This window comes from Rheinheimera sp. D18, from assembly GCF_004345025.1.
GTDB lineage: Bacteria > Pseudomonadota > Gammaproteobacteria > Enterobacterales > Alteromonadaceae > Alishewanella > Alishewanella metallidurans.
Window position 1 is genome coordinate 922,043 of record NZ_CP037745.1, and the last position, 57,671, is coordinate 979,713.

Annotated in this window: 47 protein-coding genes and 5 tRNA genes (1 of these 52 cut by a window edge); 42 read left to right on the forward strand and 10 right to left on the reverse strand. The window is 44.2% G+C overall.

Annotated features, from left to right (window positions below; genetic code table 11):
* Positions 1 to 32: 32 nt before the first annotated feature.
* The 8 genes from E0Z06_RS04425 to E0Z06_RS04460 all read right to left on the reverse strand — a co-directional run bounded on the left by E0Z06_RS04425 (position 33) and on the right by E0Z06_RS04460 (position 6,471).
* Complete coding sequence (locus tag E0Z06_RS04425) at positions 33 to 782, reverse strand: DUF3108 domain-containing protein (RefSeq protein ID WP_243695561.1); 750 nt, start codon at positions 780 to 782, stop codon at positions 33 to 35.
* On the reverse strand, positions 766 to 1,413 hold the full coding sequence (gene purN / locus E0Z06_RS04430; protein ID WP_132582263.1) for a phosphoribosylglycinamide formyltransferase: 648 nt from the start codon (positions 1,411 to 1,413) through the stop codon (positions 766 to 768). Before purN ends, E0Z06_RS04425 begins: the two co-directional genes overlap by 17 nt.
* A gap of 8 nt (positions 1,414 to 1,421) precedes the next feature.
* A complete protein-coding gene (purM, locus tag E0Z06_RS04435; RefSeq protein WP_132582265.1) occupies positions 1,422 to 2,465 on the reverse strand; it encodes a phosphoribosylformylglycinamidine cyclo-ligase in 1,044 nt (347 codons plus the stop codon).
* 78 nt (positions 2,466 to 2,543) lie between these two features.
* Positions 2,544 to 2,951 carry a hypothetical protein gene (locus E0Z06_RS04440; RefSeq protein WP_132582267.1) on the reverse strand — a complete coding sequence of 136 codons (408 nt, stop codon included), beginning with the start codon at positions 2,949 to 2,951 and terminating at the stop codon, positions 2,544 to 2,546.
* Between the two features lie 7 nt (positions 2,952 to 2,958).
* A complete protein-coding gene (locus E0Z06_RS04445) occupies positions 2,959 to 3,855 on the reverse strand; it encodes a LysR family transcriptional regulator (RefSeq protein WP_132582269.1) in 897 nt (298 codons plus the stop codon).
* Positions 3,856 to 3,879: 24 nt separating this feature from the next.
* Positions 3,880 to 4,845 (reverse strand): tRNA 5-methoxyuridine(34)/uridine 5-oxyacetic acid(34) synthase CmoB, encoded by a 966-nt coding sequence (gene cmoB, locus E0Z06_RS04450; RefSeq protein WP_132582271.1) that lies wholly within the window; start codon positions 4,843 to 4,845, stop codon positions 3,880 to 3,882.
* An 8-nt stretch (positions 4,846 to 4,853) separates the two neighbouring features.
* On the reverse strand, positions 4,854 to 5,579 hold the full coding sequence (gene cmoA, locus E0Z06_RS04455) for a carboxy-S-adenosyl-L-methionine synthase CmoA (protein ID WP_132582273.1): 726 nt from the start codon (positions 5,577 to 5,579) through the stop codon (positions 4,854 to 4,856).
* 55 nt (positions 5,580 to 5,634) lie between these two features.
* A complete protein-coding gene (locus tag E0Z06_RS04460) occupies positions 5,635 to 6,471 on the reverse strand; it encodes a DUF72 domain-containing protein (protein ID WP_132582275.1) in 837 nt (278 codons plus the stop codon).
* 66 nt (positions 6,472 to 6,537) lie between these two features.
* Here E0Z06_RS04460 and E0Z06_RS04465 point away from each other — a divergent pair, with 66 nt between their 5' ends.
* From E0Z06_RS04465 to brxL, 32 genes are all read left to right on the forward strand, one after another.
* Positions 6,538 to 9,351: a transporter substrate-binding domain-containing protein gene (locus E0Z06_RS04465; protein ID WP_132582277.1), complete on the forward strand. Its 2,814-nt coding sequence runs from the start codon at positions 6,538 to 6,540 to the stop codon at positions 9,349 to 9,351.
* A gap of 86 nt (positions 9,352 to 9,437) precedes the next feature.
* The gene (aspS, locus tag E0Z06_RS04470; protein ID WP_132582279.1) at positions 9,438 to 11,216 is read left to right on the forward strand and encodes an aspartate--tRNA ligase; all 1,779 of its coding nucleotides are present in this window, start codon (positions 9,438 to 9,440) and stop codon (positions 11,214 to 11,216) included.
* 67 nt (positions 11,217 to 11,283) lie between these two features.
* Positions 11,284 to 12,027: a YebC/PmpR family DNA-binding transcriptional regulator gene (locus tag E0Z06_RS04475; RefSeq protein WP_132582281.1), complete on the forward strand. Its 744-nt coding sequence runs from the start codon at positions 11,284 to 11,286 to the stop codon at positions 12,025 to 12,027.
* 2 nt (positions 12,028 to 12,029) lie between these two features.
* Positions 12,030 to 12,554, forward strand: coding sequence for a crossover junction endodeoxyribonuclease RuvC (gene ruvC, locus E0Z06_RS04480; protein WP_132582283.1), 525 nt, complete (start codon positions 12,030 to 12,032; stop codon positions 12,552 to 12,554).
* Between the two features lie 37 nt (positions 12,555 to 12,591).
* Positions 12,592 to 13,212, forward strand: coding sequence for a Holliday junction branch migration protein RuvA (gene ruvA / locus E0Z06_RS04485; RefSeq protein WP_132582285.1), 621 nt, complete (start codon positions 12,592 to 12,594; stop codon positions 13,210 to 13,212).
* Positions 13,213 to 13,215: 3 nt separating this feature from the next.
* Positions 13,216 to 14,226, forward strand: coding sequence for a Holliday junction branch migration DNA helicase RuvB (ruvB, locus tag E0Z06_RS04490; RefSeq protein ID WP_132582287.1), 1,011 nt, complete (start codon positions 13,216 to 13,218; stop codon positions 14,224 to 14,226).
* Between the two features lie 579 nt (positions 14,227 to 14,805).
* The gene (gene ybgC, locus E0Z06_RS04495; RefSeq protein ID WP_132582289.1) at positions 14,806 to 15,216 is read left to right on the forward strand and encodes a tol-pal system-associated acyl-CoA thioesterase; all 411 of its coding nucleotides are present in this window, start codon (positions 14,806 to 14,808) and stop codon (positions 15,214 to 15,216) included.
* On the forward strand, positions 15,206 to 15,895 hold the full coding sequence (gene tolQ / locus E0Z06_RS04500) for a protein TolQ (protein ID WP_132582291.1): 690 nt from the start codon (positions 15,206 to 15,208) through the stop codon (positions 15,893 to 15,895). Before ybgC ends, tolQ begins: the two co-directional genes overlap by 11 nt.
* Complete coding sequence (gene tolR, locus E0Z06_RS04505; RefSeq protein ID WP_132582293.1) at positions 15,895 to 16,326, forward strand: protein TolR; 432 nt, start codon at positions 15,895 to 15,897, stop codon at positions 16,324 to 16,326. Before tolQ ends, tolR begins: the two co-directional genes overlap by 1 nt.
* 1 nt (position 16,327) lies before the next feature.
* Positions 16,328 to 17,245: a cell envelope integrity protein TolA gene (gene tolA / locus E0Z06_RS04510; RefSeq protein ID WP_132582295.1), complete on the forward strand. Its 918-nt coding sequence runs from the start codon at positions 16,328 to 16,330 to the stop codon at positions 17,243 to 17,245.
* On the forward strand, positions 17,242 to 18,588 hold the full coding sequence (gene tolB / locus E0Z06_RS04515; protein WP_243695562.1) for a Tol-Pal system beta propeller repeat protein TolB: 1,347 nt from the start codon (positions 17,242 to 17,244) through the stop codon (positions 18,586 to 18,588). The genes tolA and tolB overlap by 4 nt, the downstream gene beginning before the upstream one ends.
* Before the next feature lie 44 nt (positions 18,589 to 18,632).
* Entirely contained in the window at positions 18,633 to 19,151 is a 519-nt protein-coding gene (pal, locus tag E0Z06_RS04520) for a peptidoglycan-associated lipoprotein Pal (protein ID WP_132582297.1), read from the forward strand.
* A gap of 27 nt (positions 19,152 to 19,178) precedes the next feature.
* Positions 19,179 to 19,976, forward strand: coding sequence for a tol-pal system protein YbgF (gene ybgF / locus E0Z06_RS04525; RefSeq protein WP_132582299.1), 798 nt, complete (start codon positions 19,179 to 19,181; stop codon positions 19,974 to 19,976).
* A gap of 146 nt (positions 19,977 to 20,122) precedes the next feature.
* Positions 20,123 to 20,198, forward strand: a tRNA-Lys gene (locus E0Z06_RS04530).
* Positions 20,199 to 20,224: 26 nt separating this feature from the next.
* Positions 20,225 to 20,300: transfer RNA gene (locus E0Z06_RS04535), tRNA-Lys, on the forward strand.
* Positions 20,301 to 20,317: 17 nt separating this feature from the next.
* Positions 20,318 to 20,393: transfer RNA gene (locus E0Z06_RS04540), tRNA-Lys, on the forward strand.
* 22 nt (positions 20,394 to 20,415) lie between these two features.
* Positions 20,416 to 20,491: transfer RNA gene (locus E0Z06_RS04545), tRNA-Lys, on the forward strand.
* 71 nt (positions 20,492 to 20,562) lie between these two features.
* On the forward strand, positions 20,563 to 21,621 hold the full coding sequence (nadA, locus tag E0Z06_RS04550; protein WP_132582301.1) for a quinolinate synthase NadA: 1,059 nt from the start codon (positions 20,563 to 20,565) through the stop codon (positions 21,619 to 21,621).
* 113 nt (positions 21,622 to 21,734) lie between these two features.
* A tRNA-Ser gene (locus E0Z06_RS04555) sits at positions 21,735 to 21,824 on the forward strand.
* Positions 21,825 to 21,920: 96 nt separating this feature from the next.
* Positions 21,921 to 23,477, forward strand: coding sequence for a site-specific integrase (locus E0Z06_RS04560; RefSeq protein WP_132582303.1), 1,557 nt, complete (start codon positions 21,921 to 21,923; stop codon positions 23,475 to 23,477).
* A gap of 207 nt (positions 23,478 to 23,684) precedes the next feature.
* Positions 23,685 to 25,247 carry a tyrosine-type recombinase/integrase gene (locus E0Z06_RS04565; protein ID WP_132582305.1) on the forward strand — a complete coding sequence of 521 codons (1,563 nt, stop codon included), beginning with the start codon at positions 23,685 to 23,687 and terminating at the stop codon, positions 25,245 to 25,247.
* Positions 25,248 to 25,429: 182 nt separating this feature from the next.
* The gene (locus tag E0Z06_RS04570; protein ID WP_132582307.1) at positions 25,430 to 25,720 is read left to right on the forward strand and encodes a hypothetical protein; all 291 of its coding nucleotides are present in this window, start codon (positions 25,430 to 25,432) and stop codon (positions 25,718 to 25,720) included.
* The gene (locus E0Z06_RS04575) at positions 25,717 to 27,387 is read left to right on the forward strand and encodes a type IV secretion system DNA-binding domain-containing protein (protein WP_132582309.1); all 1,671 of its coding nucleotides are present in this window, start codon (positions 25,717 to 25,719) and stop codon (positions 27,385 to 27,387) included. Before E0Z06_RS04570 ends, E0Z06_RS04575 begins: the two co-directional genes overlap by 4 nt.
* Before the next feature lie 2 nt (positions 27,388 to 27,389).
* Positions 27,390 to 29,960, forward strand: coding sequence for a MobF family relaxase (mobF, locus tag E0Z06_RS04580; protein WP_132582311.1), 2,571 nt, complete (start codon positions 27,390 to 27,392; stop codon positions 29,958 to 29,960).
* A gap of 32 nt (positions 29,961 to 29,992) precedes the next feature.
* Complete coding sequence (locus E0Z06_RS04585) at positions 29,993 to 30,253, forward strand: hypothetical protein (RefSeq protein ID WP_132582313.1); 261 nt, start codon at positions 29,993 to 29,995, stop codon at positions 30,251 to 30,253.
* Positions 30,254 to 30,553: 300 nt separating this feature from the next.
* A complete protein-coding gene (locus E0Z06_RS04590; RefSeq protein ID WP_165907372.1) occupies positions 30,554 to 31,063 on the forward strand; it encodes a BrxE family protein in 510 nt (169 codons plus the stop codon).
* Entirely contained in the window at positions 31,056 to 31,847 is a 792-nt protein-coding gene (locus E0Z06_RS04595; protein WP_132582317.1) for a BrxA family protein, read from the forward strand. Before E0Z06_RS04590 ends, E0Z06_RS04595 begins: the two co-directional genes overlap by 8 nt.
* Positions 31,822 to 32,403, forward strand: a complete 582-nt coding sequence (locus E0Z06_RS04600) for a BREX protein BrxB domain-containing protein (RefSeq protein ID WP_132582319.1) — start codon at positions 31,822 to 31,824, stop codon at positions 32,401 to 32,403. The genes E0Z06_RS04595 and E0Z06_RS04600 overlap by 26 nt, the downstream gene beginning before the upstream one ends.
* Positions 32,404 to 32,436: 33 nt before the next feature.
* Positions 32,437 to 36,063 (forward strand): BREX system P-loop protein BrxC, encoded by a 3,627-nt coding sequence (gene brxC, locus E0Z06_RS04605; protein WP_132582321.1) that lies wholly within the window; start codon positions 32,437 to 32,439, stop codon positions 36,061 to 36,063.
* Positions 36,064 to 36,097: 34 nt separating this feature from the next.
* A complete protein-coding gene (pglX, locus tag E0Z06_RS04610; protein WP_132582323.1) occupies positions 36,098 to 40,027 on the forward strand; it encodes a BREX-1 system adenine-specific DNA-methyltransferase PglX in 3,930 nt (1,309 codons plus the stop codon).
* Positions 40,024 to 42,546 (forward strand): PglZ domain-containing protein, encoded by a 2,523-nt coding sequence (locus tag E0Z06_RS04615; RefSeq protein WP_132582325.1) that lies wholly within the window; start codon positions 40,024 to 40,026, stop codon positions 42,544 to 42,546. The genes pglX and E0Z06_RS04615 overlap by 4 nt, the downstream gene beginning before the upstream one ends.
* Positions 42,547 to 42,549: 3 nt before the next feature.
* Entirely contained in the window at positions 42,550 to 44,628 is a 2,079-nt protein-coding gene (gene brxL / locus E0Z06_RS04620; RefSeq protein WP_132582327.1) for a BREX system Lon protease-like protein BrxL, read from the forward strand.
* Positions 44,629 to 44,641: 13 nt separating this feature from the next.
* Here the strand turns inward: brxL and E0Z06_RS04625 are convergent, their stop codons facing one another.
* Positions 44,642 to 44,944 (reverse strand): hypothetical protein, encoded by a 303-nt coding sequence (locus E0Z06_RS04625; protein WP_132582329.1) that lies wholly within the window; start codon positions 44,942 to 44,944, stop codon positions 44,642 to 44,644.
* A 185-nt stretch (positions 44,945 to 45,129) separates the two neighbouring features.
* Between E0Z06_RS04625 and E0Z06_RS04630 the strand changes: the two genes are divergently transcribed.
* The 9 genes from E0Z06_RS04630 (at position 45,130) to E0Z06_RS04670 (ending at position 56,532) form a co-directional block, all read left to right on the forward strand.
* Positions 45,130 to 45,747 carry a hypothetical protein gene (locus E0Z06_RS04630; protein WP_132582331.1) on the forward strand — a complete coding sequence of 206 codons (618 nt, stop codon included), beginning with the start codon at positions 45,130 to 45,132 and terminating at the stop codon, positions 45,745 to 45,747.
* A gap of 115 nt (positions 45,748 to 45,862) precedes the next feature.
* Positions 45,863 to 46,501, forward strand: a complete 639-nt coding sequence (locus tag E0Z06_RS04635; protein WP_132582333.1) for a hypothetical protein — start codon at positions 45,863 to 45,865, stop codon at positions 46,499 to 46,501.
* Complete coding sequence (locus E0Z06_RS04640; protein ID WP_132582335.1) at positions 46,498 to 47,181, forward strand: hypothetical protein; 684 nt, start codon at positions 46,498 to 46,500, stop codon at positions 47,179 to 47,181. The genes E0Z06_RS04635 and E0Z06_RS04640 overlap by 4 nt, the downstream gene beginning before the upstream one ends.
* Complete coding sequence (locus E0Z06_RS04645) at positions 47,178 to 47,933, forward strand: hypothetical protein (protein ID WP_132582337.1); 756 nt, start codon at positions 47,178 to 47,180, stop codon at positions 47,931 to 47,933. Before E0Z06_RS04640 ends, E0Z06_RS04645 begins: the two co-directional genes overlap by 4 nt.
* Before the next feature lie 132 nt (positions 47,934 to 48,065).
* On the forward strand, positions 48,066 to 48,491 hold the full coding sequence (locus E0Z06_RS04650) for a hypothetical protein (protein WP_132582339.1): 426 nt from the start codon (positions 48,066 to 48,068) through the stop codon (positions 48,489 to 48,491).
* An 896-nt stretch (positions 48,492 to 49,387) separates the two neighbouring features.
* The gene (locus E0Z06_RS04655) at positions 49,388 to 50,974 is read left to right on the forward strand and encodes a class I SAM-dependent DNA methyltransferase (RefSeq protein WP_132582341.1); all 1,587 of its coding nucleotides are present in this window, start codon (positions 49,388 to 49,390) and stop codon (positions 50,972 to 50,974) included.
* Positions 50,964 to 52,298: a restriction endonuclease subunit S gene (locus E0Z06_RS04660; protein ID WP_132582342.1), complete on the forward strand. Its 1,335-nt coding sequence runs from the start codon at positions 50,964 to 50,966 to the stop codon at positions 52,296 to 52,298. The genes E0Z06_RS04655 and E0Z06_RS04660 overlap by 11 nt, the downstream gene beginning before the upstream one ends.
* Before the next feature lie 40 nt (positions 52,299 to 52,338).
* Positions 52,339 to 55,509 (forward strand): type I restriction endonuclease subunit R, encoded by a 3,171-nt coding sequence (locus E0Z06_RS04665; RefSeq protein ID WP_132582343.1) that lies wholly within the window; start codon positions 52,339 to 52,341, stop codon positions 55,507 to 55,509.
* Positions 55,510 to 55,551: 42 nt separating this feature from the next.
* A complete protein-coding gene (locus E0Z06_RS04670; protein ID WP_243695563.1) occupies positions 55,552 to 56,532 on the forward strand; it encodes an Abi family protein in 981 nt (326 codons plus the stop codon).
* 137 nt (positions 56,533 to 56,669) lie between these two features.
* Here E0Z06_RS04670 and E0Z06_RS04675 read toward each other — a convergent pair whose 3' ends face one another.
* Positions 56,670 to 57,389, reverse strand: coding sequence for a 2OG-Fe(II) oxygenase (locus tag E0Z06_RS04675; RefSeq protein WP_132582345.1), 720 nt, complete (start codon positions 57,387 to 57,389; stop codon positions 56,670 to 56,672).
* A gap of 184 nt (positions 57,390 to 57,573) precedes the next feature.
* Here E0Z06_RS04675 and E0Z06_RS04680 point away from each other — a divergent pair, with 184 nt between their 5' ends.
* Positions 57,574 to 57,671, forward strand: partial view of a hypothetical protein gene (locus E0Z06_RS04680; protein ID WP_132582347.1) — the 5' end (the start) only. The gene runs 472 nt beyond the window's last position; only the first 98 of its 570 coding nucleotides appear in the window; the start codon lies at positions 57,574 to 57,576; its stop codon lies beyond the right edge, outside the window.

A 57,671-nucleotide genomic window follows, 5' to 3' on the forward strand; every position in this document is an offset into this window, starting at 1 on the left:
GGTTATGTACTAAATTGAGCAGTATTGCGCTGTTATGGTGTGTCGTTAGTTTGCATGGTTGGTGTTAACGCTAACTTGTGTAGTTGAACATCGAACTGTTCAACATTGTCTTCACCGCTCCATAATCTTACTAACATATAATCGAGTTCAGGTGCGACCCATGCATAAATTTGTTTGTTGCTGTTCTGCTCGGTACGCACAATACGTAAGGTTTTAGTATTACCGTAGGGCAGTGCTAGTATTTCTTCCGCTACTACTTTGTAGTGATATGTTTTGCTATTACCACTGCGATTAAGCACGTTGTAGTGAAACTCAGTTTTACCTGCTTTTAAATCTAATACCAATTGCAGCTGATAACTTATTGGGTCTAGCCAGTCTTCTTGCCATTTTATTGCTTTTGTTTTACGCGCCTTACCTTCTGTTACCACTTTGGTTTCTGGGTTTAGGTTAAGTTCATAATATCTATTCGGGCCAGTACCTGAGCGCTGCATGGTATAGCGCAGCGGCTTAATACTTCCATTTTCGATAATAAAATTAGAGGTTTCTTGGCGTTTATCAGAGAAAATCATCCAGCTGATGTCGCTGCTATAACCTAGTTCATAACCTTGTTCGGTATGGGTTAGATATCGGTGTGCTGTGCCGTGACTTTTACCCGCACGATAAACAATATAGTCAGCTTCAAAGCTGGTTAATGGTGTGGTGTCGGCATAAGTTGCGCTTGAGAACAGCGCGGTTAACATAATAAAAGACGAATATAAACGCCATTTAGTCTTCATCATCATTCGCATAACCATTGGCAGCTAATACATTACCATCTAACCATGCCTGATCTGCCCGCTGTTGTAAACGATTTTGGCAAAACCAGCGCACTACCAGCGGATAGATTTGATGCTCTTGCTCGTGTACGCGTTCAGCTAACGAGGCTACATCGTCATCACTAAACAGCGGTACCTTAGCTTGCAAAATAACGGGGCCACCATCAAGTTGTTCGGTAACAAAATGTACACTACAACCGTGTTCAGTATCTTTGGCATCAATTGCCCGTTGGTAGGTGTTAAGCCCCTGATATTTAGGGAGTAAAGAGGGATGAATATTCAGTAAACGCCCAGAGTAATGCTGCACAAACGCAGGTGTTAGTATGCGCATAAAACCAGCTAGTACCACTAAGTCCGGTTGATACTGATCAATAGCGTCAATTAAAGCTAAATCGTAGCTATCGCGGTCTTGGTACGCTTTATGGCTTAATACCTGAGTGCTAATGCCAGCTTCGCTGGCCCGAACTAAGCCATAAGCATCAGCTTTATTCGCAATAACAGCGTTAACTTTGCCCGGTATAGCGCCACTATTGCAGGCATCTATAATCGCCTGCAAGTTAGAGCCACTACCGGAAATCAATACAACAATAGATTTCATCACCGGCCTTATTCGTTAATGATAACCTGTTCGTCGCTTTGACCCGCTGCCTGAATTTCGCCTAAGTGCCATGCCGTTTCGCCCGCAGCTTTAAGAAAATCCAGTGCCGTATTTAATTGTTCTTTTGGCAGCACAATAAGCATGCCTACACCACAGTTAAAAGTGCGGTACATCTCATGGCGACTAATATTGCCTTGCTGCTGTAACCAGTTAAATATTGCCGGCCACTGCCAGCTTTTACCATCAATAACAGCTTTTGCATTATCAGGCAGAACGCGAGGAATATTTTCCCAGAAACCACCGCCGGTAATATGACATAGCGCATGTACAGGGACGTGCTTAAATAAATTAAGCAGATTTTTTACATAAATGCGGGTTGGTTCTAGTAGGTGGTCGGCAATAGATTTACCTTCCAACATACTGTCTGGGTTTTGGCCACTTACTTCCAATACTTTACGTACTAAAGAGAAACCGTTTGAGTGCGGGCCGGATGAAGCTAATGCAATGAGTTGATCACCCGGTTGTACTTTGCTGCCATCAATGATGTTGGCTTTTTCTACTACACCAACGCAAAAACCGGCGATGTCGTAGTCTTCACCGTGGTACATGCCCGGCATTTCTGCGGTTTCGCCACCTACCAGTGCACAACCTGCTTGCACACAACCTTCGGCTATACCGTGTACTACCGCTGATGCGGTATCAACGTCTAGCTTACCGGTAGCGTAATAATCTAAGAAAAATAATGGCTCGGCACCTTGTACCACTAAGTCGTTTACGCACATAGCTACTAAGTCAATGCCTACACCGTCATGGCGTTTTAGATCCATGGCTAAACGTAATTTTGTACCCACACCGTCAGTACCAGATACTAATACCGGCTCTTTATAGCCGGCAGGGATCTGACATAGGGCGCCAAAACCACCTAATCCGCCCATAACCTCTGGTCGACGCGTGCGTTTTACGGCACCTTTAATACGTTCAACTAACGCGTTACCTGCGTCAATATCTACACCGGCGTCTTTGTAGCTTAAAGATGTTTTCTGCTCGCTCACGACTATCCTCGAATGGCTGAAAGTGGAAAGGCTTAAAATTGGCGGCATTTTACCTGTTTAACGCCGAAGACAAAAGCCTTACTGCATAGCATTTGCCATTGCTTGCTTAACATAGTCATGTAGGCTAATGCTGTTATCACGGGTAATTTTATGGTAACACACTGATGCGAATGGGAATTCTTTATCATTAAACTGTACAAAAATAAAGGGAGCAGCAGTATCAGTCTGATTGTGCTGCCACTGTCCGCCAACGTTAGCAATAAACACTTCACCAACGTACGCGCCTAAAATATTGCTTAATGTAAATACGAGTTCGGTAGAGTGGCGTTGTTGTTTTTCTAGCTGATGCAGTTCAGATATCAGGTTGTCTATCTGTTCTAGGCTAGCAATACTGTTATTTAGCGCTATTTTATGTTGTTCTTTGGCGTAAGACACCGCGTCGGTGGCGCTATCGTGCATTAGTTTATTTAGTTCTTGTTGTTGCATAATTGCCTCAAGTTTGCTGGTGTGCTGCCAAAATAAGTTGGCGTAGTATTTTACTGCCGGGGCCTAATGTTTCTTCTTTGGGCGTAACTAATGATATTGCTGCAATGCGTTCACTGCATTGTTTAAGGTTTAGCTGCACTAACGTGCCCTGTGCTAGCTGACGTTCAATTAAGAAGTCGGGCAACCAACAAAAACCTAAGCCAGTAACGAGTATGTTAATAGCTTCAAAAAAATTATCTAACGTCCAACGTTGCTCTGCGCGAAGCCAGCCCGCATTATCTAACGGTTTTTGTGCTGTATCACGGATCACCAGTTGCAAATGTTGGCTTAGTTCGTCTTGGTCAATATCGCTTATTTGCGCAAGCGGATTATTACTGCCGGTAACGGGAATAAAGCGTGTGATACACAGTGGCTCGCCAAGATGGCCTTTAGGAATAACGGATGATGCAGCGATAACTAAGTCTGCACGTTTTTGTTGAATGATTTCTGCACTACCGGTGATCACACTATCAATTAGCTGAATACGGCTGCCACGACTTAAAGGATAAAATTCGGCTAAAGCTTGGTTTAAAAAATGCCGAGGGTAGGCTAACTCAACCGCAATTTTAATTTCTGGCTCCCAACCTTGGTCAATATTGGTGGCTAATAATTCTAAATCTTCAACCTGCTGTGTTAGCACCCGCGAGCGGCGCAGCATTACCTCGCCAGCATCGGTTAAATAGGCTTTACGACCACGCACTTCCAATAATTCTACACCCAGTTGGCTTTGTAACTTAGCAACGGCATGATTAAGCGAAGATTGGCTTTTATTAAGTAGCTCAGCGGCTTGTGAATAGCCGCCAGCATCTACCACGGCCTGTAAAATGCGCCATTGCTCTAATGTTGAACGCGGACGATATGGCATAACTGTGGCAGCGCTCCTTGCGGGTTAATTAGTGGCAATGATTACCGCGCGTAATGGGGCAGGATAACCTTCAATGGTTTTACTATGATCAGTTGCATCAAGAAAATCAATTAAACTTTCGTTTTCCATCCAATCGGTTTTACGTTGTTCTTCAAGTGAGGTGCGATTTAAATCTGCAAGACGCACATTATTAAAGCCCAAACGTTGTAACCAGTGCGTAAGTGCAGCAACACTAGGAATAAACCATACGTTACGCATTTTGGCATAGCGCTCGCCTGGCACCAGCACCGTATGTTCATCGCCTTCAACTACCAGCGTTTCAAGAATAAGCTCGCCGCCTGGGCGTAGCTGGTTTTTTAGTTGCTGTAAAAAATCTAATGGTGAGCGCCTATGGTAAAGCACACCCATAGAAAATACCGTATCAAACTGTTTTAACGCTGGCATATCATCAATGCCAACAGGTAATAGGTTTACCGCTGGATCAGGATTAAAATGCTTAATGGCTTGAAACTGAGCATAAAACAGTTGTGAAGGGTCAATACCAACGACAAACTCAGCACCTTCGCCGCGCATACGCCACAAGTGATAACCGCTACCGCAGCCGACATCGAGCACAAATCTATTCTGCAGTGGCGCGATATGTGGCAGCACCCGGTCCCATTTAAAGTCTGAACGCCATTCGGTATCAATATCGATACCATGAATATTGAACGGGCCTTTGCGCCAAGGTTTTAACTGCTGCAATAAATACTGAATTTGCTGCGCTGTACCTGGACCAATATCATTGGCACTGCCAAACTGTACTGCAGGTTTTAATTCGATATGGCTATTTTGGCTGGCAGGCAAGTTAGCAATCACTTTTTGCCACTGTTTAAAGTCGCCATGCAGTGCGTCTTTGCTCCATGCCGCCAGTTGTGCCGGCAGCGTTTCTAACCACTTATGCAGTTTGTTGCCAGCAAGTAGGCCATAAAACGGCGTAAAATCGAGCATAATAAACCTTATTTAATCGCCAACATTGAACAGAAATTAAAGCATTGAAACCATAGCGTTTGGCTGCTAAACCCTGCGTCCTGTATTCGCTGCTGGTGTTCAACTAAGGTATCGGGTTTCATCACGTTTTCTAGAGCACTGCGTTTTTGGCTAATTTCTAGTTCGCTGTAACCATTAGCCCGTTTAAAGTCATAGTGCAGATCGATTAATAGCTCATTCGCAGTAGGGTCATTACTAATAAATTTTTCCGATAAAATAAGTAAGCCACCTGGCTTTAAACCCTGATAAATGCGCTGTATTAGCGCGCTACGATCGGCTTGAGGTAAAAACTGCAGCGTAAAATTAATAACCACAATGGCGGCGTTTTCTATTGGCTGTTGACGAATATCCGCCAGTTTAACTTGTACCGGTACATCAGAGCGAAATGTCTGCAAATGCCGCTCACAGCGCTCAACCATAGCTTTACTATTATCCACGGCAATAATGTTGCTGTTGGTGACGCTAATATTGCGTCGCATTGCCAGTGTCGCTGCGCCTAACGAGCAACCAAGGTCGTAATAATTACTATTAGCTTGCTGAAAGCGACTGGTTAATTTACCAATAGTTTGAATAATAGTGTGATAGCCCGGCACTGAGCGTTGGATCATATCCGGGAATACGTCAGCTACCTGATCATCAAAACTAAAATCAGGCACTTGCAGCAAGGGTTCAGCAAAAATATCGTCTTTTGGCATAATATAAATAACAGCAGTAAAAAGTGGCGTTAGTTTAGCGCAAAATTGTTAAACACTACAGTAAGCTAAACTGTTGTTCACTTGGCCAGGGTGTTAAGCAACTATGCTGATAGTGTAAGTCTTTAGCAAACTGCCGACATAGTTCTGGCGCTAGCGTGTTGTCTGGGGTATGAAAAAAGCAGAACGGACTTTTACCTTCGTCCAACCATTGCTGCACTTTTTTTAGCCAAGGTTGATAGAACTGACGGTTTACCGCCATATCATCACTGCCAATAAAGCGCAGCATTGGCGTAGTGCTAAAGCTTATGGCGTGCACTGGCAGGCGTGGCTTTTTTGCTTGCGCATCTAATAGCGCCGCGGTATTTGCCACAACCGAGAATAATGCTCGACTATCAAACACCACTCGTTCGGCGCCTAGGCGCTGTAATTGCTTATGTAGTAGTGTTTCATGTTGGTCTTTATCAAAAAATGCCGGATGGCGCACCTCTAGCGCACAGCGCTGAGTTTGGCTGATTTGTTCAACCAGCGAAAGAATGCGTGTTAATTGTGCCGGCCCCAATTGCGCGGGTAGTTGTAAATGCACTATGGCAAGTTTTTCGCCTAATAGCGCCATGCGGCCTAGCCAAGCGCTAAGTTGGTTTGTGTTGTCGGTGTTATCGGCATGGCTAATACGCTGCGGCACCTTTAATACAAAGCGGTAGTGCGGTGGTGTATCTTGCTGCCAACGCTGTAAAGTCTCATCGGATGGATCAGCATAAAAGGTGGTATTGCCTTCGGCCGTATTAAAAATATTCGCGTATTGTGGCAGAAAGTCGTTAGCTTTAGCATCGGCGGTGAAAATGGTGCTTTTCCATTTTGGGTTTGCCCACACTGGGCAGCCAAGATATAGCATCGGCAGCTTGACCTTCTTATAGTGGCAGCGTAAAACTAAGTAATGTCATTCAGGAAGCATAACATAATGATATTCCGGTTATTAGTCTGTTTACTTGTTTTGGGAACGTGCTTTACCCAGCTTTCTGCGGCAACACTACCAAACCCATTAAAAATCGTTATTAGTAACGACACTTTTCCTTATATGTTTACTGATGAAAACGGGCAGGCAGCAGGCTTGGTCGTTGATTACTGGCAAGAAATTGCTAAACAACAACAAATACGCGTTGAATTTGTTGCAGCAGACTGGCCGCTGACATTGCCGATATTACAACGTGGCGAAGTGCATATTCATGGTGGTGTTGCAAAAACCGCAGAGCGTGAACTCAGTTATCAGCTAGGCGATACAGGTATTGATATATACAGTAATGTGTTTGTGCAAAGAGACCTGCCAGCGATTACTAAACTTACCGATTTGACGCCTTATGTTATTGGTGTAGTAGAAACCTCTGGGCATATAGAAGGCTTATATAAGTTAATACCTGGCGTAACGCTAAGAACCTATTCCACATCTACTGCGCTATATGATGCCGCCTTGAGTGGGCAAATTAATGCGTTAGTGGCTTTAGACCGTTTAACACCACGTTATGCACGCTATTCCGAGCTAGCACGACAATTTCCAATGTATCGTAAAATACCGCTGCGCACCTTGCACTTAAGTTATGCTGTAATACAAAACAATCCGTTGTTTGACGCACTACAACAAGCGACTAGTAAAATAGATCGCGCGTTTCTTGACCGTTTAGAACGACATTGGCTGGGAGACCGTACCGATGACAATACGCTAATTTTAGGCTTGGCGGTAGATAACCCGCCTTATATGCATGTCTCACTGCAAGGCGAAGCGCAGGGCTTATTTGTCGATTTATGGCGACAGTGGGCGGAACAAACGGGTATCAAAATTGCTTTTGTACCAGACTCATCGTTTCAAAACTTACAAAATTTAAAAAAAGGCCGGATAGATGCGCTGATCGCCTTTCCTGATAATAATTTGCAGCAAGACGGGCTGATGTCGGCTTATCAGATTTATGGCTTTAAATCGCGTTTCTATTCAGCAAAGTCTAATCTTGCTACGCCGTTATCTTCATCTGCTGCACTAAAAGTGGCCGTATTTGAAAATGCGCCCTATATCGCAGAGCTAGAGTTACGTTATCCAAAGGCGGAGTTTATTCGTTATCGTTATTTACCCGATATTATTAAAGACGTAATCAACAATAAGTTGGCCGGTTTTTATGGTGCCGCAGCAGTTATTCCGTTGCGTTTACAACAGCTAAATTATACTGACTTATTTATTGAACAAGCTGATTCAGAGATTATTTCTCCGATGTATACCTTAGTACGCGAGGCTGATAGCGAATTAGCCGAAAAAATTAGGCGCGGCTTTGCAAAACTGCCCTTCGATACCTTGCTACAGGTAGAAAAAAATTGGGTGCCACAAACCGATTTACGTTATTTCCCGCAATTTTTTACTCAGGTACCGTTAACACCGGCCGAGCAAGGTTGGGTGAGCGAGCATCCTGTATTACGTATTGGCATGTTAAATAATTGGCCACCAATGGAGTTTATAGACACTGATGGCAACCCAGCTGGCGTAACAGTTGATTTGATTAGCTTATTGGGGCAGCGCATTAATGTGCGTTTTGATATTGAGCTGTACGCAAATTTTGACGTGATGCTAGAAGATTTAAAACTAAAAAAACTTGATTTGGTTGCTAACACCTCAGATCAAGAAGACCGACACAGCTATGCACGGTTTACCGATGAGTTTTGGCCAGCAAAATGGGTGCTAATTAGTAATGATAATCGCGATTTAGTTGTAAGTGCCACTGAGCTTGATGGCAAGCGAATTGCTATTTATAAAGACTATCAAATGGCAAAGCGAATTAATGAGGTCTATCCGCTGATTGATGTCATTCCAGTAAATTCATTACGTGCAGGTTTAGATCTGATGCAACAGCATAAAGTCGATTTTGTTATGGACTCAGTGGAAACCACCAGTGAAATATTGCGTGAAGCTGGCTATATGTATTTGCGCCTGCAAGTATTGGACGATTTACCTAGCTACCCATCACTTATTGCAGTGCGTGAAGATTACGCGCCGCTAGTTACGATGCTCAATAAAGGTTTGCGCAGTATTACGGCTGAAGATCGTCAGCTACTTTACCAAAAATGGTTTAATTTCCAGATTAATCAAGGCATCAATAAAGCCCAGTTACACCAGCTAATGTGGCAAATCGGTGGCGCCGCCGCATTATTAATTGCCGTGGTGTTAGGTTGGAACTTATCACTACGTAGTGAAGTATTATTACGTCGTCAAGCCGAACAAAAAATGCGTTTCATGGCAACGCATGATGATCTTACCAAGATACCTAATCGCAGCCTGATTAAAGAGAGAATTGAACAAGCGTTGCTGCAGCATGCACGACATAATGAAATATTGGCATTATTATTTCTAGATCTTGATGGATTTAAAGAGGTTAACGATCAGTATGGCCATGATATTGGTGATGAGTTGTTACTCAAGTTAGCCGGTATCTTAGGCGAGGCGGTAAGAAAAAGTGATACTGTAGCTCGTTTTGGTGGCGATGAATTTGCTATTTTATTAACCGGTTTACTAAGCCGCGATGATGCCGCAATTGTCGCTGAAAAAATATTGCATCAGCTGGCACAGCCATTTGCGCTATCGGTTGGCGAGGTACAAATAAGTGCCAGTATTGGTATTGCTATTTATCCTGACGATGGCACTGATTGTGCGAAGCTACTTAAAGTTGCTGATAGCCTGATGTATCGGGTTAAGCAGCAGGGGAAAAATCAATATTGTTTTTCTAAAGCTGTGATTTAGTGAACTGACAGTGACATTAAGCGCCATTTCTATATAATTAGCCGTCATTTTAGTACCGCTGATTAGCAAGGTAGAGGGAAGGTTTAATGCGTAGTCATTATTGCGGTTTATTAACCGCACAGCATGTTGAGCAACAGGTATCTTTATGCGGTTGGGTTAATCGCCGTCGCGATCTGGGTGGGTTAATATTTTTAGACGTACGTGACCGTGAAGGTATGGTTCAAGTGGTCTGTGATCCAGAACTAAAAGATCTGTTTGACGTGGCCTACACCTTGCGTAATGAATTTTGTATTCAAATTAAAGGCCAAGTTCGGGCGCGCCCTGCTTCACAAATTAATAAAGACATGGCAACCGGCGAAGTAGAAGTGTATGCCAGTGAGTTAATCATTTTAAATAAAGCTGCGCCGTTGCCTTTAGACTCTAACCAAAACAACAGTGAAGAGCAGCGTTTAAAGTACCGTTATCTTGATTTACGTCGGCCAATGATGACCGAACGGTTAAAGTTTCGTGCCAAAGTAACCAGCTTTGTACGTAACTTTATGGATAGCAACGGTTTTATGGATGTGGAAACGCCTATTCTAACTAAGGCTACCCCCGAAGGTGCCCGTGATTATTTAGTACCTAGCCGTACTCATAAGGGCCAGTTTTTTGCACTGCCACAGTCACCACAGCTGTTTAAACAACTGTTAATGATGTCAGGGTTAGATCGCTACTATCAAATTGTTAAGTGTTTTCGCGATGAAGACTTAAGAGCTGATCGCCAGCCTGAATTTACCCAAATTGATATTGAAACCTCGTTTATGTCCTCAGAGCAGGTAATGACTATTACCGAGCAGATGGTACATAGCATGTTTAAGCAATTGTTAGATATCGATTTAGGTCAGTTTCCGCGAATGACCTACTTTGAAGCTATGCGCTTATACGGCTCAGATAAGCCAGACTTACGTAACCCAATGCAGTTTGTTGATGTTGCCGATATACTTAAAGACGTTGAGTTTAAAGTGTTCTCCGGCCCAGCTAACGATGCCAAAGGCCGTGTTGTAGCACTTAAAGTACCTGGTGCGGCAGAAAAGCTATCACGTAAAGATATTGATAATTACACTAGTTTCGTTGGTATCTATGGCGCTAAAGGCTTAGCTTGGATGAAAGTTAACGACATTACGGCAGGCAGCGAAGGTGTACAGTCACCGGTTGCGAAGTTTTTAACGCCAGATATTATCGCCACTATTATTGCTCGCACCGATGCTAAAAATGGTGATTTAATCTTCTTTGCTGCAGATACCTACAAAGTAGTGTGCGAAGCTATGGGCGCACTGCGCTTAAAGCTAGGTGAAGATTTAGCTATTACACAAGACAGCTGGAAGCCGCTTTGGGTAGTCGATTTCCCAATGTTTGAAGAAAACGATGATGGCAGCTTTTCTGCAGTACACCATCCATTTACCTCTCCACTTGATACTGCAGCATTTTTAACTACTGCTAACAATGAGTTAGACTTAGGCAAGTTATTATCTAATGCCTATGATATGGTGTTAAATGGCACCGAGTTAGGCGGTGGTTCGGTACGTATTCATACTGCTGAAGTACAAGCTAAAGTGTTCACCTTGCTTGGCATTAGTGATGAAGAGGCTAACGAAAAATTTGGTTTCTTACTCGAAGCGCTAAGATATGGTGCGCCGCCGCATGCTGGTTTAGCCTTTGGTTTAGACCGTTTGGTTATGCTAATGACCGGTGCAACTTCTATTCGTGATGTAATGGCATTTCCTAAAACAGCTAGTGCAGCATGTCCACTTACCGACGCACCAGGTGCCGCTAACCCAGCACAATTAGCCGAGTTGGGTATTAGTGTAGTAGCTAAACCGCAGTAATTATTCGTATTGTTTTACCCGCGTAGCCGTGGCAGCAATCTAGCTGCCACAATTTAAGGAGTAAATAATGGCCGGCCATAGTAAATGGGCGAACATGAAGCATCGTAAAGCACGTCAGGATGCTAAAAAAAGTAAAATTTTCACAAAAATTATCCGCGAGCTTACGGTTGCTGCAAGGCAAAACCCCGATGTCACTATGAACCCTCGTCTGCGCTTAGCCGTAGATAAAGCCTTATCTGAAAACATGACGCGTGACACCATTGACCGAGCGGTAAAGCGCGGTGCTGGCGCTAGTGAAAGTGAGAACTACGAAGAGCTGGTTTATGAAGGCTATGGTCCAAATGGTGTCGCCGTAATTGTTGAAACCATGACCGATAATCATAAGCGTACCGTAGCTGATGTGCGTCACGCGTTTACTAAACACGGTGGCAGTTTAGGTACGTCTGGCTCAGTAGCTTATTTATTTACCCGACGAGGTATATTGGTATTTGCGCCAGACACGGATGAAGATGCCTTAATGGAAGTCGCATTAAATGCCGGCGCTGAAGATATTGTCAGTGATGCTGATGGCAGTATTGAGGTATTTACCACGGTAGATACCTTCACCGATGTTAAAGATGCACTGTCTGCTGCTGGTTTTAATGCCGATAGTAGTGACGTTACCTTGGTACCTGCAACCCGAGCAGAATTGGATGCTGAACATGTTACGGCATTTTTTAAGTTGCTTGATCAACTTGAAGATTCGGATGACGTACAAAACGTTTACCACAATGCCGAGATCAGTGATGAGCTGATGGCAGAGCATAGTTAAGCGTGAATATTATTCTGGGTATTGACCCAGGCAGCCGTTTAACCGGTTATGGTGTAGTACGCCAAAATGGTTCTAAATTTGAATACGTTGCCAGTGGCTGTATTCGCCTAAACACTGCCGATTTTCTACCTGAACGGCTGCTTGATATCTTTAATGGTGTTAGCGAAATTATTGCGCAAACCCAACCGACTATTTTTGCCATTGAACAAGTGTTTATGGCGCGCAACCCTGACTCAGCACTAAAGTTAGGTCAGGCTCGTGGTGCAGCAATAGTTGCGGCAAAAAATGCGGGGCTAGAGGTGTATGAATACTCAGCGCGGCAGGTTAAACAGTCGGTAGTAGGCACCGGCGCAGCTGATAAAGCGCAGGTGCAACATATGGTGCGCACACTACTAAAGCTGCCGGCTAACCCACAGGCTGACGCTGCCGATGCGCTTGCAGTAGCACTTTGTCATGGGCATACTCAGCAAAGTTTAATTAGCCTAGCCGGCCAAGCGCGTAAAACCGTGCGTGGTCGTTTACGCTAGCATTGGTATTTACTGGGTAGAACCCTAAGCAGACCCTATGATTGGACGTTTACGCGGCATCTTGCTAGAAAAGCAGGCCCCTGATTTATTAATAGAAGTAGCCGGCGTTGGTTATGAAGTGCAGCTGCCACTTACCAGTTTTTATAAGTTACCGGCGACAGGCGAAGAAGCCATAATTTATATCCACTTTGTGGTGCGTGAAGACGCGCAGTTGCTTTATGGTTTCGTCAATCAGAACGAACGGGCGCTGTTTCGCCAACTGATCAAAGCCAATGGTGTTGGCCCAAAATTAGCGCTAACAATATTATCTGGCATGACAGCACAGCAGTTTGTGCACTGTGTACAGCAAAGTGATGTTAGTACCTTAGTAAAATTACCTGGTGTCGGCAAAAAAACCGCAGAGCGCTTAGTGGTAGAAATGCGTGACAGGTTAAAAGACTGGGGCGTAGCGCCTAATACGCCAGTAACCGATGGCATGCTATTGCAAGATGATGAAGCCATATTTAGCCCTGTAGCAACTGCAGAGCAGGACGCAGTAAGTGCTTTAGTTTCATTAGGCTACAGCCAGTTACAGGCTGATAAAGCGGTGCGGAAAATTAAACAAAACGATATGAGCAGTGAGCAGCTAATTAAGGCCGCACTGCGGAGCATGATGTAAACCATGATAGAAGCCGATCGTTTAATTCAAACCAGTGCCACGCGTGAAGACGAAGTTATTGACCGCGCTATTCGGCCAAAAACGCTTGCCGATTACACTGGGCAAGAACACGTTTGCCAGCAAATGGCTATTTTTATTGAAGCCGCAAGAAGGCGGGGTGATCCGCTAGATCATCTATTGATATTTGGCCCGCCAGGCTTGGGTAAAACTACGCTAGCCATGATTGTCGCCAACGAAATGGGCGTAAACATAAAAAGCACTTCCGGCCCAGTATTAGAAAAAGCGGGCGATTTAGCGGCACTGTTAACTAACCTTGAACCGAATGATGTGTTATTTATTGACGAAATTCATCGCTTAAGCCCGATAGTTGAAGAAATTCTTTATCCCGCGATGGAAGACTATCAGCTAGATATTATGATTGGCGAAGGTCCTGCTGCGCGCTCTATCAAGCTCGACTTGCCGCCGTTTACCTTAGTAGGTGCGACCACTAGAGCTGGGGCGTTAACCTCGCCATTGCGAGACCGCTTTGGCATTGTGCAGCGTTTAGAATTTTATAAAGTAGAAGAGCTTACGCAAATTATTATGCGTTCAGCGCACTTTCTTAATTTAGTATTAGACGAAGCAGGCGCTTCTGAAATTGCCAAGCGCTCGCGCGGCACGCCGCGTATTGCTAATCGGTTATTACGTCGGGTGCGCGATTACGCCCAAGTTAAAGCTGACGGTCAAGTGACGGTGGCGGTGGCCGCAGAAGCTTTACAAATGGTTGATGTTGACGCCGAAGGTTTTGATTACATGGATCGCAAGTTAATACTGGCCATTATTGAAAAATTTATGGGAGGGCCAGTGGGTCTAGATAACCTTGCCGCGGCTATAGGCGAAGAAAAAGACACCATCGAAGATGTGATCGAACCCTTTTTAATTCAGCAAGGTTTTATTCAGCGCACACCTCGAGGCCGTATTGCTTCACCTCGTGCGTATTTACACTTTGGTTTTGATTTGCCAAAAACAGAATAAAAAAAAGCCCACTCAGTGAGTGGGCAAAGCAACAAGTTGAAGACGAGCTTCAAAAATCCAGGGAACATGTTAAAACAGCAACAAAATTTGGTGAAAACACAAACCTTATTACCAAGTGATCTTTACTAAGATTCAGCAGAAGCTCTGCTGTTTCTTTGCGCTAGCTCAGAACACATGCGTATGATAGTTACTTAGAGTAATAACTTCAAACGAGAAAAATTAGCTCTTTGCCATTAAAAAAACTAATGAATGCTTGTGCTGATTAAAGGTAAATTTAAATAGGGCAGTGATACGGCCAGCTTTAGAGCCGTCTATTCATGCAAGGTTAATTTAAAACGCGGATTATAGGACGCATTACTTTTTATTAATGTAGTTCAGTATTGTCTGTTCGTCGCGCTAAACTGTGTTTTGGTCGGCAAGATGAAAATAGTGAAACTAATTGTGTAAATAGTAGTCAACAGAAACGCTATAAAAATACAAGTAGCCGTGAAAGAAAAATATAGTTAGGTTTCGCTTGCACAAGTGATTGAGTTACTACCTTGGCGCATTTATCATATACAACAATTAAAGCGAATAGTCATGTCTGAAACAATCTTTACATTCCCCGTACGCGTGTACTACGAAGATACCGATGCTGGTGGGATTGTTTACTACGCAAATTATTTAAAATTTTTTGAAAGAGCGCGCACCGAATGGCTGCGCGCCCTAGGTGTTGAGCAAGATTTGTTATTGTCAAAAAATATTGCTTTTGTTGTTACGCAAGTTTTAATGGATTATAAAAAGCCGGCAAAATTTAATGATTTATTGACGGTTTCTAGTCAAATCAGTACTTTAAAACAAGTTAGCATGGTTTTTGCGCAAAATGTGTACAATAGTAACGGCGAACTACATTGCTCGGCACAAATTAAAGTAGCCTGTGTTGAAGTACAAGAAATGAAAGCTAGGGCAATTCCAGCAGAAGTATTAGAGGTGTTAAAACGTGGCAGGTAAAATTTCGATTTTAAGTTTACTCATAGAAGCCAGCTTTGTAGTGCAATTGGTGATGTTAATTTTGCTGGCAATGTCGGTAATGTCGTGGACCATGATTTTTCGCCGTCGTAAGGCCTTAAGTGATGCTGTGACTGAAGCGAAAAAATTTGAAGACAAGTTTTGGTCAGGTATTGATTTATCTAAGTTATATAACGAAGTTAGCGCCCGTACTAATAATCATGGTTTAGAAACCCTGTTTAAGTCAGGCTTTAAAGAGTTTGCCCGCTTGCATAAAACCAACAGTCGTCAACCTGCCGCAGTAATGGAAGGCACGCAGCGCGCGATGCGGGTTGGTTTGTCTCGCGAAGTCGAGCGACTAGAAATGCATTTGCCGTTTTTAGCTACTGTAGGCTCGATTAGTCCCTATATCGGTTTATTTGGTACGGTATGGGGCATCATGAATTCATTTATTGCGCTAGGTGCGGTAGAGCAAGCCACATTATCTATGGTAGCACCAGGTATTGCTGAGGCGCTTATTGCTACCGCTATTGGTTTATTTGCCGCAATACCCGCTGTTATTGCTTACAATAAATTTTCGCATCAGGTCGAATCATTAGAAAGCAGCTATGCCAACTTTGTTGAAGAATTTGCAAATATTTTGCATCGTCAAGCTGTGTCTAGCAGTGGAGATGCGGCCTAATGTATGTACGGAAGAAGCGACGATTAAAGGCAGAAATTAACGTCGTGCCTTACATTGACGTTATGTTAGTGCTGTTGGTCATATTTATGATTACCACACCACTGATTACCCAAGGGGTAAAAGTGGAATTACCTAAATCTGACGCTCAGCCTATAAAGCAGATGCAAGATGGTAAAACACCCTTAGTGGCGACGGTAGATCAAGATGGGCTGTATTACTTTGAAAAAGACAGTAAACAGCAAGGTCCGTTTACCGCTGCTGAGTTAACGGTAGAAGTAGCCAGCTGGTTGAAAATTGAGCCTGGCACTCAAGTAATTGTTAAAGGTGATGGCAGAGTAACCTACGACGCCATTATCCGCTTAATTAATGTATTAAAAGGCGCCGGTGCACCTGCAGTTGGTTTAATGACCGATAACCTGGACTCGAAGTGATATGTCAGTGAAAGTTGACCCGCCACTAGCAAAATCGTTTGGGCTGCATTTAGTTATTCTGCTGTTATTAGTTTTTGGTGCTGATTTTTCCAGTACGCCAGAAATGGTTACGGTAAGTTTAGAGTCTGAAGGCAAAGCACCAATAGAAGCGGTAGCGGTAGATGAAAAGGCACTGAATGAGCGCGTGCAGCAAATGCAAAAAGAACGTGATTCAGTTAAAGCAGCCGAAGAAAAGCGTATTCGTGATTTAGAGCGACGTGCTGAGCAGGCAGAAAAAAATCGTACCGCTGAAGAGCAGCGTCTAAAGCGCGTAGCGGAAGAAAAACGCCAAGCAGACGCCGAGGCTAAGCAAGCTAAAGCTGCTGCTGCAGATGCAAAAAAACTGCAACAGCAAGAAAACGCCAAGGCAAAACAAGCTGAAGAAGCGCGTAAAGCTAAAGAGCAAGAACGTAAACAAGCCGAAGATGCAGCCAAAGCAGCCGAGCAAAAGCGTAAAGCTGAGCAAGATGCAGCAGAAAAGGCTAAAGCAGAGCGTGAACGCCAAGCGGCCGAAGCTAAGCAAAAAGCTGAGCAAGAACGTTCAATGCAAGAACAAATGGAAAAAGAAGCCCAAGCACGCTCAGCTGCGCGCTCAAAGCAAGCAGCAACAGAAGTGCAACGTTACATTGCCTTGATTTCTGATGCAGTTGACCGAGCGTTGTACAAAGACGAGAGTATGCGTGGCAAGTCATGTTCAGTGAACATTCGTTTGGCAACAACAGGTTTTGTTACTAATGTTAAGGTGCTTGGTGGTGATAGTAACGTATGTGATTCAGCAGTACGTGCCATTAATCGTATCGGCAGTATGCCAATGTCATCAGAACCAGATGTGTATGAAAAGTTGAAAGACATAACATTTAGGGTGGAGCCAAAGTTTTGAATATAGTTAAGTTATTGAGTGTTTTATTCGTTGCATTATTGTTTAGTGTAAAAGTGCAAGCATCGTTAGAGATCGTCATTACTGGTGGTGTTGATTCAGGCCGGCCAATTGCAATAGTGCCATTTACGTTTAAAGGTGCAACTTTGCCTAATCAGCGGCTGGACGAAATTGTTGCTGCCGACTTAATGCGCAGTGGTAAGTTTAGCCCGTTGACCAGTATTAAAATGCCACAGCGGCCACAAAATGCCGCACAGGTAGACTTTGCCGCATGGGCAAAAGAAGGCGTTGAAGCCATAGTTGTAGGCCAAATTACCGAAGTTGGTATTGATCGTTACTCAGTAAGCTTTGAGCTAATAGACATATTAAAAGGCAGTAGCGGTGCTAATAGGCAAGCATTAAATGCTGGACGTATAGTTAGTAGTGGCGATTTTATTTTAGATAGTCGCGAAACAACAATAAATGGCAGCCAGTTTCGCCAGTACGCACATCGCATTAGTGACATCGTATACGAGAAGTTAACCGGTGAACGCGGTGCATTTTTAACAAAAATTGCTTATGTCTTGGTAAACCGCAAATTAGAGTTCTCGCATCAGTTGGTGGTTGCTGATTATGACGGTGCTAACGAGCAAGTGTTGTTGCGCTCAAAAGAGCCATTAATGTCGCCAAGTTGGTCGCCGGATGGCACTAAGCTGGCGTATGTCACTTTTGAAAAGCGTCAATCACAAATTTATATACAAGATATTTATACTGGCCGTCGTTCAATGTTAAGTAGTACGCCTGGTATTAATGGTGCGCCAGTATGGTCACCGGATGGTAAAAAGATGGCCATGGTGTTGTCAAAAGATGGCAATACTGAAATCTATACTATGGACGTTAACAGCAAAGCCTTAACTCGGTTAACTAACCATAGGGCAATTGATACTGAGCCATCTTGGTCGCCAGATGGTAAGGAGCTGTTGTTCAGTTCTGAGCGCGGTGGCAATCCACAACTTTATAGCGTAAATTTATTAACAGGAGCGACCAAACGTTTGACCTTTGAAGGTGAAATGAATTTGGCTGGCTCTTATACACCGGATGGTAATTCGGTGGTGATGGTTAACCGTATTCGGGGGCAGTATAATATTGCAAAAATGGACCGTAAAACCCACTTTTTGCAAGTATTAACCAAAACTACTCTGGATGAGTCACCTAGCGTGGCACCAAACGGTTCAATGATCATTTACAGCACTATGCATGGTTCTATGCAAGTGTTAGCACTGGTTTCTATGGATGGTCGTTTTAAAGCACGACTACCGGCGGTTGAAGGACAAGTTAAATCGCCGGCTTGGTCGCCGTTTTTATAGAAAAACAAGATAGTTATTACATTAAAATACTAAGGACAAAAGTCATGAAATTAAATAAAGTGTTAAAAGGTTTATTGATCGCATTACCAGTGCTAGCTTTAGCTGCTTGTAGCTCTACATCTTCTACTGATCAGTCAGATTCGGATATGGCAGGCCAAGGCAATACAGTTCAAGTTGAAACTGTATCTCAAGGCATGAGCCCAGCAGAACAAATGCGCCAGAAATTAGAAACGTTGCGTCAAGAAAACACCATCTATTTCGATTTTGATAAAGCTACTGTTCGCTCTGAGTTTATTGAAACTCTGCAAGCTCACGGTGCTTTCTTAACTGCTAACCCAAGCGTACGTATTACTGTTGAAGGCCACTCAGATGAGCGCGGCACACCAGAATATAACATCGCATTAGGCGAGCGTCGTGCACAGGCAGTAGTACAGTATTTACAAAACCTGGGCGTAACATCTGGTCAGATTTCAACGGTAAGCTACGGTGAAGAGAAGCCAGTTGATATGTCACGTTCAGAAGCAGGCTTTGCCAAGAACCGTCGTGCAGTGTTAGTCTACTAATCTAGACTAATTACTACATAGATACGCATGACTGTGAAATATACTCTGCTTGCAGCAATAACACTGGTTCATACCAGTGTTATTGCCAACCCCGCACCTGTTACGGATATTAATCGTAGTAGGCCGTCTGCTAATGTCACTAACGCTACCGCGCCAACTGGCACGATAGAACAGCGGCTAGCAACACTTGAACGTGTTGTTGAAGCCCGAACCGAAGCTCAACTTCGTATGGCGCAACAGCTACAAACGTTGTTAGACGAAGTCAGTGAATTACGGGGAGTAACAGAAACACATTCATATCAGTTAGAAGAAATTCTGCAGCGCCAGCGTGATCTGTATCAGGAAATAGACCGTCGAGTTAATGCCATTCAGATGCCTAGTGCCAACAACAGCCCTGCTATTGTGCCAGTAGAGCCGCCGGCATCTAACGCAAGTTATTCTACTGATGTGTCAGAAAACGACGCGTACGATAAAGCTGTCAACATGGTGCTTAAAGAACGGCGCTATGATGCGGCAATACCGGAATTTGAGACGTTTATTCAAAACTACCCTAATTCAAGCTATGCAGCTAATGCTCATTATTGGCTTGGTCAGTTATTATTTAATAATAACGAGCTAGCAAAGGCCAAAACGCATTTTGAGCGCGTAGTAAATAACTTCCCTCAGTCAAATAAAGTTGCCGACGCCTTGTTAAAATTAGGACAGGTGGCTGAGCGCGAAAATAAAAAAGACGAGGCGAAACGGTATTACCGTCAGCTGGTTGAAAAGCATGCAACAGCAACGTCAGCGAAACTGGCACAAGACAGAATAAATGCACTGAAATAACGAAACCCGGCAGCTGCCGGGTTTTTTATGTGCACAAGATGTTGCTAAGCGCTGGCATTTTGACCAAACAGACCAATCAATGCGAGTTTTTTATAGTTTTTTCTTGCACTAAGGTCGTAAATCAGTAAGATATGCCTCCGCGGTGAGGGTCATTAGCTCAGCCGGTAGAGCAGTGGACTTTTAATCCATTGGTCGATGGTTCGAATCCATCATGACCCACCAAACCGCGCAAACAAAGATATCGAAAAGGGTCATTAGCTCAGCCGGTAGAGCAGTGGACTTTTAATCCATTGGTCGATGGTTCGAATCCATCATGACCCACCAATTCGATAACCCTGTTTGGGTCATTAGCTCAGTCGGTAGAGCAGTGGACTTTTAATCCATTGGTCGATGGTTCGAATCCATCATGACCCACCACCACTTTTATTTTCTCCTGCACGGGTCATTAGCTCAGCCGGTAGAGCAGTGGACTTTTAATCCATTGGTCGATGGTTCGAATCCATCATGACCCACCAGATCCAACTACTGTATTTTCTGTAAACGCACGCTATAATGGCCACCTTTTTAACACCAGCAGGTGAGCCCTATGGAACAAACGCTGTATTTCACAGAGCAAGACTTTGCGTTTCCGCAAAAACCGGTACCACTGAGTAATGATGAAAAAGCCGCTTACAAAAGCCGTATTAAAACATTACTGCAGCAAAAAGACGCCGTGCTGGTAGCACACTATTACACTGATCCAGAAATTCAGGCTCTAGCTGAAGAAACCGGCGGTTGCGTATCTGATTCATTAGAAATGGCCCGTTTTGGTAATGAGCACCCCGCAAAAACGTTAATTGTGGCTGGTGTTAAGTTTATGGGCGAAACCGCGAAAATACTTACACCAAATAAAACCGTGTTAATGCCAACGTTAGAAGCCAACTGCTCGTTAGACTTAGGTTGCCCGGCGCAGCCGTTTTCAGACTTTTGTGATCAACACCCCGACCGCGTAGTAGTGGTTTATGCCAATACCTCTGCCGCAGTTAAAGCCCGAGCCGACTGGATAGTTACCTCATCTATCGCCTTAGAAATTGTTGAGCACCTAGACAGCCAAGGCAAAAAAATTCTGTGGGGTCCAGATAAGCATTTAGGTCACTATATTCAAAAGCAAACTGGCGCTGACATGATCATGTGGAATGCCGCCTGTATTGTGCATGATGAATTTAAAGCCAACGCGCTTATAGAGCTGAAAAAGCAATATTCTAACGCTGCAGTACTCGTACACCCAGAATCGCCTGACAGCGTGGTACAGCTCGCTGATGCGGTAGGCTCAACCAGCCAATTAATTAAAGCCAGCCAAACATTGCCGAACGACATGTTTATTGTTGCTACCGACAAAGGCATTTTTTACAAAATGCAGCAGCTGATGCCAAACAAGACCTTCATTGAAGCTCCAACTGGCGGTAACGGCGCAACCTGTCGCAGCTGTGCGCATTGCCCTTGGATGGCAATGAACGGCTTAAAAGCGATTGAGGCAGCGTTAACCGACACTATCGGCCATGAAATATTTGTCGATGCGCAGTTGCGAGAAAAAGCCTTGATACCGTTAAACCGTATGCTTAATTTTGCCCGTGAATTAAAAATGCAGGTAAAAGGGAACGCCTAAGTTAAATCTGCGGTTATTGCTGAAAAAGTCAGCAGCACCGCGCGCTATAGCAGATAGTGGTTGCAGGCTAGGCATATTTTATCTAGTATAGCCGCGCTTGTGATCCAAGCACCGGAGAGATGGCTGAGTGGCTGAAGGCGCACGCCTGGAAAGTGTGTTTAGGTTAATCCCTAACGAGGGTTCGAATCCCTCTCTCTCCGCCATTTGATTAACCCCATGAATTTATTGAATATTTTTCGATAAGCTCGTGGGGTTTTTTATTTGCCACAACCCTTTGCCACACTCTTGGAGGCAGAGGCATGCGTGTTCCCCACTCTTATCTTTATCAGGTAAAAGGCTCTAAACACTATTACTTTAGAGTACGTTGGTCATTCTTTGGGCGATTAGTTAATGTCGATCTTGGGACAGGACATTTCGTCGCGTCCCTTGCGACTGACGAACCTGGCAGGGCCGCGTGGTTAAGTCAGTTTGCTATACAACGATTGCGCCTTTTTACTGAGACACACTTCTCGCAACAATCGGCTCCTGGTGCTTTACAGGCATTATCAAGCGGATATAAAGCCGTTCTTAAACGAACGTTTCAGAACGTGCTATCGGAAGCGGCACAGTTCCTCGATCACGGACAGCGGGTATTATCTGAGAATGGTGTTGCCAGTAAAACTGATGAACAGCTACATACCGCAGCATCTATTCAGCATGACGAGCTAATGCATCAGCTGAATACGCTATTTGCACTGCTGGAAAATTCATCGTTAACATCCAGTTTTTCGATGAAGAAGATCGAAACTAAACAGCTAGATGTGCAAAGCTCACCCCATTCGTCGGGTCGAGATAAGGGGTGTGCGACGAAACCTGAATTTGAATTGTCCTACCTTATTCAAGAGTTTTGCGCGAGTAAATTTCGAGAGATCGGAAAGAGCGCACAGCAGCAATACACGACATCACTTGAGGCAATGAAAAACGTTTTGGGTGATCGTTTTAATGTATCCCTTTTGGACTATGAACACGCTCAGCGGGTTAAAAACGCAATTTTAGCCATGTCATCAGGCCGAAAAAATATTGATGGTACTGATGCAAAATTATCCGTTAAGTCCGTGAATAAATACCTTACTAATATGCTGACGTTCGCAGACTGGCTGGTCAAGCAGCGGCATGTTTTAGCAGTTAATCCTTTTGTTGGTTGTTTGCTCAAGCTTGAATCTAAACATCAGCTAAAGCGCAGGCCGTTTGAGCATAACGAAATCACTGCCATTCTGGATTATCAACCACGGCATAAGCTTGAAGCGGCAGGATTTAGAGACGCAGCTAAATGGCTGCCATCGATATCACTTTATAGTGGGATGCGGCTTGATGAAATTGCGAGCTTACGATTACGTGATGTCCGCAGTGAAGATGAGATCTGGTTTTTTGACTTGAGCAGTTACCGTTTAAAAACAGATAACGCATCCAGACTCATTCCTATTCACAGCAGTTTGATTGAGCGTGGATTGTTGGACTTTGTCACCACGCAGTCAACCGAGAAGCAGTTGTATCTCTTTCCAGAACTGCAAGCTTATCACGCATCATCGAAGCGTGATGGGATAGGAACCCCAGTCGGTAAATGGTTTAACCGAACTCTACTCAGTGCAATCGGCATTGATAAACAGTATGAAAAGTCGCATGGGTTGCTGGTCGATTTTCATTGTTGCAGACATACCGTAGCTTCCAGGTTCAAGTTTCACGGGGTGCCAGCCTATCTTGCTAAGCAAATTTTAGGTCATGAGTTGGACGGCGATATTACCTGGGGAGTTTACTCCGGCCAGGTTTCCACTAAGTTAGGCGCGCTGAAAGAGGCAATTCAGATGTTGGATTACTAAAAAATGCGTTCATCTTGAAAGTTACAACTCGCTGATTTTTAGGGAAATCGCACCTGCAAAAATATAGTGCGCACTATAAGTCCTTGAAATATATAGAAAAAATACTTTACAGCATGTTTGAGATCTGTTGTAATACTCAAGCAGTCAACACAATGGCTGTCTGATTTGGGGGGATCAGTCTTATTTTCTTGTTGTAGCGAGGGAAGTATGATTCTCACGAAAGGATCTGAGCCAGTTAATTTCAACAGCCTTCTAGGTAAGAAGCGCTTATCCGAACCTGATAAAGTCTTCCGGGCAAAAGTCAGTCACTTTCTTAGCTGCAGTTTAGAGAAAACGATTGAGTTGGCTAAACGTGCAATGCTTAACGGCGAGTTTAATCATGAATTGCTGGAAGCATTTAGACATGTGCCGAGTGGTATTTGGAAGAAACACTACAATGCTGGCGAAACATCTGAGCAACATCTATCAATCAATCAGCACACTATCGTCCGTTTTGCAGCCGAAGCAGTCTCTCAAAACTTTGAAAGTTCTCCCTGGCTTGATGATGCATTAATGCAGCAAGCGTTGATTGCTGAGCTGCAAAAATTGGGGCGGGAGTTTCGCGAGTTTCGATGCGCAAAGTGGCATAGTAATTCACCGCTTACTACAGATGAGCAGCAAGAGCTGTTCAATGCGTTGAAAACGCTAAAACAGTTCTTGAATCAAACACGCCGAATCGAGCGTGAACAGTATCGTGCGGAAAATGAACATCTGCATTTACAGCAGTGTATTGATGAGTTTTTATTACTTCATAAACTCGGTAAAGGCAGAGCCCAATATATTCTCGCCTTTAAATTTCTTGTCGAAAAATTTGGCGCTAAGTTTATTGTTTCAGACTTTAACGCTGAGTGCGCGAATGAAATTATTCGTTTTCTGAGATCAACTCGTAAGGGTCGGAAACGCTACGTCTCAGATAGCAGCGGTGAGAGCGTCACTTTTGAACTAAAGGCTAAGACACTTAATAAATACATCAGTAACTATAACTGCTTTTTTGATTGGCTGATTAATCGGTCTCGCTATTTAAGCCCAAACCCATTTTCAAAAGCTGCCATACCCAAAGCGGATAAAGATTCGCTTACACGTCGGTCATTTGCAATTGATGAGATACAACTGATCTTAAATTACCGTCCTGGCCGTCCTAATGAGGCCAGGTCTTTCAGGCAAGCCGTCAAGTGGATCCCTAAAATCTGTCTTTACACCGGCATGCGTCCGATCGAAGTTGTCAGTTTGAGAGTAAATCAGATTAAGGAATGTAATGGGATTGTTTACATTTCCTTAAGTGAGCAGCGCGGAAAAACCCCATCTAGCCGCCGGATTATTCCAATTCATAGCATGTTGATAAAAAGGGGATTCTTGGAATACATCGAGCTTATGCGCATGAGAAAGCAAGTTGTATTGTTCCCAGAGCTATATCCCAATAAAGCTTATCGGCTCAATAGCCGAGCAGTGGGTAAAGTCAGCAAATGGTTCAATCAAACTGCTATGACAAAAATGGGTATGAGCAAAGAAAATGAGCTCAAAATGTCTACGCTGCTCGATTTGTACTGTTGTCGACACACAGTCGCTTCTCTTTTCAAAACCAAGGGTGCCAATGGATACGTTGTAAAGACGTTGCTCGGGCATTTTCCGGAAGACGAAATCACGTTTGGCGTGTATGCCGGGAGAGCCCAGATCCCACTGGAAGTTTTGAAAGAAACGATAGAACTTTTGGATTATGAGTTAAGAACCTAATCTGGGTACTGAATTTCTTACACCCCTGCACCTTTGGTGCTTTGGCGTAGGACGCGAAACCGGATGCAGGCCTTTGTTTCAATACGCTGTGACTGAATTCAACATCGAAACCAAATCACACTAACACGCAGCTGAAAGCATTAAATTTCCGATGGTTTCAGTGGATTCAAGGAGAGAACGACATGAAAAAGAGTGATCAAACTGTACAACTTAGCGTGCGTTTGCCAGCGCAAAGTCATCAAAATTTGGTGATTGAAGCTGAGCGACAAGGTGCGACTGTTGCAGAGATTGCGCGGCAAAGGCTTCAACAAGCTGAAAAGCAACTTGAGTTAAATGAGTTACTCAGAGGCTTAGCGAGCATGCTAACCCAGAATATGTTCACGATTACATCGTTTGTTGCAGGCCTTAACGCTGAAGAGCATGAAAACGTAAAAGCCAAGTTGGAAGTACAGCTGAAACGGAGACTTAAATGAGCCGTTCAGTTCAGTCTAAACGATGGGGTTATGTCAAAGCCATCGCAATGCTAAGCGTTTTTCTGTTCTTCATCGCGACTGTTGTTAGCGTCACACAGTTGAAAATTTGGATTGAGTTTCAGCGGGTCTCAGTCTGGCTGTTTGAGCATTTGATGAGTTTTGCACAAATGGCAAATTATTCAGACTTACATGATTTACCCGAGTCATCTAAGAGATTATTGTTGGTTCTTTGCTTAACTGCATTGGGTTCTGTTTCAGTAAGCACAGGTGTAATCTGGTGGTTCCGTGTAAGAAATGATGACGATTCGCTATTTACACATTTAAGCGGTCCAAAACTCCTGAAGCACCGTCTAGCGCAAAAACATTTTGCGAAGAAATGCAAATCGGAACAGCCAAAGGGTCTGATGATTCACCCGCATATATGTCTATCAGCGATTAGAGAATTCGGCAATTTCCTGATCTGGGGGATGCAAGGTGGTGGTAAATCAAACCTAATAAAGTGGTTAGTGAGTCAACTTATCGCTCGCGGTGAAAGGACTGTCATATACGACATAAAAGGTGAGTACACTGAGATTTTCTATGACGAAAAGTGCTTACTTTTAAGCCCCAGGGACGAACGCTCGATTAACTGGAACCTAGGGCAAGATATCACCAACATCGGTTTAGCTGAAGTTTTTGCTGAAGCGGTGATTTCGTCTTCTTCTGTAAACGAAACATTCTGGACAGATTCCGCCCGGTTAGTTGTTATCGGTGTGATTGTTGGGCTCATTAAAGAGCAAAAGCCATGGTCGTGGTCTGAACTCTCTAAACGTCTATTCTGTGATGACACAGAGCTAGCCGCATGGCTAAAAAAATATCATCCCCAAGCTGCCACATTAATTCAGGTGGAAGACAAGACAACTTCGTCAATTAGATCGATGGTCGCGACGCAACTTGCTTGGATAAACAGTGTTGAGAATGTTAATCCTGAAAACCCAGTCTTCTCAGTCAAAGATTGGTTATCGAAGCCCGATAGAAATGTGCTTATTGTTCAAGGTGATCTGACAGCGCCTTTAATGAGTGCCGCTTTGATTACGTCATTTCTGGCGATACTCAGTAATTACGTGCTGTCTGGACCGGACTCAGATAGAAATATATGGTTGGTATTAGATGAGCTTGCAACGCTAAATAAATCAATAAGCTTTCAAAATTGGCTGGCAGTAGGGCGCAGTAAGGGCGCAAGGACGATTGCCGGTGTTCAACTGCTGTCGCAACTGGAGTCTGTTTACGGAAAAGACGATGCAAATACCATATTGGGACTGTTTAGCAACGTTGTGACGTTTAAACTCGCACCCAATGGCGACTCGGCACAAAAAGCCTCCAGCGCGTTGGGGCAGAGGCGAGTTGAATTCCGCACTGAATCTATAAATGAAAAAGGTGAAAAGAATTATTCATTACAGCAAGAAAATGTTCCTGTTGTTACAGCAGAGAGCATCATTCATTTACCACTGCCATCGTTAAAATCTGGAATCGAGGGGTTTCTACTTATCGGCGGCTTAGACGCTGTGTATCACTTAAGTTGGCCAATAAACACCTTCTCTAAAGTAGCCCCTGCTGTTGTGCTCCCCTCATTACCCACAGAGCCTACTCCCACCACATCATTAAATCGTTTGAACAGGAGGTCTTAATCATGATGACTTTCGCTAAGATCACAGGTGAAGGTAAATACTATCTTGATCTTGCCAGAGAGGACTATTACCTGAAATGCGGAGAACCTGACGGGCAGTGGAGCGGCGCGGTTGCAAAATTACTTAAGCTGAAATGGAGTGTTGAAGCTGAGCATCTTAAGAATCTTCTAAAAGGCTATGACATATCAGGTAAAGTTGCACTATGCCAAAACGCCGAATCCGGACGCGTGCAAGGAGTAGATCTCACTTTTAATGCACCAAAGTCAGTATCGGTTTTATGGGCTGCTGCGGATACGAAGTTACAACAACAAATACAACAAGCTCAGCTAAGAGCCGTTCGCGAAGCTATTGCATTATTAGAAGAACATGCGGCTTTTACCCGCAGAGGCAAGGCAGGGGCAATCAGAGAATCAGTGATTGGCTTGGTTGTCGCGTTATTTGAGCACTCTACTAGCCGAGCCACAGACCCGCATTTGCATACCCACGCTGTCGTGCCTAACCTAGCTCCTAGACCCGATGGCAGCTGGGGAACGTTAGATTTAAGATCGATTATGCTGTGGCAAAAAGCGGCAGGTATGGTATATAAGCTCAGTTTAGCTCAATCTATGCGAGATCTGGGTTTTGCGACAGTTATCGATGATGATTCTTTCAAGTTAGACGGTGTACCAGATACGATTTGCGCTTATTTTTCTAAGCGAGCTGAACAAATAAAGAAATCCCTGAAAGACAACGGTATACGCTATCGTGCATCAAAGGCAGGCGATCTGGCAGCGCTAAGCAGTCGAAAAGCCAAGGGTGAAATCAATCGTCAGCAGTTATTTTCAGCGTGGAAACAGGAGCTCTCTGAGCTTGGATTTACAGATAATGTTATTCAATCAGTGCGAACAAATACTGTTCGTAACGATTTATCAAAAGACATGCTTGACGCTGAATCTTTTGCGTCAGAGCTCACAGAATCTCATTCAGTATTCACCAGTCAAGATATCTTCTTCAAAGCCGGGATCCGGGCTTTAGAGAATCAACAGTCACTGAAATCAATCAAAGCGCTTTATCAGCAAATTATTGATGATAGAGATATTTCCGTCAGCCTGGGACTTGATTCACGCTACAGCAATATTTTTACAACAAAAGCAGTGTTAAAAGCTGAGCAATCGCTTATCAACAATGCGCGTTTTTTAAGCTCTCAAAATTGGTGTGATATATCAGCTGATGACATTGAGCGTGGTATCAGTGCTCAAAAAATTCAACTGAGCGATGAGCAAGCTTTTGCCGTGAATAATGTGTGCAACCCATCCCAGTTATCGATTTTGCAGGGCTCAGCCGGCGCTGGTAAATCAGCTTCTATGAAATGTGTGAGAGACATTTATCAAACGAAAGGTAAAAAAGTTGTCGGTGCATCAATAGCCAAATCAGCTGCAAACAACTTAGCAAAAGAAGCGGGGATTCAAACTTATACGATCGCGCGTTTACTCGTCTGGCTCGGGTCTGATAAGCCGCCTGTTAGTGAAGGCGACGTGCTGATTGTCGACGAAGCGGGCCAAGTTGGCACTTTTCATCTTGATAAGCTATTGAGCTACGCCAGGGCGCAAAATTTCAAAATCATTTTGGTGGGTGAAGACAAGCAACTTGATGCAATAGAGCATGGTGGTGTATTGCGCTATTTATCGTCGCCAGAAATTGTTGGTACAACCCGTGTTGAAACAATTCGAAGACAAACACAGGATTGGGATCGTCAAGCTGTTGCAGACTTCCGAGATGGATATGCAAACAAAGCTTTGGCTCAGTATCAAAAACGTGGGCAGTTACATCTTTGTAAAGATGAAGATTCGACAGTCAGTAAGATTATCGAAGCATGGACAGACTATCGGAAATCCCATCCAGGTAAGCAGTCTATGGTAATAGCACAAAGCTGGTCTGATGTTCTTACGCTGAATAACACTATGCGTGCGACACTGCAATCAGAGGAGCTTGTTGGTCATGAAAACATCAAGTTGAGAAGCGTCGTTGGTGAGCGTGAGCTTGATATAGAAATCTCACTGGGTGAACGTGTGCGTTTCACTAAAAATGACTACAAACTTGGATTTACCAACGGTGATGTTGGCACAGTAACAAAAGTACAAACCATGGACGACGGTGATATTTGGATCCGGGTTCGACTGGATACCGGGCTTGATACGCAGTTCATGGCATCAAAATATTGTGATGATGACGGCAGAGTTTACCTAACACAAGCTTATGCACAAACCGTCTACAGTTCACAAGGGTTAACTGTAGACGGTAATGTGTTCATTTATTACACACAACAAATGGATCGAGCGCACACTTACGTTGCGTGCTCCAGACACAGAGATGCAGCGCATATTTTTGTGAATGAAAAAGAGTTTGAAGCTGAAATCCCCCAGAACTTTTTAAACGCGCAAAAAGAAATTGGCCTGCGCGAAGCTATTGCTAGCAACATGTCTAAAGATCTCAGACCGAAGCTGGCTTCAGAGTACCTTCACCAAGATCAGATTAACTTGATGCTGACTGATTCAGTACAACGGTCAGACCACGTTTTACAGATGTCGATTTAACTATCTACGATGTTCAACCAAGGAGTATTAAAATGGAAACTAGAATTCAGAGATATGTGCGTGAAGTTCTCAATGAGCGAGGGCATCCACAAGTTTATATCGACGAAAAAATGGAGCGCTTCGAGGGTATCTGGGATGGGGATACTGGCCTAACTAAAGTCATCGCGGCTGAAGCGCTGGCGCTTTCTCATGCAAAATTTCTTGATGGTCAAGGGCGCGCTGCGCTTGCTGAAAAGCTTCGAGTATCAACGCGTGATCTTGAGGGATACTGGGACTGTTTTAGGAATTTGTAACTGACAACGTCAACGCTCAGCATGGCAATTAAGTTCGAAATCATGAACATGATACTTAATTGCCATTTCCTGATTTCATCCTTAGCTAGCGATCGTGCCCCCAGATTCAAAAACACTTCGAAACCTTAGTGACTTTCTTGCATTGCAACCTTTATACAGATAGGGTATTCGTTTCAATATAAGGTCCTGAAGCTGTGTGAAAAACAGGTTTGTTTACCAGAAAAAACAACACTCGATATGGCCTTTGTTTTATCATTGGTTTTTTGCATAACAAATAAGATTTATAGCTTAGGAAAGCACATGACAAAAAACACTTATAAACTCATTGCTGAGCTGAAGCTCCTTATCGGCTACCTGGGTGAAAAAAGTCAGTTTAACTGGTGGGACAGTAATTTTTTGGGCGCATCGAGTAACGCATTTTTAGCCCCAACTTTTCCACGAACCATACTGCTCGCGCAATATCACGGAGTGAGTGAGGCCGCCTTAATTTCCCATGATGAGAGTGTGGGTATTGGTCACAACTATCATTTGTTCAGGTTGCCGGTTTCTATTGAGCGATACGTCGCAAGTACAGTTCAAGAGATGAGTAGTGCCAATACGTTAGGCCAAGTGCTTGGTTCGAAGGAGCAAGCATTAAGCCGTTTAGCTGAATTGTCCAACAAAGCTATCGCGGAAGATGGCCCTATCAATATTGGGGCTTTTGACGAGTCTGAGTTTGAACAATTAGTAAAAATCAGTGCTGGATACTACCTGAGTGCTTTTGAACAGGGGAAAAGGTCGTTTCCATTCATGCGAGGCGAGCATGATTAGCACTCAAGAAAAATATGCTACGCGACTAAGTGCTGGTTTAGGCTTAGTTGATGAAACCAGAGCATTGTTAACCATTTATGAAACAGGTCTGGATAACAGTGCTTTAGTAGATAAAGCCTTGCACTTAGGTATTTTTCCAAACATTGCCGCACGCAGGCTAAGAAATATCGTCGCCGAATGTTTCTCGCCAAGATACCTGAAAACAGGTGTTGCTGCATTGCTTAAACCATTGTCGGATAAGCTAAATAGCAGCGAATTTGTTCAACTACTTCTGATACACACGGCTTTATCTAATAAAGTCTTACTCGATTTTATTGTCGAAGTTTATTGGTCGAAATACATTTCAGGGCAAGACTTGCTAACTGCGGAAGATGCACATCGCTTTATTGAAAATGCGGTGCGAGAAGGCAAGACACAAAAACCTTGGTCTGAAATCACTATCAAGCGGCAGTCCTCTTATTTGTTGGGCTGTTGTGCTGATTACGGCTTACTTTCTGCAACTCGCAGCGCCAACCGGACTATCCAGCCTGTACGCTTACAGCAAACTACTGCGCTTTACCTAGCACATTGGCTGCATTTTTCTGGGCTAGGTGATAATGCCATTATTAACCACGACAGCTGGAAGTTATTTGGCTTGGAGCCGCACGACGTTAGAGACGAGCTTAAAAAACTGGCCAAACATAACTGGATGATTGTGCAGTCAGCGGCTGATGTCACGAGGATTAGCTGGCAGCTAAAAACAATGGACGAGGTGGTAAATGTCATCACTGAAGCAAGACTTTAATGAGCTAATGGAAAAGGTCAGAGCAGGGCGTGAATTTATCCACGCTAGCTTTGAGCCGATTTTTTATTTAATTTTCCGGCCAGAGCAAATTCTGGAAGTGAAACGCCAGCTACCTGCCTGGGAAGCCAAATTGAAGAATGATGGCTGGACAGTGCATAGGTTCTCTATCGCTAAAGCTATCCAGGAAGTTTTTAACGAGATGCCGCCATTTATTAAAAAAACCTGGGAAAAACAGGATTCAGCTGCCCCACTGCAATGGCAAAAAACCAACAACTCATTAGCTGAAGCCCTTACCAAAAAAAATGCGTTGCAGAACAAACTAGAAGCTGTGCTTAGCGAGCTTGAGGGTAAACCCCAAAATATTCTGTTAGTTACAGATATTGAAGCGCTGCACCCGTATTTACGCATTGGCTCAATAGAAAGTCAGTTACAGGGCAAGTTTCACGTGCCAACCGTCTTCTTTTACCCTGGGATCAGAACCGGTAAAACCCGTCTGAAGTTTTTAGGCTTTTACCCAGAAGATGGCAATTACCGCTCAGAACATGTTGGTGGTTAATCACCCGCTTACAACACGATTTAGGAAGTAGAAATGGAAATCAAATCACTGTTTGATAACAACAAAGATATTTATCGCGCTATTGAAAAAGTTATCACTTATGGCATCTCGCAAGAGGCGCGTTTAAAAGCAGAAATTTCTGAATATGTTGTAACCGAAAGCATAGAAGAGCAATTTGAGAAGCTGCTGGCTAAAATGCAGGCGGCAATGGAGGCGGGTGGCCAAAATGAAGTCGGTGTTTGGGTATCGGGTTTCTATGGTTCAGGTAAAAGCTCGTTTACTAAATACCTGGGTTTAGCCTTCGACGACAATATTAAAATTGATGGCATTCCATTTATTCAGCATTTACAAGACAGACTAAAAAAATCCACGACCAAAGCGCTATTGTCTTCAGTCTCGAAACGGTTTCCCGCTGCGGTGTTAATGCTCGACTTAGCCAGCGAACAAGTTGCCGGCGCTACTATGGAAGAAGTATCCACGGTACTGTATTACAAAGTGCTGCAATGGGCTGGTTATTCTCGAAACCTTAAAGTGGCGGCTTTCGAGCGCAAGCTGAAAAAAGAACAGCGCCACCAGGAATTCGTGCAGCTATTTAGTGACTACACCGATGGCCTGGATTGGGATGACTACCGCAATGATGAACTGGTGGTCGATAGCGTTATTCCAGAACTTGCGCACCAAATGTATCCCTCTCTGTTTAAAACCCCTTCATCTTTTACGACAGAGGCCAGTGAGGTTATTCGCTTTGAGAATGATCGCGTAGAAGAAATGATTGAAATTACCCGGGAGGCCTCCGGCAAAGAGCACATCATTTTTATTATCGATGAAGTGGGCCAGTATGTTGGTTCTCGGCAGAATCTCATCTTAAACTTGGATGGCTTGGCGAAAAACTTAAAGAATATCGGTGATGGTAAAGTCTGGGTTATTGGTACCGCGCAGCAAACCCTTACAGAAGATGATCCCAAAGCTTCGCTAAACTCGCCCGAGCTATACAAATTAAAAGATCGTTTCCCCATTCAAATTGACTTGGAAGCGAACGACATAAAAGAAATTTGTTACAGCCGTTTGCTAGGCAAATCGCCGACAGGTGAATCTGAATTAGCTGTCTTGTTTGATAAGCATGGCCAAGCGCTGCGCAATCATACTAAATTAGTTGATGCCCGGGCTTATGGTGCTGATTTTGACAAGCAAACCTTTATAAATTTGTATCCGTTTTTACCGGCTCACTTTGACATCCTATTGCACCTGTTAGGCGCCTTGGCAAAGTCAACCGGCGGCATTGGTTTACGTTCAGCCATTAAGGTTATTCAAGATGTATTAGTTGAGGGGGCCGATGGCAAAACTCCAATTGCCAATCAGCCAGTAGGCTGGTTAGCCAATACCGTTACGCTATTTGATGCCCTGCGTAAAGATATTGAAAAAGGCTATTTATCGCTCTATCAAGCGGTAAATAAAGTGAAAGTTCGTTTCCCTGACTCAGTTTTACACCAAAGTATTGCCAAAACAGTCTGTGTGCTGCAAATCCTCGGTAATTTGCCAATATCACTGCAAAACGTTACCAGTCTAATGCATGCCGGGATCAGCGATGCATCTAATGCCGACGCCGTAAAACAAGCTGTAGATGAGTTGATCAGCGATGCGTTTGTACCCTTTGGCGAGCAAGAAGGTCAGTTGTGCTTTTTCAGTGAAAAACTAAATGACATTGAGCAAGAACGCGCCAATATTCCACTGCGAAGTATTGAACTGCGCCGTATTCAAAATGAAGCGTTGCGTGAAACATACTCGCCACTGCCAAGTGTTAATTTAAATGGCAGCTTAGCTGTGCAAACAGGGTTAAAAGCGCAAAATAGCACAGGCGTACCAGCATCACTGGCTGGCGAACGTAACCCGGTGCAAACCATTGTTGAACTGGTCGAACCCAAAGATTACGACGCAGCCAAAGCCCGCTTAACCGATGAAAGCCGGCATAAAACAACGCAATACACCATTTTTGCCCTGGGTCGCACTACGCATGAAATTGATGAGTTACTCGGTGAGATTTATCGTTGCCGTGAAATTGCCGGTAAGTACAAAAGCGATCCTGATCAGGAAGTGAAGCAATATTGCGACAGCCAAAGCGACATTGCTAATCGAAAAATGGCCGAGTTGGAAGGTTTGTTGCGCCGCAGCTTAACCCAGGGCTCGTTTATCTTCCGTGGCGAAGTAACCGCGGTAGAAAGTTTGGATCTGCGATTGCTGGATGCCGCTAAAAAGCACCTTAACAACGTCGCAGAGCAGGTGTTTGACCGTTATAACGAAGCACCGGTGCGAGCCAATACCAATTTGGCAGAAAAGTTTCTCAGTGCCAATAGCCTGTCGGGTATTACCAGTGATATAGACCCGCTGGGTTTAGTGCAGCGTAGCGGCGGCCGACCGTCAATAAATATTGACCACAAAGCCATTACCAGTATTCGCGACATGATAGAGCGCCAAGGCACTATTGAGGGTAAGCGCTTAACCGACATCTTTACCGACGCACCTTATGGCTGGTCGCAAGACACCTTACGTTACCTGGTAGCTGCTATGCTGCTGGCCGGAGAAATTAAGCTTAAGGTATCCGGCCGCGAGGTAACAGTTAACGGTCAGCAAGCCATCGAGGCACTTAAAACCAATAACACCTTTAGAGTAGTGGGTGTATCACTACGTGAAGAACGTCCCAGCATGGAAGTGATGGCTCGTGCAGCCGAGCGACTAACCGAACTAAGTGGTGACATGGTGGTGCCACTGGAAGATGAAATCAGTAAAGCGACCATTAAACTGTTCCCGCAACTGCAATTCCAGTATGGCCCCCTGGCCGAAAAACTGCGACGTTTGCAGTTACCTGGGGTTGACCGAATTAGCTCACTGGGTAATGAGATCAAAGATGTGCTCTTTACCGACGCGTCCGATGCCCCAGCAAGGTTAGGCAGTGAAGAGTCGAATTTGTATCACAGCTTAAAATGGGCAGCAGAGCTGAAACGCAGTCTGGAGCAAGGCTTAGAAGAGACGTTAAATGAGCTGCAACATTACCGCAGGGAGCTCGATTCATTGCCAGCAAGCGGTACGCCAGGCGTATTAAAAGAAGAATTAACCGAACCGTTAAGCGATGTCGCAGCCAGGTTACAGCATGCCGATTTCTTTAAGTACAGCACCGAGTTCGCCAGCCAGTTAACGCATATTAAAGGGCGGGTTCGTGATACCGCGATCAGTTTGCAATCCGAGCAACAGCAGCGCATTAAAGAAGCAGAGCAAGATTTAACCCGTGTTGCAGAGTGGGCAGAGCTTACCCAGCAAGAGCAACACAACCTATTGGCAGATTTAGAAAAACTGGCAGTTAATGCCGGTGCTGATTTGCAGGGGCTGCGCACATTAGTTAATCAGGAATATACCATTCAAACCCAGGTACAGCAGCTTAAACAGCGCATTCAGCGTTTGGGTCAGCAACGTTTGCAAGACAAACTGCGTGAAGAACAAGCTGCAGTTGCGAAAGAAGGTAAAAAGAAAATTACCCGCAGCGTTACAGCCAAAAAGCAGATTACCAACATAGCAGATCTCAACCAGTTAATTAGCCAGTTAGAGCAATTACGCGGCGAGCTGCATTATGCCCACGAGTTTGAGTTAGAAATTAGCCTTGGCGACTAACAGCCCGGTAAACACATTTAACAGGAAGTCATAAATGGCATTTGATCAAAGTACCCGTAATCGCTTACAAAAATTTGTTAGCAGCGCCCGGGCCATTTTAAGTGAAGAGTTTACCCGTCAGCTGCAGGCTACCTATGGTTTAGATCCAAAACTGGGCACCAATGCGCCAATTAAAAGCCTCACCCATTTAGATAATCGGCAGCGGCAAACTGCACATTTATTACGTGAAACGCTCGCCCATTACCTGGCAACCACCCCGGGTAAAACTGAAAAAGACCGTATTAAGCAGGTATTAGACCGCATAGTGCGCGAGCAGGCATTTACCGTATTAAACCGTCTCGCGGCGCTTCGCATGGCTGAAGCCCGTGGTTTTTTGTTGGAATCGATCGCAAAAGGCCACAATTCGCAAGGTTTTAAACTTTACAGGTTTGCATCAGCTACAGCACACGGTGAAACCGGCGATGCTTATCGGAACTACCTGTTTAGTTTATTCGACGAATTTAGCCTGGACTTGGCCGTGCTGTTTGACCGTCACAGTGCGCAAGGCCGGTTATTCCCCAGAGAAAGTGCCTTATTAGAGCTTTTGGGTGAGATAAACCATGTTGATATCGAGCACCTGTGGGCAGAAGATGAAACCATTGGCTGGATATACCAGTACTTTAACTCGCAAGAAGAACGTAAAAAAATGCGTGCCGAGTCGCAGGCACCACGCAACAGCCGTGAGCTAGCGGTACGCAATCAGTTCTTTACCCCACGTTACGTTGTAGAGTTTTTAACCGACAACACCCTGGGCCGTATCTGGTATGAAATGACACAAGGTAATACCGGCTTAGTGGATAGCTGCCGTTACTTGGTCCGTCGCCCAACAGAAATCTTCTTAAAACCCGGTGAGGATGCGCCAGAGACTGAACAAAATGACGAGGCGTTAAGCCAGCAAGAGCTGTTGCAGCAACCTGTTTATATTCCACATAGGCCATTAAAAGACCCGCGTACTATCCGCATGCTAGACCCCGCCTGTGGTTCTATGCACTTTGGTTTATATGCGTTTGACTTATTTGAGCGTATCTACCTGGAAGCCTGGCAATTAGAACAGCAATTAGGTGCAGCTGCCTTTACCCGAGAAGATGGTTTAACTTCGTTACAAGAAACCTATGCTTCGCTAGACGCTTTTAAGCAGCAAATCCCTAAACTGATTATCGAACACAATATCCATGGTGTTGATATTGATCCTCGCGCCGTGCAAATCGCCGGCTTAAGTTTATGGCAACGCGCCCAGCGTGCTTGGCACCAGCAAGGCCTTAAACCGCAGCAGCGGCCAACCATTGTTAAATCCAACATCGTTTGCGCCGAGCCAATGCCAGGTGAAAAAGCCTTATTGCAGGAATTTACCAGCAAGCTTAACCCGCCGGTGTTAGGACAACTGCTAGAGGTTATCTTCGATAAAATGCAGTTAGCTGGTGAGGCTGGTACGCTGCTTAAAATCGAAGAAGAAATTCAAACGGCTATCCAAGAAGCTCGCAAGCAATGGTTAAAGCAATCTGGTGGTCGCGGTACTAGCGATTTATTCCAGGCTGAACTCGATGCAGCTATTCCACAAACCACGCTGGGTTTTGATTTGCGCGGCATTAATGATGAGAGCTTTTGGGATGATGCCGAGTCGCGTATTTTACAGGCGTTAAGTGATTATGCTGAGCAGGCAGAAGCTACAGCAGACCAGAAGCGACTGTTTGCTGAGGATGCCGCGAAAGGATTCGCTTTTATTGACCTATGCCGTAAGCGATTTGATGTATTTTTGATGAATCCACCTTTCGGTAGCGCTACTAAGGCTGTAGATGAGTATATAAAACGAACTTACCTAGATTATGGCCACGATATTATCAATAATTTTCTTGAACGAGCGGAAAGCATAGGTACAAGAAAAAGGTTTTGCGGAGTTATTCTATCTAGAACACTGATCTTAAATGAGCGAATTACAAATTTCAGAAAACAATTTCTGCTGAAAAAAAATTCACTTTCGTTTTTGGTGGATTTAGGAAATGGAGTTTTAGATGCAGCTGTTGATACTGCCGCGTTAATCTTCAAAGAACGTAATATTCAAGAACGTACGATTTGTGGGGACATTCTTCGAATTTCAGCTGATGAAAAGGCCGAAGCAGTCCTTAAATTTTCAAATCTAGATTATGATAAAACTTATGTTGTGAAATCTCAGGACTTCTTGAAAGTTCCTATGGGGGTTTTATGCTATTGGGTCAAACCTTGGATGTTGGAGCTTTTCAAAAAAGATCGTTTAGATCCTGAAATTGGAGTTGTAAAGAAAGGGTTGATTACTGGTAATGATGACAGGTTTGCAAGAAATCACTGGGAGGTTATTGATTACGAGTGGTCTCCTCTTTTTAAGGGAGGGGAATTCTCGACATTTTATTCACCTTTAGATATGAAGATCAATTGGAGAGATAATGGTCGCGAACTTAGGGCTTTTGCAGTAGGTAAATATGGTTCTGAATCAAGAACTTTAAAAAATGTTGATTATATTGGTAGAAGCTCTGTTGGATGGGGTATTAAAAACTCAGTTGGTTTTGGTGTTAGGTTAATTGAAAAAGAAAATGTTGTTTATAATGACAATGGACCAGCATTTTTCATTCATGAGAAAATGTTAGGTGAATACTCAATTTATTCAATACTGTCAATATTTAACTCGTCGCTTTTTAAGGTTCTGTTAAGGATTTTCCAAGTTGGAGAAAGGGGTAGATATCAATGGTTATCAGCTCATGTCTCGATAATGCCTAAACCAATCTCTTTTGATCATAGGTTAAGTGAAATTGGCAAAAATCTTACAGCTTTCTTCAGAGAGTTGTACTCATGGTTTGAAGAAAGTGATGACTTCGACATTAATGAATTCAAATCTTTAGTTGATAAAGCCGGTCAAATCCCTAGTTATATTGATAAAAATATACAAAAATTAGAGCTTCTTTACATCGAGCTGGATGAAATAGTTTTAAAATGCTTTGAAGTCGACATTTCAGATTTTAATGAAGCAAATGTATTGATTTTGGATGAAAGAGAGAGGCCTGAGAAAAACTATAGACGTATTGTTGATCAGCTTCTATCTTCACTTGATGTACGGATTGTATCAGTTGAGTTTGGTCGGCTGTTTGGAAGGTGGGGTGGTGGCATTTCAAGGGTTCTCTCAACTGATAAATTTGATGTACTATATGATGCTTTAGATATAGGTTTAATAAATAATAGTTTTAAAGACCGTGACAATTTAATAGCATTCTTACACAAGCCAAGTGGCTTTTTCGATATGCATTTAGGAATGTATTCTGCAAATAAGCGGCAGGCTCCAATATATTGGCCAATACAAACTCCATCGATCTCATACACTTTATGGCTCTATTATCATCAAATAGACGAGCAAACTCTCTACACTTGCGTCAACGATTTTGTTGAACCTAAGCTTGCTCAGGTCGAACATGATTTGAGTAGCCTACGCAGTAAATCCGCTCGCAGCAGCCAGGAAGAAAAAGAGCTGGAGAAGCTCAGTGACTTGGTTAGTGAACTGCGTGATTTTCGTGATGAGCTGCTACGTATTGCCAAGTTCTGGAAACCAAACTTAAACGATGGTGTGCAGATCACCGCTGCGCCACTGTGGAAACTGTTCCAACATAAAGCCTGGCAGAAAAAGCTAAAAGAAACCTGGGAAAGCCTGGAACAAGGCGAATACGATTGGGCACATCTTGCCTGCAGCATTTGGCCAGATAGGGTTCTACGTAAGTGCCACCAAGACCGCAGCTTGGCGATAGCCCATGACGTGGAAGGGCATTTTTGGCATGAAGTAGAAGTACCGGTAACACGCGGTAAAAAGGCGACTGGTGAAACTAAATTTGAATGGCAGCCAAAAGATTTAACCGAGCCTGAAATTTTGAATTTGATTAAGCGAATTAAGGAAGAGAAGGGCTTATGAGTATTCAACAGTTTATTCAAGAGCAAATACTGGCCCCCCGGTTAGAAAAGCATCAGGTACTAGTGGTTTATGACCCAGAGCAGCGTTATCGCGACACCTGTTTAGCATTGGCCGGTGCGCAATGCGTTGTGGTGGATGCAACTGAATCGAGTATTCAGGCGAGGGCCCAGGCGATAAAAGCCCTGACTGAGCTGGGCGAGCACAAACTGGCTCAGCTATTGGTTTATGTACCTGCCGCCAAACCGCTGGAAGATGAAGATAAACAGCGCGACCCATATGCCCTATACAGTGCCTGCGGTAGTGTGTTCCCAGCAGGTGATGGCGATAATTTTTTGAGCATTTGTTTAAAGGCGAAGCCGGACTATGCTACCCAGGTACGTGAGGTATTTGAACGCGACCCCAGCCCTAGTTTTGCGGTAATAGATGCAATTGGCGGTGGTTTAAGCTGGCCAAATTTACGCGCGACGTTAAAGGTTGAATCGACCCGCGATATTTTATTTAGCTTATTGGTACCAAGCGACAGCCAGCAGAGTGCGCTTAAAGCCAATGAAACCTGGGTTACTGAGGTTAAAGAGCTGCTTAAGGCCAGTATTGGCTTAGACTTAAAAACCCGCGGGAAAACCTGGTCCGCTATTGCTGAAGAGTTATGGCGTTTTGTGTTATTTAGCGAGTTTGCTTTTGACTTACCGTCGGCTTTACCGATGCAACTTGCCGATGTGCCCAAAGCGAACGACGCCGCAAAACCCTTGATTGAAGATATCTGTGAACGGCTTCGCAGCGACAGGCGTACGCAACCCACCTATATCGAGCGCGCTGAAGCGGTAGAAGCTGAGCTCGGTTTAAAAGACTCGTGCAGCAATATTGCCGACTTAGGCGAACGTGACACCTTTCCATTTGAAGAGCGTACCTTTTTACATCAGGCAATTGATGCGCTGCAGCGCGACGATACCGATCGCGTTCGGCAAATTTTATCACGCCATGCGCAGTCGGTTTGGACCGGTAAAGGTGAAAGCCAAGCGCAATGGGATCTGCTGCGCTCAGCGTTAAGCCTTATTGCCGCTTGCCAGGATAATGACCGTGTACTTGCCGACAATACCCGCAGTATGGAAGCGGTTTTAGCGTTTTATATTGCGCAGTTCAGAGAAGTCGATAGGCTGCACCGTGAGTTTGAACAAGCTATTAGTGATTATGATTGGCAAGATACGCAAGGGATTATGCATCCTTTGCAGCAACAAGTGCGCAAGCAATACGGCCGGTTAATTGAAAAGTTACAGCTGGTATTTACCCGGCATTTGCAAAGCCAAGGTTGGCCGCAACCTGGCTACCTGTCTAATACGGAAGTATTCGATAAACTGGTAGCACCTAAGCTAAAACAAAGCGGCAATAAAGTGGCATACCTGATGGTGGATGCACTGCGGTATGAGCTTGGCGTGGCACTGGAGCAACAACTGAAAGAAGATGGCAAAGTTGAGTTAATGCCGGCTTTAGCGCAGTTGCCCAGTATTACCCTAGTAGGTATGGCGAGCTTGCTGCCAGATGCCAGCTCAGCGTTAACCTTAAATAAAGTTGACGGTAAGTTAGTGCCCTATATTCAAGGCCAGGAAGTAAAAACGGTTGCCCAGCGTATGGAATGGATCCGCAAACGGTATGGGGCACGTTTTCAGGAAGGCCGGTTAGAAGATTTTGTCAGAAGCCGCTTTAAAATTGAGGACGGTGTAGAGCTATTAGTGCTGCGCAGTGTTGAAATTGATGGCCATTTTGAAAACCATCCTGATACTGCGCCGGCTGAAATTATTAATGCGTTAAAGCGGATCCGCGTTGCTATCCATAAATTGAAAGACGCCGGTTTTAGAGATGTGGTGATCGCGACAGATCACGGCTTCTTTATGAATACCCATGCACAAGCCGGCGATACCTGTAATAAGCTCGCCGGAGACTGGCTAAACATTCACGAACGCTGTTTATTGGGTGACGGTAGTGCTGACCAACATCATTATGCCATTACCGCAGACAAAGCCGGTATACGGGGTGATTTCGCCAAGCTAGCTGGGCCTTTGACCATGGCATCATACAAAGCAGGTATGTTGTATTACCATGGCGGTGCCTCTTTGCAAGAATGCGTGGTGCCGGTGCTTCAGATTCAGTTGCCTGTTGCCGAGCAGGCACCGCTTGAACAAGCCAATGTAGTGCTGACCTATAAAAATGGCGCAAAACGTATTACCACCAGGTTGCCAGTAGTGGAAATTGCTGTTGAAACCCAGGATATGTTTTCCATTGGTAGCGATTTTGAAATTTTGCTTGAAGCGCACGACAAGAGCGGCAATGTCGTGGGGGAGGCTAAGCCAGGTGGCGCGGTTAACCCGGCGACGGGCACCATCACCTTAAAGCCGGGCGATAAAACGCAGATCACGCTAAAAATGCATTTAGAGTTTGAAGGGAAGTTTAAAGTTAAAGCACTAAACCCGTCGACCTTGAAAGCTTATTGCCAATTAGAATTGGAAACGGATTACACGGTATAAATTATGGATGCTATAGATCAGAAGCTTAACCAGCTATTCGATGGCAAGGTTGTACGCAAAGACTTGGTACATCGGATTAAAAAAGGCACCAACGTACCCACCTTTGTGCTGGAGTTTTTATTGGCACGTTATTGCGCCAGTGATGATGAAGCCGAGATCCAGGCAGGTATGGAAGCCGTGCTTGATACGCTAAACGATAATTACGTGCGACCCAATGAAGCCAACAAAGCGCAATCTAAAGTAGCGACTAAGGGTAAGTATCGGTTTATCGATAAAGTGCATGTTAATTACGTGGAGAAAGATCGCCGGCATTGGGCTGCGCTTGAGAACTTTGATTCCCGTAGAGTAGGCATAAGCGAAACGTTTTACCGCAATCATGACCGGCTGTTACAAGGTGGTTTGTGGGCTGAAGTGACAATTGCCTATAACGAAATTGAAGATGACGATTACGCATTTTTTATCGAAGATTTGCGACCTATTCAGTTAAGCCGGTTTAACTTCGAACAGTATTGTGAAGGACGCAGTGCTTGCAGTCGTGACGAGTGGATGAGCTTTATTCTGCGCACGGTTGGTCTGGAGCCTTCACGCTTATCCCCTCGCATGAAAATGCATTTTATTGCCCGTTTGTTGCCTTTAGTTGAGCCGAACTTCAATTTTATCGAACTAGGACCACGCGGGACGGGTAAATCCTATTTCTTCAGCGAGTTCTCACCCTATTCAACGCTAATCAGCGGTGGCCAGGCAACCAAATCGACCTTGTTTTATAACAACCAGCGTAAAAAGATTGGTTTGGTTGGCTTCTGGGATACCGTCGCCTTTGATGAAGTAGGCGGCATTAAGGTTAAAGACCACGATACCATTCAGATCATGAAGGATTTTATGGCCAATGGCCGCTTTTCTCGTGGTGTTGAGGTGATTGCTGATGCCTCTATGGCCTTTGTCGGTAATTTAGATTTGTCCGTCGAGCAAATCGTTAATTCCGAAATGTATGATTTGTTTCAACCGTTACCCAAAGAGTTTGACCTGGCAGTAATGGACCGTTTTGCTTGCTATTTGCCGGGTTGGGAGATGCCGAAAAATAGCAGCGAGTTTTTAACCAGTAACTATGGTTTCATTACCGATTACCTGGCAGAAGCTTTTCATTATCAGTTAAAACAAACTAACCGTTATGAAGAAGTCAGCAAGCGGATCCGATTGGGCAGGGCAGTTGAAGGCCGTGACGAAAAGGGGATTAAGAAGACTGTTGCGGCATTCTTAAAGATTTTACATCCAGGTGGGACAGCATCTGACGCCGAATTTGAAGAGTATGTTGCTTACGCCATCGAGGCCAGACGGCGGGTAAAAGAGCAGATGAACAAGCGCAAATCAGATGATGAATTTGCCAAGATTAATCTGTCTTATTTTAACGCTGATGGTAAAGAAATTATTGTGTATTGCCCGGAGTCTAAACTTGCGCCTGCAACCCAAGATCCTGTGCGAAAAAATATACATGATGTGGGCGGTGAAGCTTCAGAACAGGGAACGAACGTTGTGCCAACCGTCACGACTGCACAAGTTACCCAACCTGCAGTTATAGAGCCATCTGTAAGCTTACCTACTGCGTTAGAGCCTCAATTAACCGAGCAACATTACACCATCCATTACGGCGCAACTGGCTACAGCTATGAGTCAATTATTGGCCCCTATTTGGTGGGCGGTAAAGAGATTGTGATTGAAGACCCTTACATAAGGCTGACGCATCAGGTGCAGAACTTTGTGCGCTTTTGCGAGGCGATAGTGAAGGCTCCCAATATCAGAAAAATCCAGCTTATTACCAGTTACGACAGTGATACGGATGTAAAGGAGATGTCTGATAAATTGGGCGAGCTAAAGCAAAGCTTATTGGAGATCGATATTGAGCTTGATGTCAAAATTAACGAGCACATGCATGATCGTGAAATGCGTATCGATAATGGCTGGGTGATTAAAATCGGCCGGGGCTTGGATTTCTTTCAAAAGCCGGATAGCTGGTTTGGCATTGGTACAAACGACCTTTCTCTTAGAAAGTGTTTAGAAACAAAGGTTGATATTTACAAGGCTTAGTAATCAAACATGTCTACAACCAATGGCTTGGGATTTTAACTTCAAAGCTCGATTCAACATAGCTTAAGGTGCCAAGAATTTCTTGGTGCCGGCGCTGGTTGTAATCTAACCCAGCTTTGCGCGCTTCAACAATCTGTTTTAACTCTGCCAGGTTAAACATCCCAAGCGCATAAAAATTGCCCCAGGTTGGCTGGCCGAAGAGGTTGTAAATAACCACGGTGCTGTCCCGCTCACTGGCCAGGCGTTTCTCTCCGGTAATTTTTAGTACTGCCGCTTCTGCTTCTTCGCGGTCTTCGTAGGTGTTTAGTAGTTTCATCTTTCTCAGTTTGTCATCGATTGTAGTATTTTTTGAAAATTAACCGCGCTTTTAGCGCTGCTTTGGTATTTCATGTGTTTTTTCATGACAATAAAACCAAGTAAAATACATCTGATAAATCAAGGCCTTGAGTTAAACCATTTGTGTTATAATAGCAATATGATTTAGACAAGGAGAGTACTAACATGACTTCATTAACAATTGCACAGTCTGCTTTAAGCAACGAGAGTAATGCTAACACTGATACATCCCTTTTTGATCTGACAAATCCATTTTTTAAGCAGATTGAGTCTTTAGAAATCGACGTTACGCATATTTTATCTTTGCTGCAATCAGCAAGCGGTGTTCCAGAACTTCATGATAAAAACCGAGAACTAAGAATTGTACGCTACGGTTACGCTTACGAATGTACGAAAGGCCTATACAGGGTAATTTTAAGTCGCGACGAGTTGTTACAAAGAAGTTCTGAGACTGCAGAACTCGAAGAGATAGAAGTCACTGCCTACGCAGTGTATCAACACGTAAAACCTTTTATTCAGAAATGTGTGGACAACGGTATAGGTTGCTACATTTCTCATGAATACGCAGATATATTGAACAACAGCGATGATCGGGTATTTTGCTATTTAATGACAGCTGATAAGTCTGCAAGACTTTATGCTGTTTCGCATAACAAACTTGCGGTTTACTCGTTGTCGCTGAGCGTCCTATTTTATAAATTTTTTCTCAAAAGTCGTAAACAGACACCGTTTCGAGACTGGACGTACATTGCACCGGAAGTTCTGCAAAAACTTCTTTGTTAAGTTAGTTGCTCTGACGCTACAACTTAGCGCTAAGAATTAAGTCTTGACTTTTTATTGTATATAACTGAAAGTTGTCCCGCGTCCTAGGACACGGGACTTTTGGTTGGTAATGAAAATGAAAAGTCAAGATATCGTCGTGCTCTTCAAAATAGAGTCGCTCACACAGCGCTGGATCAATCCTAATCGGTATGATGCAGAGTTGCTTGTACCGCATGATTCGTCTATCGATTGGCTGGGCGATAATCTTCTGCATAAGGATGCGCCACCTGTTGCTTTCACTGAGAGTCTGTTTTCCGTAAGAGCCTTAGAGCAGGACACGGGGATCAGCAAATCTCAAGTTAGCTTAAGTCTGAAACGAATGTTTGACGTAGGCCTAGCAAAAGCCGATCGTAAAACAGGCTTGCCCAAAACCAACACTCGTGCGCTGCTTGAATTCATCGCATACGGTATCCAATACGTTTTTCCTGCAAAAGAAGGCGAAGTGACCCGTGGGATCGCGACATCAATTGCTGCGCCGGTTCTGCAAGGTAAGTTAATGACTTCCGGGGAGCTTGCGCCCATTTGGCCCTATTTCAAAGGGCAGACTAAAGGTGTAGCTGTTCAACCGTTACATGAAAATATCTTTGCCGCTATTCGAACAGATGATTTAACGTACGCATTATTAGCGCTAACCGATGCTGTTAGGATTGGCCATTCTCGGGAGCGTGGGATCGCTATCGACATGATGCGTAAACTGTTGCGGGTAAGCTCATGAGTAAAATCAATTTCCAAAAAGAGATGTTAGTCCAGGTAGCAACTGCGCTGAATGAATTGCTGCCACAAGTGGTGTTTATCGGCGGGTGTACCACTGGGCTATTTTTAACCGACGACTTCACTAAAGAGCAGGTTAGGTATACCGATGATGTTGACTTAATTGTGCATGCTGGAGGTTATGGTGCCTGGGCTCAACTTGCTGAGCGTTTGCGGCAATTAGGCTTTCGTGAGTCTATGGAGCAGGACGTTATTTGCACAATGATGCTCGGACAGCTTAAAGTCGACTTTATGCCGGACAATGCCGACATTCTCGGGTTTAGTAACCGTTGGTATCGTGATGCGATGGCAACAGCTCGTGATTTTGCATTGACGGACGCAATTACCATCAAGCTCGTCGAGCCGGTTTATTTTGTGGCCACCAAGCTTGAAGCATATTTAGGACGAGGAAACGGTGACGCGTTATCAAGTCACGATATTGAGGATTTGATTAATATCTTTGATGGGCGCGAAGAAATTGTTGACGAGATCAATGCGGTTGAAGGGGAGCTTAGAGACTTTCTTCAAGTTCAGCTTCAAGCGTTGCTTGAAGATCCTAATTTTGAGTATGCCGTGCAAAGTGCGACAGGGAACAATAGTGCGCGGGAGTCACTCATTTTTGATCGTATCGAGGACTGTCTATGAGCGCAGCAAATACCGCTCAGCAAGAAGGGGTTATCGCGTTGCCGGGCGCTGCTCAACCGCAGTATGACGATGCGACGGTGATATTTCGCTTTAAAGATCTCTTGTTGTTGGCGATGTTTGATATCTCAACGTCACGGCCCTTGCCAAAAGATATTCTATTAACGACGTTTAAGGCTTCAGTGGATGATGCGATTTCACGCTCCAAATTGTCGACAGCGCCAGACGCGCTATTGAGCATGCTGAAATGCTTTGCTACACAGCTAAATGACAAACTGCGCGGGGGATGTGCCAGTATCACCGTGGCGTTTATCGATACGCACCGGGTCTGGGGGTATTGTGCCGGCGATGTGAGAATGGGCTGTGTGAAAGCGGGCTTTTTTAATTGGATTACGCCCGTGCATACCGCGGCGAATGTCTTCGCACCATTTACAGACGAGCTCAAATCCTCTCCCAACCGCCATTTGTTGACGCGGTCATTACGACCTCACAGGTCTTTTGAACCAGAGTATTTTGAATTCGATCTAAGTGATGATAGCCAGGTTGTTTGCGCTACCGATGGATTCTGGTGCGATCCACACTGGGGCAATCCGCAAAGCCTAGTACGTGAGCCATCCCAACGCCCCATCGATGATTGCACATGCCTGTGGTTTAACCCAAACGCATTTTTGGCTAAAACAGCACCGTCGCTGGCACATAAAGAGCTGCAGTTTTTCACTCAATACGACCACCTTGAGATCCGCGCCTTATACTAAAAATAAAACATCAACTTCAAGCCGTTTAACAAATGTGGGTCTCCTATCTTCATTAAAAAAGTAAACTATTATGGTTGACTTTTTATTGGTAATCCCTTATGGTTTACCTGCGATCTAGGAAGGAGATTCAAAATGATTAAATTAACGGCTGAGCAATTAGACATCTTGCAAACAAATTGGATGCACAGAGTGAAGTCAAAAATAGCTATTCAATCAAGTGGTCGGGCTTATAGGGACGAGATAGAAGCAGAAGTTTATGAAGATGATATCGCTGATACATTTCTTGCTTATGTCAAGGAGACGTTCGATACATCAGACTTTGATGATACTGATATGATTGGGTGGATCCGCGAGTTACAACACGAAGCAATAGCCAGCACACCTCTGATTGCAATTCCATTAGAGCGTTTTATTTTTGAAAAATTTAATGACTCTCAAATAGCATTTGCTAATGCTCAAGGCATAAAAAAACAGCAAGTAACGAAATGGATAAAAGATGGCTTTATAGTTGTAGAGAACCAACTTTACAGCAAAAGAAGAGATCTTGAGCTTAATTGAAGTGAGAAAGCTATCTTTCTAGTTCTCTAAAAAGCCTGCCTGAACTAATACAGATGGGCTTTTCGATTATCCTTAGATTGGATCCATATTAAGTAAATTAGTTGCGTCAGCTTAGCATTTCTTGCGAACGATAACCCCATGAGTCTTCAATATTTTGTGTCAGGCCATTGGTAGCCCCAACTGATTGCCGAGCCATGTTGGTATCGCTTGGTTATATTATGACGAAAAACAGCGAAAAACTTTGCCACAAAACTTTGCCACAATTGCAATATAACCAAGTGATATGTTATTCTGATTGTTATAAATCAAAGGGTTACTTGGTAAATTCAAACTGGCTAAGAGTCCCTCTCTCTCCGCCATTTTAAAACAAAAAACCACGCCAAAAGGCGTGGTTTTTTGTTTTAACGCGGTGAGCGAGGTCTTGGTTCTAACCCTATGTTCGACCAATTCGTCAGGAACGAATTGGCACGCACTTTAGTGCGGCCCGAAGGGCCAGCGCCATGGAAGGTGCTGGCAATCCCTCACTCAATGTAAAAGCGTGGGCCTTTTCTGTTTATACGTCGAGATGGGGATTTGATGAGAACCCTTAGGTTCGACAAATTCACCGGAAGTGAATTTGGACGCACTTCAGTGCGGCCCGCAGGGTGTAGGGCAGGAAGCCCGGAACAATCTCTCCAGCAATTTACACCTTAGGCTAACGAAGCAAAAGCGTGGGCCTTTTCTTAAACCTTCTCATAGTTGCCTTTGCTGGCTTGCTAGGGCTATCTTAGACGATTCATGGCTAGCCTAGTGTTTCCAATTGGGTTAAATTGCTAACTATCCCATTGGCGAATGGCCAATTAATCAATATTGCTTTTTAGCGTGCCCGATACGCTACATAAGGACATCACCTCACCATGCTTCAAGACATTAAAAAAACCCTTTGGTCTACTGCCGATAAACTACGTGCTAACGTTGATGCAGCTGAATATAAGCATCTAGTACTGGGCCTTATTTTCGTTAAATTTATTTCCGATTCTTTTGCCGGTCGCCGTGCTGAGTTATTAAAGCGCTTAAAAACCCCCAGCGACGAGTTGTATTTTGCCGATGCCAGCGAAGAAGAGCTAAACGCTGAGCTGGAAGATCGCGATTACTTTACTATGGTAAACGTGTTTTGGGTGCCAGAAAGTGCCCGCTGGGAAGCACTGCGTGCTAATGCTAAGCAGGCCGATATAGGTAAACGCATTGACGACGCCTTAACGGTTATCGAACAAGAAAACCCAAGCTTAAAAGGCATTTTAGATAAACGCTATGCCCGCGCGCCTTTGCCAGATGGCAAGCTAGGCGAGCTAGTCGATTTAATTTCTACTATAGGTTTTGGTGAAGACCAAAGCAAAGCTCGCGATATTTTAGGCCAAGTGTATGAATACTTTTTAGGCCAGTTCGCCAGTGCCGAAGGTAAAAGAGGCGGCCAGTTCTATACGCCGCAATCTATTGTAAACACCTTAGTAGCGGTGCTCGATCCGCACCAAGGCAAGGTGTACGACCCTTGTTGTGGTAGTGGTGGTATGTTTGTGCAGTCAGAAAAGTTTATCGAGTCGCATGGCGGTAAGCTGGGCGATGTATCGATTTACGGCCAAGAGTCTAACCCCACCACTTGGCGCTTGGCGGCAATGAACTTAGCCATACGCGGTATCGACTTTAACTTAGGCCGCGAGCCAGGCGACACCTTTACTAAAAACCAGCATAGCGATTTACGCGCCGATTATATTCTAGCTAACCCGCCATTTAATATTAGCGATTGGTGGCATGGCAGCTTAGAAGGCGACCCGCGTTGGCTTTACGGCACGCCGCCGCAAGGCAATGCCAACTATGCCTGGCTGCAGCACATGCTGTACCACCTAAAACCCACCGGCCGCGCGGGCATAGTACTGGCCAATGGCTCTATGTCATCTAGCCAAAACAGTGAGGGCGAAATACGCCGCGCTATGGTCGAGGCCGACGTAGTAGAAGTGATGGTAGCGCTACCCGGTCAGCTATTTTTTAATACCCAAATACCCGCTTGTTTATGGTTTTTAACCAAGCAAAAGCAGCAGCGTAAAGGCGAAGTGCTGTTTATCGATGCCCGTAAACTAGGCACTATGATTAGCCGCGTGCAATGCGAGCTAGACCAAGCGGCGATAGATCGCATAGCCAACACCGCTAAAGCGTGGCGTGGTGAGGATATGACTGGGGTAGAAGGTTTTGCTCTTGATGATGAAGGCTGGGGCTACCAAGACATCGCCGGATTCTGTCGCAGTGTGCCACTTAGCGAGATAGCAGAGCACGGTTATGTATTAACCCCCGGCCGTTATGTGGGTGCCGAAGAAGTTGAAGACTGCGATGAAGCCTTTGCCGATAAGATGACCGCCTTAACCGAAAAACTCGGCGAGCAAATGGTTAAAGGTGCAGAGCTTGACCAGTTAATCCGCCAGAAGTTAGGAGGACTGGGGTATGAGTTCTGAGTGGGAGACGTCAAAATTACTCGACTTGCTAGCGATTAAGCCCCGAAATGGCCTTTATAAGGCTAAAAAATTTCAAGGCAGTGGTCATCGCTGGCTCAAAATGAAAGATGTTTTTGGAAATAATTTCATTAGAAATCAGAAAATGGAATTAATCACAGTAACAAATGACGAAATTGAAAAATTTGGTTGTGTAAAAGGTGACTTACTTTTTGGTCGTACATCTTTAACTTTAGAAGGTGTAGGAGACTGTGCCCTTGTTGAAGAAATTAATGATATACCGATTTTTGAATCTAATCTTTTTAGATTGCGTTTTGATATTAAAAAAGCTGATCCTAAGTTCTTTTTCTACTATTTCAAGTCGTCTTTAGGTAAAGATGCTATCCAGTCGATTGCTAAGCAAACTGCGGCGACAAGTATAACGGCTAGCGATTTAGTGGAGTTGCATATTCCAATTCCTAGTCGAAACGTACAGAGTGAAATAGCTCGGTTTTTGGGTTGTATCGACGACCGCATAGCCCTACTACGCGAAACCAACGCCACCTTAGAAGCCATCGCCCAGGCGCTGTTTAAATCCTGGTTTGTCGATTTTGACCCAGTGCACGCTAATGCCGCTTTTATAGAAAATGGGCAAGCCCCCAACCTACCAGCCGAGATCCAAGCACTATTCCCCTCCCGTTTTGTAGAATCCCCGCAAGGGTTAATACCAGAAGGGTGGGAGTGGAGGTCACTTGGTGATGCGTATGAGATCAATCCCAAGCGACAGTTAAAAAAGGGAACGGTAGCGAACTATTTGGATATGGCCAGTGTTCAGACACAAGGCCATGTCACAGCTGATGTTAATGTCCGGGAATTTGGTTCAGGCACAAAATTTTGTAATGGTGATACCTTACTAGCGCGAATTACGCCATGCCTAGAAAATGGCAAGACGGCATTTGTTGATTTTTTAGAACCCGATGAAATTGGTTGGGGTTCCACAGAGTTTGTTGTCTTAAAGCCGAAAACACCATTACCCGACTTTCATGGTTACCTACTCGCAAGGCAACCTTTATTCAGAGATTTCGCTATTCGAAGTATGTCAGGCACAAGCGGCCGGCAGCGAGTTCAGAGCGATGTCTTAGGCAGTTTTAATTTAGCTATACCGGATAAAGAAGTGGCCGAAGCATTTAATCAGATAGCCACTCCAATTCAACAGAGTATCTCAGCTAATCATAAGAAAGCCCAAACGCTTGCCAACCTGCGCGATACCTTACTTCCCCGCCTAATCTCCGGCCAGTTGCGTTTGCCTGAGGCTGGGGCAGAATTAGCAGCTGTTATTGACAATTAACTGGTTAGCAAAGTTTAAGTATTTGTTTTAGGGATAAGGCATGACAGAAGACCAATTAGAACAGGAAGTATTGCAGTGGTTAGTTGAGGTTGGCTACACCTCGGTTAATGGTTATGACATAGCGCCAGATGGCCCTGCTGCCGAGCGTGTTGATTATGTGCAGCCGTTATTGTTAGGCCGCTTAAAATCGGCTATTGCCCGTTTAAACCCGACTATACCGTTAATTGCCCAAGAAGATGCCCTTGCTCAGTTAAAAGAGTTGGGCATACCTGCGTTGTTGTCGGCGAATAGACGTTTTCATAACTTGCTTATTAATGGCGTACCGGTGCAGTACCAGCGCGACGGTGAAACGCGGGGCGATTTTGTCAAACTTATCGACTGGGGAAATACACTTGGTAATAACGAGTTTTTAGCCGTAAACCAATACACCTTAAAAGGCCCTAAACATAGCCGTCGGCCCGATATTATCTTGTTTATTAATGGTCTGCCGTTGGTGCTAATTGAGCTTAAAAATCCAGCTGATGTAAACGCTGATATTTGGAAAGCGTTCGATCAAATTCAAACCTATAAAGAACAAGTGCCCGATGTATTTCAATATAACGAAATACTGGTGATTAGTGATGGCTCTGAAGCACGCATGGGTTCGTTGTCAGCTAATGCTGAGCGCTTTATGCAGTGGCGCACTATCGATGGCGTAAACCTAGACCCACTAGGCCAGTTTAACGAACTAGAAACTATGATTAGGGGCGTATTTACCCCCGAGTACCTGCTAGATTATTTACGCTTCTTTGTGCTGTTTGAAGATGATGGCAGCTTGGTTAAAAAGATAGCCGGTTATCATCAGTTTCATGCTGTGCGCTCGGCTATTACTCAAGTGGTAACAGCATCACGCCAAGACAATAATAGTAAGCAAAAAGGTAAGGGCGGCGTGGTTTGGCACACCCAAGGCAGTGGCAAAAGTATTACCATGACCTGCTTTGCGGCGCGGGTAATGCGCGAAGCGGCAATGGAAAACCCGACCATAGTGGTGATTACCGACCGTAATGACTTAGACGGCCAATTATTTGGCGTGTTCTCGCTGGCGCAAGATTTACTGCGTGAGCAACCGGTACAGGTTGATACTCGCCAAGACTTACGGCACAAGCTAAGTAACCGGCCTTCAGGTGGCATTGTGTTTGCCACTATTCAAAAGTTTGCCCCTGGTGCTGATGAAGACAAGTTTCCAGTGTTATCAACCCGGCACAATATCGTGGTTATTGCCGATGAAGCCCATCGCACCCAATATGGCTTTGAAGCTAAAATTAAACCCAAGCCAATGTTAAATATAGCGGCTGAACCCAATGCTAATTATCACGATAACATTCACGCCAAACAAAACGTATTTCAGGTTGGCTATGCCCAGCACTTACGCGATGCTTTACCTAATGCCACTTTTGTTGCATTTACTGGCACGCCGGTATCAAGTGAAGATCGCGATACTCGCTCGGTATTTGGTGAGTACATTCATATTTATGATATGCAGCAAGCCAAAGATGATGGCGCCACAGTAGCGATTTACTATGAATCACGCTTGGCCAAGTTAAGCCTAAAAGCCGAAGACTTACCGCAAATAGATGATGAAGTAGACGAGCTAGCCGAAGACGAAGAAGAAGAGCAGCAAGGTAAGTTAAAGTCTAAATGGGCCGCCTTAGAACGTATAGTAGGAGCCGAGCCGCGAATTGCCAGCGTAGCGGCTGATCTAGTAGCGCATTTTAGTGAGCGCCAACAAGCCCAGCAGGGCAAAGCCATGATAGTGGCAATGAGCCGGGATATTTGTGTTCACTTATACAATGAAATAATTAAGCTAAAACCAGAATGGCATGATGAAGATCCTAAAAAGGGCGGCATTAAAATAGTGATGACCGGCTCGGCCAGCGACAAAGCCTTACTACGGCCGCACATTTATCCTAAGCAGGTTAAAAAAGATTTAGAAAAACGCTTTAAAGATCCTGATGATCCGCTGCAAATGGTGATAGTGCGCGATATGTGGCTAACCGGTTTTGACGCGCCTTGCGTGAATACCCTGTATGTAGATAAGCCAATGAAAGGCCACAACCTAATGCAGGCTATAGCTAGGGTAAACCGCGTGTTTCGCGATAAGCAGGGCGGTTTAGTGGTCGACTATATTGGTATTGCTAACGAGCTTAAAGCCGCGCTAAAAGAATACACGGCCAGTAATGGCCGCGGTAAACCTACAGTTGATACCGCTGAAGCCTGGGCAGTGCTAGATGAAAAGATGGATATACTGCGCAGCATGTTACACGGCTTTGATTATAGCGATTTTACGCTAAGCAGCCATAAGCTACTGGCTGGCGCCGCTAACCATATTTTAGGCCTTAAAACCGGTGAAAAGAAAGACGGTAAAAAGCGCTTTGCCGATACGGCTTTGGCAATGAGTAAAGCCTTTAGTTTGTGCTGTACCTTAGATGAAGCTAAAGCAGTACGTGATGAAGTAGCCTTTTTACAGGCGATAAAAGTTATTCTAACTAAGCGTGATACTTCTGATAAAAAACGTAGTAGCGAGCAAAAGGAATTGGCAATAAGGCAGATTATTGGCCAAGCCTTAGTGTCAGACCAAGTAGTCGATATATTTGATGCGGTCGGCTTAGAAAAACCCAATATTGGTTTATTGGATGATGCGTTTTTAGATGAAGTGCGCAACCTGCCAGAGAAAAACCTCGCTGTAGAACTGCTAGAACGGTTACTGGAAGGCGAAATTAAAACCCGTTTTTCTAGTAATGTTATTCAGCAGAAAAAGTTCTCTGAGTTATTAAGCAACGTTGTTACTCGCTACCAAAATCGCAGCATTGAAACCGCTCAGGTAATGGAAGAGCTAGTGGATATGGCGAAAAAGTTTCGCGAAGCCGCCAGCCGTGGCGACGAACTTGGTTTAACCGAAGATGAAGTTAAATTTTACGACGCACTGGCCAATAACGAAGCCGCAGTATTGCTGCTAGGTGATGAAACCTTAAAAAAAATAGCCTTAGAGCTAACAGAAAACCTACGCCGAAATATCAGCATAGATTGGAGTAAACGCGAAAGCGTAAGAGCCAGCCTACGCTTGATGGTGAAGCGTATATTGCGTAAATACAAATACCCACCAGACATGGCCGACGACGCAGTGCAGCTAGTTCTGCAACAGGCAGAAGCACTTGGGGAAGAGTGGGTGTGATGAATTATTATATGATTACATGCTTAATTTGGATGATTACCTATGGCATATGATCGCCCTTGGCTTAGCTACCAAGAGCAGCTTGAACAGCTTAAGCTGCGTGGCATGGTGATTACTGATGATGTTGCAGCCTTGGATTACTTGCAGCGAATTGGTTACTACCGTTTAAGTGCCTACTGGTACCCGTTTCGTCACTTCAGACCAGAGCAAAACCCAGAAACTGGTGTAATCGAGGTAAAAGCGCAAAACAAGTTTATTGATAACAGTGAATTTATTGATGCAGTAAATCTATATCTGTTTGATAAACAGCTGCGGTTACTGCTTATAGATGCTTTGGAACGAATCGAAGTGTCTTTGCGTGTTGAGATTGCTTACTTGCTTGGAAAACGGAATGCTTTTGCACATATCAATGTTAATCAGTTTCACCCAAGCTTTGTGCGTAAACCAATTAAGGGCACCAATAAAACGGCTTGGGAGTTTTGGCTTGAAAAATACCAGGGATTGGTTAGTCGCTCTAAAGAAGATTTTGTTCGTCACTACTTAGCTAATCACGGGCCTAATATACCTATTTGGGTTGCGGTAGAGGTGTTTGATTTTGGCGCTATTTCGCAGTTAATCAGTATGATGAAAATTAAAGACCAACAAACCATAGCAGAAAAATATTGTGTGTCTGGTTGGCAGGTATTTAAAAGCTGGATATTTGGTTTAAGCTATTTGCGAAATTTGGTGGCGCATCATAGCCGGCTTTGGAATCGTAATATAACAACAAAGCCAAGCATACCTAAATCTGAGGAAGCAACTTGGTATGCATCGTTCAGGGGTAATGAGGACTTACTGAGTAAACCGTTTTTGCTGATAGCTATAACACGCCAGCTAATGCTTTGCATCTGCCCAAATACACAGTGGCATATCAGATTACAGCAGCACTTATTGTCATTTCCAAAGCAACATTCGGATAAAAAATTAAATTTGAATAGTGTCGGTGTCGATGAAAAATGGCAGGATTGGTGGAGTACAAAATAAGAACCCCAGCGTAAGTTGCAAGCAACTAAGAGGCCGGGGTCGTGTTAAGTGATACTTTAGTCACTCAACAGTGTGAAGTCAATAATTAGTTAAAGCGCGAATAAGCGGTAACTATTCGAGCGGCTAGTGTCAAAACATTACTCTGACCAATACCAACTGGTAACGTTATAACGATAGCGGTTACTAGTTTGACTGCTTACTGGGTTTACCCAATGCTCGGCTCCGGCAGAGGATGGATCAAACAACACACAGCGGTTGTACAGCGGCGCGATCTTAATAGGGCTGTTATTCGTGCCTTTGAAAACCAATTCGCCACCGTTATTTTCTGGGTTGCTGTGCCAGTGTTTATTTAAATACAGCAACATACATACTTCTCTGCCTGGCGAGTCATCAGCGTGTAAATTAACAAAGTCGGTTGCCGCTAAGCGAAAATAATTGGTATTACTAGCGGGGTTCGCCACATTAATGTCGGTTAAATACACTTTAAAAATTTTTGATAACAACGCTATAAATTCAGCACTACGTAAATATGCTAAAAATTCACTGGCGCTATTGTTTAACGCGATAGCCGCAGAAGTGTTATCAGAACTTGGCACAGTGCGTTGCCAAATATCTCGCTGGACAAAACGTTGCTTGCTGCTGGTTTTTTGCCACTTAGCGTTATCGACATATAAAGCAGAGTAGCTGTGCCGCTGGGTTTGCCATTGGTTATCTTGCTGTAAAACACTAATAACTTGCTGCAACTTTATGTTATCAAATAAATTATCAATAACCACATGGTTAGGGCGAGCGCACAGTAGTGCCTTGCGATAACTGCGTATCGCCGCATCGGTAATATGCTCTGTATTTAGCCACATAGTAACGGCTCACTTATAGGGGAGATAATGCTTTAATGACATGACTATACAATATGTTATCTGTATTTATTAAATGGTTATTAGTAATACTTACTATTTATCTTTCACGCTTTTTACTTGTAACGTTTTAAAGTACTATCAGCGGCTTAATGTTAATGGTGTTAATTTAAGGTGTGGGTTGCTAATGTGTAAAGTTGTAATGGCGGGGTTGATCATTTTTGGTGCTTTAGTTGCAGGCCCTGCTGAGGCTGTATTTGCCGATACTGAAAAAGTGTTTTCAGT

Bases quoted from the DNA above. Each gene is read 5' to 3' on its own strand.
- E0Z06_RS04640 (WP_132582335.1), top strand. From the start codon at position 46,498: ATGAGTAAAATCAATTTCCAAAAAGAGATGTTAGTCCAGGTAGCAACT.
- E0Z06_RS04660 (WP_132582342.1), top strand. From the start codon at position 50,964: ATGAGTTCTGAGTGGGAGACGTCAAAATTACTCGACTTGCTAGCGATT.
- E0Z06_RS04585 (WP_132582313.1), top strand. From the start codon at position 29,993: ATGGAAACTAGAATTCAGAGATATGTGCGTGAAGTTCTCAATGAGCGA.
- E0Z06_RS04670 (WP_243695563.1), top strand. From the start codon at position 55,552: ATGGCATATGATCGCCCTTGGCTTAGCTACCAAGAGCAGCTTGAACAG.
- brxC (WP_132582321.1), top strand. From the start codon at position 32,437: ATGGAAATCAAATCACTGTTTGATAACAACAAAGATATTTATCGCGCT.
- E0Z06_RS04445 (WP_132582269.1), bottom strand. From the start codon at position 3,855: ATGCCATATCGTCCGCGTTCAACATTAGAGCAATGGCGCATTTTACAG.
- E0Z06_RS04425 (WP_243695561.1), bottom strand. From the start codon at position 782: ATGATGATGAAGACTAAATGGCGTTTATATTCGTCTTTTATTATGTTA.
- E0Z06_RS04600 (WP_132582319.1), top strand. From the start codon at position 31,822: ATGTCATCACTGAAGCAAGACTTTAATGAGCTAATGGAAAAGGTCAGA.
- cmoA (WP_132582273.1), bottom strand. From the start codon at position 5,579: ATGCCAAAAGACGATATTTTTGCTGAACCCTTGCTGCAAGTGCCTGAT.
- E0Z06_RS04635 (WP_132582333.1), top strand. From the start codon at position 45,863: ATGAAAAGTCAAGATATCGTCGTGCTCTTCAAAATAGAGTCGCTCACA.
- E0Z06_RS04475 (WP_132582281.1), top strand. From the start codon at position 11,284: ATGGCCGGCCATAGTAAATGGGCGAACATGAAGCATCGTAAAGCACGT.
- E0Z06_RS04645 (WP_132582337.1), top strand. From the start codon at position 47,178: ATGAGCGCAGCAAATACCGCTCAGCAAGAAGGGGTTATCGCGTTGCCG.
- brxL (WP_132582327.1), top strand. From the start codon at position 42,550: ATGGATGCTATAGATCAGAAGCTTAACCAGCTATTCGATGGCAAGGTT.
- cmoB (WP_132582271.1), bottom strand. From the start codon at position 4,845: ATGCTCGATTTTACGCCGTTTTATGGCCTACTTGCTGGCAACAAACTG.
- E0Z06_RS04650 (WP_132582339.1), top strand. From the start codon at position 48,066: ATGATTAAATTAACGGCTGAGCAATTAGACATCTTGCAAACAAATTGG.
- E0Z06_RS04590 (WP_165907372.1), top strand. From the start codon at position 30,554: ATGACAAAAAACACTTATAAACTCATTGCTGAGCTGAAGCTCCTTATC.
- E0Z06_RS04630 (WP_132582331.1), top strand. From the start codon at position 45,130: ATGACTTCATTAACAATTGCACAGTCTGCTTTAAGCAACGAGAGTAAT.
- ybgF (WP_132582299.1), top strand. From the start codon at position 19,179: ATGACTGTGAAATATACTCTGCTTGCAGCAATAACACTGGTTCATACC.
- E0Z06_RS04565 (WP_132582305.1), top strand. From the start codon at position 23,685: ATGATTCTCACGAAAGGATCTGAGCCAGTTAATTTCAACAGCCTTCTA.
- aspS (WP_132582279.1), top strand. From the start codon at position 9,438: ATGCGTAGTCATTATTGCGGTTTATTAACCGCACAGCATGTTGAGCAA.
- pglX (WP_132582323.1), top strand. From the start codon at position 36,098: ATGGCATTTGATCAAAGTACCCGTAATCGCTTACAAAAATTTGTTAGC.
- E0Z06_RS04655 (WP_132582341.1), top strand. From the start codon at position 49,388: ATGCTTCAAGACATTAAAAAAACCCTTTGGTCTACTGCCGATAAACTA.
- ybgC (WP_132582289.1), top strand. From the start codon at position 14,806: ATGTCTGAAACAATCTTTACATTCCCCGTACGCGTGTACTACGAAGAT.
- E0Z06_RS04615 (WP_132582325.1), top strand. From the start codon at position 40,024: ATGAGTATTCAACAGTTTATTCAAGAGCAAATACTGGCCCCCCGGTTA.
- tolA (WP_132582295.1), top strand. From the start codon at position 16,328: ATGTCAGTGAAAGTTGACCCGCCACTAGCAAAATCGTTTGGGCTGCAT.
- purN (WP_132582263.1), bottom strand. From the start codon at position 1,413: ATGAAATCTATTGTTGTATTGATTTCCGGTAGTGGCTCTAACTTGCAG.
- mobF (WP_132582311.1), top strand. From the start codon at position 27,390: ATGATGACTTTCGCTAAGATCACAGGTGAAGGTAAATACTATCTTGAT.
- tolR (WP_132582293.1), top strand. From the start codon at position 15,895: ATGTATGTACGGAAGAAGCGACGATTAAAGGCAGAAATTAACGTCGTG.
- E0Z06_RS04570 (WP_132582307.1), top strand. From the start codon at position 25,430: ATGAAAAAGAGTGATCAAACTGTACAACTTAGCGTGCGTTTGCCAGCG.
- E0Z06_RS04560 (WP_132582303.1), top strand. From the start codon at position 21,921: ATGCGTGTTCCCCACTCTTATCTTTATCAGGTAAAAGGCTCTAAACAC.
- E0Z06_RS04440 (WP_132582267.1), bottom strand. From the start codon at position 2,951: ATGCAACAACAAGAACTAAATAAACTAATGCACGATAGCGCCACCGAC.
- E0Z06_RS04460 (WP_132582275.1), bottom strand. From the start codon at position 6,471: ATGCTATATCTTGGCTGCCCAGTGTGGGCAAACCCAAAATGGAAAAGC.
- ruvB (WP_132582287.1), top strand. From the start codon at position 13,216: ATGATAGAAGCCGATCGTTTAATTCAAACCAGTGCCACGCGTGAAGAC.
- E0Z06_RS04595 (WP_132582317.1), top strand. From the start codon at position 31,056: ATGATTAGCACTCAAGAAAAATATGCTACGCGACTAAGTGCTGGTTTA.
- E0Z06_RS04575 (WP_132582309.1), top strand. From the start codon at position 25,717: ATGAGCCGTTCAGTTCAGTCTAAACGATGGGGTTATGTCAAAGCCATC.
- ruvA (WP_132582285.1), top strand. From the start codon at position 12,592: ATGATTGGACGTTTACGCGGCATCTTGCTAGAAAAGCAGGCCCCTGAT.
- E0Z06_RS04665 (WP_132582343.1), top strand. From the start codon at position 52,339: ATGACAGAAGACCAATTAGAACAGGAAGTATTGCAGTGGTTAGTTGAG.
- E0Z06_RS04675 (WP_132582345.1), bottom strand. From the start codon at position 57,389: ATGTGGCTAAATACAGAGCATATTACCGATGCGGCGATACGCAGTTAT.
- E0Z06_RS04465 (WP_132582277.1), top strand. From the start codon at position 6,538: ATGATATTCCGGTTATTAGTCTGTTTACTTGTTTTGGGAACGTGCTTT.
- E0Z06_RS04625 (WP_132582329.1), bottom strand. From the start codon at position 44,944: ATGAAACTACTAAACACCTACGAAGACCGCGAAGAAGCAGAAGCGGCA.
- pal (WP_132582297.1), top strand. From the start codon at position 18,633: ATGAAATTAAATAAAGTGTTAAAAGGTTTATTGATCGCATTACCAGTG.
- nadA (WP_132582301.1), top strand. From the start codon at position 20,563: ATGGAACAAACGCTGTATTTCACAGAGCAAGACTTTGCGTTTCCGCAA.